At 59.1% G+C, this 57,671-nt stretch carries 55 protein-coding genes and 1 pseudogene (2 of these 56 running past the window's edge); 15 read left to right on the plus strand and 41 right to left on the minus strand.

Features of this window, described 5'->3' with window-relative positions; genetic code table 11:
* From GV002_RS01310 to mtnA, 31 genes and pseudogenes are all read right to left on the minus strand, one after another.
* Positions 1 to 687: the 5' portion of an EAL domain-containing protein gene (locus tag GV002_RS01310; RefSeq protein WP_160016709.1), read on the minus strand. Its footprint begins 93 nt before the window's first position; the window shows 687 of its 780 coding nt (coding positions 1-687); it begins with the start codon at positions 685 to 687; its stop codon lies off the left edge, out of view.
* Positions 688 to 738: 51 nt separating this feature from the next.
* A complete protein-coding gene (locus GV002_RS24495) occupies positions 739 to 1,602 on the minus strand; it encodes a methyl-accepting chemotaxis protein (RefSeq protein WP_372241811.1) in 864 nt (287 codons plus the stop codon).
* Positions 1,594 to 2,370 (minus strand): annotated as a pseudogene (locus tag GV002_RS24500) (CHASE3 domain-containing protein); the annotation flags it as partial. The gene GV002_RS24495 and the pseudogene GV002_RS24500, both read right to left, overlap by 9 nt.
* Positions 2,371 to 2,570: 200 nt before the next feature.
* On the minus strand, positions 2,571 to 4,532 hold the full coding sequence (gene acs / locus GV002_RS01320; protein ID WP_160016711.1) for an acetate--CoA ligase: 1,962 nt from the start codon (positions 4,530 to 4,532) through the stop codon (positions 2,571 to 2,573).
* A 366-nt stretch (positions 4,533 to 4,898) separates the two neighbouring features.
* Positions 4,899 to 5,222 (minus strand): ComEA family DNA-binding protein, encoded by a 324-nt coding sequence (locus GV002_RS01325; protein WP_160016712.1) that lies wholly within the window; start codon positions 5,220 to 5,222, stop codon positions 4,899 to 4,901.
* Between the two features lie 90 nt (positions 5,223 to 5,312).
* Complete coding sequence (locus tag GV002_RS01330) at positions 5,313 to 7,298, minus strand: polysaccharide biosynthesis protein (RefSeq protein WP_160016955.1); 1,986 nt, start codon at positions 7,296 to 7,298, stop codon at positions 5,313 to 5,315.
* Positions 7,299 to 7,348: 50 nt separating this feature from the next.
* On the minus strand, positions 7,349 to 8,368 hold the full coding sequence (locus GV002_RS01335) for an MraY family glycosyltransferase (protein WP_160016713.1): 1,020 nt from the start codon (positions 8,366 to 8,368) through the stop codon (positions 7,349 to 7,351).
* Positions 8,365 to 9,333, minus strand: coding sequence for a UDP-glucose 4-epimerase family protein (locus GV002_RS01340; RefSeq protein ID WP_160016714.1), 969 nt, complete (start codon positions 9,331 to 9,333; stop codon positions 8,365 to 8,367). The genes GV002_RS01335 and GV002_RS01340 overlap by 4 nt, the downstream gene beginning before the upstream one ends.
* On the minus strand, positions 9,330 to 10,523 hold the full coding sequence (locus GV002_RS01345; protein WP_160016715.1) for a glycosyltransferase family 4 protein: 1,194 nt from the start codon (positions 10,521 to 10,523) through the stop codon (positions 9,330 to 9,332). The genes GV002_RS01340 and GV002_RS01345 overlap by 4 nt, the downstream gene beginning before the upstream one ends.
* Positions 10,523 to 11,494 (minus strand): NAD-dependent epimerase/dehydratase family protein, encoded by a 972-nt coding sequence (locus GV002_RS01350; protein ID WP_160016716.1) that lies wholly within the window; start codon positions 11,492 to 11,494, stop codon positions 10,523 to 10,525. The genes GV002_RS01345 and GV002_RS01350 overlap by 1 nt, the downstream gene beginning before the upstream one ends.
* Positions 11,495 to 11,565: 71 nt before the next feature.
* A complete protein-coding gene (locus GV002_RS01355; protein ID WP_160016717.1) occupies positions 11,566 to 12,423 on the minus strand; it encodes a glycosyltransferase family 2 protein in 858 nt (285 codons plus the stop codon).
* Positions 12,424 to 12,444: 21 nt separating this feature from the next.
* Positions 12,445 to 13,185: a glycosyltransferase gene (locus tag GV002_RS01360; RefSeq protein ID WP_160016718.1), complete on the minus strand. Its 741-nt coding sequence runs from the start codon at positions 13,183 to 13,185 to the stop codon at positions 12,445 to 12,447.
* Positions 13,178 to 14,149, minus strand: coding sequence for a GDP-L-fucose synthase (locus tag GV002_RS01365; protein ID WP_160016719.1), 972 nt, complete (start codon positions 14,147 to 14,149; stop codon positions 13,178 to 13,180). Before GV002_RS01365 ends, GV002_RS01360 begins: the two co-directional genes overlap by 8 nt.
* 2 nt (positions 14,150 to 14,151) lie before the next feature.
* A complete protein-coding gene (gmd, locus tag GV002_RS01370; protein WP_160016720.1) occupies positions 14,152 to 15,270 on the minus strand; it encodes a GDP-mannose 4,6-dehydratase in 1,119 nt (372 codons plus the stop codon).
* Positions 15,267 to 16,253, minus strand: coding sequence for a GDP-mannose 4,6-dehydratase (locus GV002_RS01375; RefSeq protein ID WP_160016721.1), 987 nt, complete (start codon positions 16,251 to 16,253; stop codon positions 15,267 to 15,269). Before GV002_RS01375 ends, gmd begins: the two co-directional genes overlap by 4 nt.
* Positions 16,250 to 17,353 (minus strand): glycosyltransferase family 4 protein, encoded by a 1,104-nt coding sequence (locus GV002_RS01380; RefSeq protein ID WP_160016722.1) that lies wholly within the window; start codon positions 17,351 to 17,353, stop codon positions 16,250 to 16,252. Before GV002_RS01380 ends, GV002_RS01375 begins: the two co-directional genes overlap by 4 nt.
* A complete protein-coding gene (locus GV002_RS01385) occupies positions 17,350 to 18,156 on the minus strand; it encodes a class I SAM-dependent methyltransferase (RefSeq protein ID WP_160016723.1) in 807 nt (268 codons plus the stop codon). The genes GV002_RS01380 and GV002_RS01385 overlap by 4 nt, the downstream gene beginning before the upstream one ends.
* 138 nt (positions 18,157 to 18,294) lie before the next feature.
* Positions 18,295 to 19,698 carry an oligosaccharide flippase family protein gene (locus GV002_RS01390; protein WP_160016724.1) on the minus strand — a complete coding sequence of 468 codons (1,404 nt, stop codon included), beginning with the start codon at positions 19,696 to 19,698 and terminating at the stop codon, positions 18,295 to 18,297.
* Positions 19,698 to 21,143, minus strand: coding sequence for a mannose-1-phosphate guanylyltransferase/mannose-6-phosphate isomerase (locus tag GV002_RS01395; protein ID WP_160016725.1), 1,446 nt, complete (start codon positions 21,141 to 21,143; stop codon positions 19,698 to 19,700). Before GV002_RS01395 ends, GV002_RS01390 begins: the two co-directional genes overlap by 1 nt.
* Positions 21,144 to 21,276: 133 nt before the next feature.
* The gene (locus GV002_RS24425; RefSeq protein WP_306109740.1) at positions 21,277 to 21,621 is read right to left on the minus strand and encodes an MBL fold metallo-hydrolase RNA specificity domain-containing protein; all 345 of its coding nucleotides are present in this window, start codon (positions 21,619 to 21,621) and stop codon (positions 21,277 to 21,279) included.
* On the minus strand, positions 21,611 to 21,973 hold the full coding sequence (locus tag GV002_RS24430) for a hypothetical protein (RefSeq protein ID WP_306109741.1): 363 nt from the start codon (positions 21,971 to 21,973) through the stop codon (positions 21,611 to 21,613). The genes GV002_RS24425 and GV002_RS24430 overlap by 11 nt, the downstream gene beginning before the upstream one ends.
* A gap of 297 nt (positions 21,974 to 22,270) precedes the next feature.
* On the minus strand, positions 22,271 to 22,555 hold the full coding sequence (gene ihfB, locus GV002_RS01405) for an integration host factor subunit beta (protein ID WP_003243558.1): 285 nt from the start codon (positions 22,553 to 22,555) through the stop codon (positions 22,271 to 22,273).
* A 420-nt stretch (positions 22,556 to 22,975) separates the two neighbouring features.
* Complete coding sequence (gene rpsA, locus GV002_RS01410; RefSeq protein ID WP_017677358.1) at positions 22,976 to 24,658, minus strand: 30S ribosomal protein S1; 1,683 nt, start codon at positions 24,656 to 24,658, stop codon at positions 22,976 to 22,978.
* Positions 24,659 to 24,807: 149 nt separating this feature from the next.
* Positions 24,808 to 25,473 carry a (d)CMP kinase gene (gene cmk, locus GV002_RS01415; protein ID WP_160016726.1) on the minus strand — a complete coding sequence of 222 codons (666 nt, stop codon included), beginning with the start codon at positions 25,471 to 25,473 and terminating at the stop codon, positions 24,808 to 24,810.
* The gene (locus GV002_RS01420; RefSeq protein WP_160016727.1) at positions 25,470 to 27,710 is read right to left on the minus strand and encodes a bifunctional prephenate dehydrogenase/3-phosphoshikimate 1-carboxyvinyltransferase; all 2,241 of its coding nucleotides are present in this window, start codon (positions 27,708 to 27,710) and stop codon (positions 25,470 to 25,472) included. Before GV002_RS01420 ends, cmk begins: the two co-directional genes overlap by 4 nt.
* Positions 27,707 to 28,816, minus strand: a complete 1,110-nt coding sequence (gene hisC, locus GV002_RS01425; protein ID WP_160016728.1) for a histidinol-phosphate transaminase — start codon at positions 28,814 to 28,816, stop codon at positions 27,707 to 27,709. Before hisC ends, GV002_RS01420 begins: the two co-directional genes overlap by 4 nt.
* A gap of 237 nt (positions 28,817 to 29,053) precedes the next feature.
* The gene (locus tag GV002_RS01430; RefSeq protein WP_160016729.1) at positions 29,054 to 29,425 is read right to left on the minus strand and encodes an endonuclease domain-containing protein; all 372 of its coding nucleotides are present in this window, start codon (positions 29,423 to 29,425) and stop codon (positions 29,054 to 29,056) included.
* Between the two features lie 206 nt (positions 29,426 to 29,631).
* Complete coding sequence (gene pheA, locus GV002_RS01435) at positions 29,632 to 30,738, minus strand: prephenate dehydratase (RefSeq protein WP_178094176.1); 1,107 nt, start codon at positions 30,736 to 30,738, stop codon at positions 29,632 to 29,634.
* Positions 30,738 to 31,823, minus strand: a complete 1,086-nt coding sequence (gene serC / locus GV002_RS01440; protein ID WP_160016730.1) for a 3-phosphoserine/phosphohydroxythreonine transaminase — start codon at positions 31,821 to 31,823, stop codon at positions 30,738 to 30,740. The genes pheA and serC overlap by 1 nt, the downstream gene beginning before the upstream one ends.
* A 157-nt stretch (positions 31,824 to 31,980) precedes the next feature.
* On the minus strand, positions 31,981 to 34,758 hold the full coding sequence (gene gyrA, locus GV002_RS01445) for a DNA gyrase subunit A (RefSeq protein WP_160016731.1): 2,778 nt from the start codon (positions 34,756 to 34,758) through the stop codon (positions 31,981 to 31,983).
* Between the two features lie 347 nt (positions 34,759 to 35,105).
* Positions 35,106 to 36,182, minus strand: coding sequence for an S-methyl-5-thioribose-1-phosphate isomerase (gene mtnA / locus GV002_RS01450; protein ID WP_160016732.1), 1,077 nt, complete (start codon positions 36,180 to 36,182; stop codon positions 35,106 to 35,108).
* A 160-nt stretch (positions 36,183 to 36,342) separates the two neighbouring features.
* Here mtnA and GV002_RS01455 point away from each other — a divergent pair, with 160 nt between their 5' ends.
* The 5 genes from GV002_RS01455 to GV002_RS01475 all read left to right on the plus strand — a co-directional run bounded on the left by GV002_RS01455 (position 36,343) and on the right by GV002_RS01475 (position 41,197).
* On the plus strand, positions 36,343 to 37,662 hold the full coding sequence (locus GV002_RS01455) for a TRZ/ATZ family hydrolase (protein ID WP_160016733.1): 1,320 nt from the start codon (positions 36,343 to 36,345) through the stop codon (positions 37,660 to 37,662).
* Between the two features lie 170 nt (positions 37,663 to 37,832).
* The gene (gene ubiG / locus GV002_RS01460) at positions 37,833 to 38,531 is read left to right on the plus strand and encodes a bifunctional 2-polyprenyl-6-hydroxyphenol methylase/3-demethylubiquinol 3-O-methyltransferase UbiG (RefSeq protein ID WP_143508853.1); all 699 of its coding nucleotides are present in this window, start codon (positions 37,833 to 37,835) and stop codon (positions 38,529 to 38,531) included.
* Positions 38,531 to 39,202 carry an N-acetylmuramic acid 6-phosphate phosphatase MupP gene (gene mupP, locus GV002_RS01465; RefSeq protein ID WP_160016734.1) on the plus strand — a complete coding sequence of 224 codons (672 nt, stop codon included), beginning with the start codon at positions 38,531 to 38,533 and terminating at the stop codon, positions 39,200 to 39,202. The genes ubiG and mupP overlap by 1 nt, the downstream gene beginning before the upstream one ends.
* An 86-nt stretch (positions 39,203 to 39,288) precedes the next feature.
* Positions 39,289 to 40,029 carry a YciK family oxidoreductase gene (locus GV002_RS01470; protein ID WP_125878914.1) on the plus strand — a complete coding sequence of 247 codons (741 nt, stop codon included), beginning with the start codon at positions 39,289 to 39,291 and terminating at the stop codon, positions 40,027 to 40,029.
* A 241-nt stretch (positions 40,030 to 40,270) separates the two neighbouring features.
* Positions 40,271 to 41,197, plus strand: a complete 927-nt coding sequence (locus GV002_RS01475) for a GGDEF domain-containing protein (RefSeq protein WP_160016735.1) — start codon at positions 40,271 to 40,273, stop codon at positions 41,195 to 41,197.
* A 114-nt stretch (positions 41,198 to 41,311) separates the two neighbouring features.
* Here GV002_RS01475 and rluB read toward each other — a convergent pair whose 3' ends face one another.
* The 7 genes from rluB to GV002_RS01510 all read right to left on the minus strand — a co-directional run bounded on the left by rluB (position 41,312) and on the right by GV002_RS01510 (position 47,397).
* Complete coding sequence (gene rluB, locus GV002_RS01480) at positions 41,312 to 42,469, minus strand: 23S rRNA pseudouridine(2605) synthase RluB (RefSeq protein ID WP_160016736.1); 1,158 nt, start codon at positions 42,467 to 42,469, stop codon at positions 41,312 to 41,314.
* 223 nt (positions 42,470 to 42,692) lie between these two features.
* Positions 42,693 to 42,875 (minus strand): DUF1289 domain-containing protein, encoded by a 183-nt coding sequence (locus tag GV002_RS01485; RefSeq protein ID WP_160016737.1) that lies wholly within the window; start codon positions 42,873 to 42,875, stop codon positions 42,693 to 42,695.
* Positions 42,876 to 42,971: 96 nt separating this feature from the next.
* Complete coding sequence (gene scpB / locus GV002_RS01490) at positions 42,972 to 43,769, minus strand: SMC-Scp complex subunit ScpB (protein WP_160016738.1); 798 nt, start codon at positions 43,767 to 43,769, stop codon at positions 42,972 to 42,974.
* On the minus strand, positions 43,766 to 44,464 hold the full coding sequence (locus tag GV002_RS01495; protein WP_178094574.1) for a segregation and condensation protein A: 699 nt from the start codon (positions 44,462 to 44,464) through the stop codon (positions 43,766 to 43,768). Before GV002_RS01495 ends, scpB begins: the two co-directional genes overlap by 4 nt.
* A 140-nt stretch (positions 44,465 to 44,604) precedes the next feature.
* Positions 44,605 to 45,819, minus strand: a complete 1,215-nt coding sequence (locus GV002_RS01500) for a tryptophan--tRNA ligase (protein ID WP_160016740.1) — start codon at positions 45,817 to 45,819, stop codon at positions 44,605 to 44,607.
* A 71-nt stretch (positions 45,820 to 45,890) separates the two neighbouring features.
* Positions 45,891 to 46,517 carry an L-threonylcarbamoyladenylate synthase gene (locus GV002_RS01505; RefSeq protein ID WP_160016741.1) on the minus strand — a complete coding sequence of 209 codons (627 nt, stop codon included), beginning with the start codon at positions 46,515 to 46,517 and terminating at the stop codon, positions 45,891 to 45,893.
* Positions 46,518 to 46,530: 13 nt separating this feature from the next.
* A complete protein-coding gene (locus GV002_RS01510; RefSeq protein WP_160016742.1) occupies positions 46,531 to 47,397 on the minus strand; it encodes a PHP domain-containing protein in 867 nt (288 codons plus the stop codon).
* Positions 47,398 to 47,514: 117 nt separating this feature from the next.
* Between GV002_RS01510 and GV002_RS01515 the strand changes: the two genes are divergently transcribed.
* The 5 genes from GV002_RS01515 (at position 47,515) to GV002_RS01535 (ending at position 50,998) form a co-directional block, all read left to right on the plus strand.
* Positions 47,515 to 47,814, plus strand: coding sequence for a YciI family protein (locus GV002_RS01515; protein WP_003460961.1), 300 nt, complete (start codon positions 47,515 to 47,517; stop codon positions 47,812 to 47,814).
* 41 nt (positions 47,815 to 47,855) lie between these two features.
* Positions 47,856 to 48,230, plus strand: coding sequence for a translation initiation factor 2 (IF-2, GTPase) (locus GV002_RS01520; protein ID WP_160016743.1), 375 nt, complete (start codon positions 47,856 to 47,858; stop codon positions 48,228 to 48,230).
* 3 nt (positions 48,231 to 48,233) lie between these two features.
* Entirely contained in the window at positions 48,234 to 48,911 is a 678-nt protein-coding gene (locus GV002_RS01525) for a response regulator transcription factor (protein ID WP_160016744.1), read from the plus strand.
* Between the two features lie 280 nt (positions 48,912 to 49,191).
* Entirely contained in the window at positions 49,192 to 49,605 is a 414-nt protein-coding gene (locus tag GV002_RS01530) for a periplasmic heavy metal sensor (RefSeq protein WP_160016745.1), read from the plus strand.
* Between the two features lie 64 nt (positions 49,606 to 49,669).
* On the plus strand, positions 49,670 to 50,998 hold the full coding sequence (locus tag GV002_RS01535) for a sensor histidine kinase (RefSeq protein ID WP_160016746.1): 1,329 nt from the start codon (positions 49,670 to 49,672) through the stop codon (positions 50,996 to 50,998).
* Between the two features lie 12 nt (positions 50,999 to 51,010).
* Here the strand turns inward: GV002_RS01535 and GV002_RS01540 are convergent, their stop codons facing one another.
* Positions 51,011 to 51,571, minus strand: a complete 561-nt coding sequence (locus tag GV002_RS01540) for a nitroreductase family protein (protein ID WP_160016747.1) — start codon at positions 51,569 to 51,571, stop codon at positions 51,011 to 51,013.
* A 172-nt stretch (positions 51,572 to 51,743) separates the two neighbouring features.
* Positions 51,744 to 52,115, minus strand: a complete 372-nt coding sequence (locus GV002_RS01545) for a YkgJ family cysteine cluster protein (protein ID WP_037002400.1) — start codon at positions 52,113 to 52,115, stop codon at positions 51,744 to 51,746.
* A gap of 149 nt (positions 52,116 to 52,264) precedes the next feature.
* On the opposite strand from GV002_RS01545, the gene GV002_RS01550 reads away from it, so the two are divergent.
* Both GV002_RS01550 and GV002_RS01555 read left to right on the plus strand, forming a co-directional pair.
* Positions 52,265 to 53,719, plus strand: a complete 1,455-nt coding sequence (locus GV002_RS01550; protein WP_160016748.1) for a TrkH family potassium uptake protein — start codon at positions 52,265 to 52,267, stop codon at positions 53,717 to 53,719.
* Between the two features lie 3 nt (positions 53,720 to 53,722).
* Positions 53,723 to 55,177, plus strand: coding sequence for a TrkH family potassium uptake protein (locus tag GV002_RS01555; RefSeq protein ID WP_160016749.1), 1,455 nt, complete (start codon positions 53,723 to 53,725; stop codon positions 55,175 to 55,177).
* Positions 55,178 to 55,191: 14 nt separating this feature from the next.
* Here the strand turns inward: GV002_RS01555 and GV002_RS01560 are convergent, their stop codons facing one another.
* Positions 55,192 to 56,205 (minus strand): AraC family transcriptional regulator, encoded by a 1,014-nt coding sequence (locus GV002_RS01560; protein WP_160016750.1) that lies wholly within the window; start codon positions 56,203 to 56,205, stop codon positions 55,192 to 55,194.
* 129 nt (positions 56,206 to 56,334) lie between these two features.
* Between GV002_RS01560 and GV002_RS01565 the strand changes: the two genes are divergently transcribed.
* The 3 genes from GV002_RS01565 to GV002_RS01575 all read left to right on the plus strand — a co-directional run.
* Positions 56,335 to 56,652, plus strand: coding sequence for an Mpo1-like protein (locus tag GV002_RS01565; RefSeq protein ID WP_160016751.1), 318 nt, complete (start codon positions 56,335 to 56,337; stop codon positions 56,650 to 56,652).
* Positions 56,653 to 56,700: 48 nt separating this feature from the next.
* Positions 56,701 to 57,288, plus strand: coding sequence for an HD domain-containing protein (locus GV002_RS01570; RefSeq protein WP_160016752.1), 588 nt, complete (start codon positions 56,701 to 56,703; stop codon positions 57,286 to 57,288).
* Positions 57,289 to 57,446: 158 nt separating this feature from the next.
* Positions 57,447 to 57,671, plus strand: the 5' end (the start) of a protein-coding gene (locus GV002_RS01575; RefSeq protein WP_160016753.1) for an adenylate/guanylate cyclase domain-containing protein. It continues 1,164 nt past the right edge of the window; the window shows 225 of its 1,389 coding nt (coding positions 1-225); the start codon lies at positions 57,447 to 57,449; its stop codon lies off the right edge, out of view.

A 57,671-nucleotide genomic window follows, 5' to 3' on the forward strand; every position in this document is an offset into this window, starting at 1 on the left:
AACACTTTCGATGCCCTCGGCGATGATGCGAATGCCCAAGCGCTGCGCGACCAGCACGATACCGGCGACGATGGCCTGGCGCACCGGGTCCTGATCGATGCCTCGCGTCAGGGCCATGTCCAGCTTGAGTACGTGCGGCTGGAATTCGGCCAGCAGATTGAGCCCGGAGTAGCCCGCGCCAAAATCGTCGATGGCTGTGGTGAAGCCCTGCTTGCCGTACTCGGCGAAAATCCGTTTGAGGTGCTCGGCATCATGGATCTGCTCGCCCTCGGTCACCTCGAACATCAACCGCTCACGCGGGAAGTCAAAGCGCTGCGCCGCCTCCAGCGTGGCGCGAATGCAGGTCTCGGCGCGATACACCGCATTGGGCAGGAAGTTGATGCTGAGCAGACAATCCGGAATGTCGAGCAGCCCGAGCCTGGCGGCCTGCTCGATGGCCTTGACCCGACAGGCCTGATCGAAACGGTAGCGGTTGCCATCGTTGACCCATCCGAGCACTTCACCGGCGGATTCACCATTGCAGCCCCGTACCAGGGCTTCATAGGCGAACGGCCGCTGCTCCTCGATATCGACGATCAGTTGAAAAGCCATTTTGAAATCGAAACCCAGGGCCTCGGCGTTTCGGCATTCGGCGCAACCCACAGCCCTGAATGGCTGAGGAAAGATGCTCTGGCTGACTATATCCATCGGCGCTTCCTTATAAAGCAGTCTTGGAGACTCCCACCCTTGTCATCCTAGTCAAAAGCGAAATGAAGCCACCTGTTTTTCCAAGGTCAAAGCCAGTTGTTGCAAGCCTTGCGCGGTGCGCGATGTATCGGCCACTGCCTCACTGTTCTCCATCGACATCTGTGCAATGCGCTCGACATTGCGCGCTACGTCCTGACTGGCGACCGTCTGCTCACGCAGCGCCAGGGAAATCTGATCGACCACACCGACCACGCTGGCGGAAGCCTGGCGAATGGTGACGATGGCATCACCGGCCTGGCTGGCCTGCTCCACCCCGCTGCTGACCTGCTGTACACCGATTTCCATGTTGCTCACCGCGCTGCGCGTACCCAGTTGAATCTTCTTGATCATCTCGGTGATCTCCTGGGTCGAGTTGGCGGTACGCTGCGCCAGCAAACGCACTTCATCGGCGACCACGGCAAAGCCGCGACCCTGCTCGCCCGCCCGCGCCGCCTCGATGGCGGCATTGAGCGCCAGCAGGTTGGTCTGATCGGCGATTTCCTTGATCACGTTGACGATCGAGGAAATCTGATCCGAATGTTGGCCGAGCTCGACGATCTGGGTCGCTGCGCCCTGCACCGTGTCAGCGATGCGCTGCATGCTGGCGAGGGTTTCCTGGATCACCGCGCCGCCCTCGGCCGACTGCCTGCCCGAATCGCTGGATAGGCCGTGTGCTTCCTTGGCGTTGTCGGCGACGTGATTGATGCTCACGGTCAGTTCCTCCACCGTCGCCGCCATGCTCGAAGCGGCCTGTGACTGCTCCTGGGTGGAAACCGACAGCTGGGTGGACGCACTGGAGATGTTCTGCGCAGCTTCAACCAACTGTACCGCGCCGGTCCGGATCTGCCCGATCATCTCGCGTAGCCGCTCCTGCATGGTGGCAAAGGCCTCCAGCAGCACGCCGATCTCATCATCTCCAATCCGTTCGATACGCGAATCAAGACGCCCCTGAGCAACATTACGGGCTACCTCGACCACCTGCTTCAAACGGCCGGCAATGCTACGCGATAGCAGAAAGGCCACGCTGATGGCGAGCACCGTGGCAAGCAGCCCACCGATCAGCAGGATCATCAGCGACAGGGACTTGGCCGCATTCATCGACGCCGTGCGCTGTTCCAGCAGCACATTCTCCTCGGTCTGGATCTCGCTCAGGATGCGACGCATGGCATCCATCTTGACCTTGGCGCCACCTGTCGAAACCCGCTCGATCAGGGCATCGAAGCTCTGCGTGCCCGCGCCCACCTGGCGGCGCAATTCAAGATTGCCGTTGATGTCTTCGCGACTCCATTGGTCATGCAACGCCTGCAACTCGCCGAGACGGCGCTGCTGAGCAGGGTTGTCTCTGGTCAGCTGACGCAGTTGCGCCATATGCAACTGGAAATCTCTCTCTCCGGACTCCATAGGACCAAGGAACTGGTCACGCCCGGTAATGACGAAGCCTCGAGCACCGGTTTCGATATTGATCAGGCTGGCCAGCAGGCCAGACGACTCGTTGATCACGTCATAGGTGTGGATGTTAAGCCGCACCGCACGCTCGACCTGATCGAAACCGCGCCATGTGGACAGCACCAGCAGGAGGATGATCAGCAGGACGACACCGAAACCCGCGTACAACTTCTGGGAGATGTTGAGATTGGCAAACATGTGGACCTCTGAGTCGTCAGGTAAGAACGGACAGAGGTGCGCTATTCGATCGCACCATCTGGCATTGCGCCATTATGCGTATCTATACAATAATTGTACAAATTAAATATCTCGTACAAGTTTAAGCAAATCCTGCCACATAGAAATGAAAAACCCCGCCGGGCTTTTGGCCGGGCGGGGTTTTCGTTTGCCGTTGCCGATCAGGCGCAGGCGGCTTGCATCTGGCGATGCGTATCGATGAGGTGCTGCACCACGCCAGGATCGGCCAGCGTGGAGATGTCGCCGAGAGTATCGTATTCGGCGGTGGCGATCTTGCGCAGGATACGGCGCATGATCTTGCCCGAGCGGGTCTTCGGCAGGCCGGGGGCCCACTGAATCACGTCCGGCGTGGCGATCGGGCCGATCTCCTTGCGCACCCAGTTGCGCAGTTCCTGACGCAGTTGCTCCGATGCTTCCTCGCCAGCATTGAGGGTGACGTAGACGTAGATGCCCTGCCCTTTGATGTCGTGCGGTACACCGACCACTGCGGCCTCGGCTACTTTCGAGTGGGCGACCATGGCGCTCTCGATCTCGGCGGTACCCATGCGGTGGCCGGAGACGTTGAGCACGTCGTCGACACGGCCGGTGATCCACCAGTAGCCGTCTTCGTCGCGGCGCGCACCGTCACCGGTGAAGTACATGCCCTTGAAGGTGTTGAAGTAGGTGTCGACGAAACGGTCATGGTCGCCGTACAGGGTACGCGCCTGCCCCGGCCAGGAGTCGATGATCACCAGATTGCCTTCTGCCGGCCCTTCGATGATGTTGCCCAGATTGTCCACGATGGCCGGCTGCACGCCGAAGAACGGCCGCGCAGCGGAGCCCGGTTTGAGGCCATGAGCGCCCGGCAGCGGAGTCATCAGGCAGGCGCCAGTTTCAGTCTGCCACCAGGTGTCGACGATCGGGCAACGGCTCTGACCGACGTTCTCGTAGTACCACTGCCAGGCTTCCGGGTTGATCGGCTCACCGACCGAACCGAGCAGGCGCAGGCTGGACCCATCGGCGCCTTCGACCGCGGCCTTGCCCTCGGCCATCATGGCGCGAATGGCAGTCGGGGCGGTGTAAAGGATGTTGACCTTGTGCTTGTCGACGATCTTGGCAACACGGGTGACGTCCGGGTAGTTCGGCACGCCTTCGAACATCACGGTGGTGGCGCCGTTGGACAGAGGTCCGTAGACCAGGTAGGTGTGGCCGGTGACCCAACCGATATCGGCGGTGCACCAGAAGACTTCGCCCGGCCGGTAGTCGAACACGCGCTCATGGGTCAGCGAGGCGTATACCAGGTAGCCACCAGTGGTGTGCAGCACGCCCTTTGGCTTGCCGGTCGAACCGGAGGTGTAGAGGATGAACAGCGCTTCTTCAGCGCCCATTTCCTTGGGTGCGCAGACGCTGCCTGCGACCTTCATCAGGTCTTCATACCAGATGTCGCGATGCTGGTTCCATTTGATGCTGCCGCCCGTGCGCTTGACCACGATGAGCTTCTGAACGCTGCTGGTTTCGGGGTTGGTCAAGGCATCATCGACATTGGCTTTCAGCGGCACGGACTTGCCGCCACGCAGGCCCTCGTCGGCGGTGATTACCACCTTGGACTTGCAATCGATGATGCGGCCGGCCAACGCCTCAGGCGAGAAGCCACCGAACACCACGGAGTGGATCGCGCCGATGCGCGCACAGGCCAGCATGGCCACCACGGCTTCCGGGATCATCGGCATGTAGATGGTCACCACGTCGCCGCGGTGAATGTCCTGGCCACGCAGGGCGTTGGCGAACTTGCACACTTGTTCGTGCAGTTCGCGGTAGGTGATCTCCCGGTGCTCGGACGGGTCGTCACCTTCCCAGATGATCGCGAGTTGGTCGCCGCGCTCTTCCAGATGACGGTCCAGGCAGTTGTAGGAGAGGTTCAGGGTGCCGTCGGCGTACCACTTGATGTCAACATGGTGGTCATCAAAAGAGGTCTGCTTGACCTTGTTGTAGGGCTTGATCCAGTCGATCCGCTTGCCCTGCTCGCGCCAGAAACCCTCGGGGTTGACCACGGACTGTTGGTACATGGCCTTGTAGGTGGCCTCGTCAGTGAGGGTCCGCGCGGCCACTTCGGGACGCACAGGGTAAAGAGACGCAGCACTCATGAAATCACCTCGACGGGGGAGTTGTTTTTGTATGGTGCATTTTGTATCCCCCGACCCTTCGTGAGGCCATTCGACCATGGTCTTACCGCTCTAAGACCATGGTCTTGAAGCCCTGCCCGGCACATGTGAAGCCGATTCGACGGCATCATGGATATATCAAGGCGCGCGGATAAAAAGGTTCATCGTACCCTTCGGGGTAGGCGACCTTGATTTTCAGGAAGAAGCTGGCCAGCAAGCCGCTGGTTGGAAGAATCGGGGCGGTGTGTTTTCCAGGTGCATACAACCAATCCGCTCGAACAAAACCCTCGCCCTATAAACACAAAAGGCCGGTCAAAAGACCGGCCCAGACAACAACAACGCCAGGTATCAGTTAACACTCAACCTGTCACGGTTCTTCTCCAAAGTCGCCTCGCCGATACCTTTCACCTCCAACAACTCATCGACCGAGGCGAAATTACCGTGCTCCTCCCGATAAGCCACAATCGCCTGCGCCTTGGTCGCACCAATCCCCACCAACTCACTCTGCAGTGTTGCAGCATCAGCGGTATTGAGATTGACCACAGCAACCTGCGCCACCTGCATGGCAGCCGGTTTGGCGCGTTCGGTTTTTGGGGTTTCAGCTGCGGCAGCAGCCAGAGAGAAGGAAGCGAGAACAGCGAACAGAAGGGAAGATAGACTGACTTTAAGCATGGGGAAACACTCCTTTGTTTATAAAAAACGAGGCAACCATGGCCTCGTTTTTTAAACTAGACGCTATCTCCCAGCTGTCAAATCAAAGCCTCAGCGCTCCCGGTTTCGGAGATGAATCCAGTCCACAATCTCACCTTCCGGCACATAACCATGCACCGTTTCGCGCAGCAGTATTCGCACGCGAGCGTAGTCATCCTCACTGACTGCCACCAACAACTCCTGCAAACGAGCCTTGAGCTCGTCCCAGGGCAGCATGTCCTCTTCCGCACGCATGATCATCGGATGCTCGGTCGGCTTCACAGCCTCGCCGATCAGCAACTCCTCGTAGAGCTTCTCACCCGGACGCAACCCGGTGAACTCGATACCGATATCGCCATGCGGGCTGTGCTCATCACGTACAGTCAGGCCCGACAGACGAATCATCTTTTCGGCAAGATCGGCGATTTTCACGGGCTCGCCCATATCCAGCACGAACACATCCCCGCCCTGCCCCAGCGAGCCCGCCTGAATGACGAGCTGCGCCGCCTCAGGGATCGTCATGAAATAGCGGGTGATGTTCGGATGTGTCACCGTCACCGGCCCGCCCTGCTTGATCTGCTCCCTGAACAACGGAATCACCGACCCGGAAGAACCCAGCACATTACCGAAACGCACCATGGTGAAACGGGTCTTGTTGACGTGATGAACGCCTGAATCATCAGCGAACAACACGGGCGCAGATTCACGACTCAGCGCCTGCAGCACCATCTCAGCCAAGCGCTTGGTGCTGCCCATCACATTGGTAGGCCGCACCGCCTTGTCGGTAGAAATCAAAACGAAATTGGCGACACCCGCCCTGATCGACGCCTGCGCGGCATTGAGCGTACCAACCAAGTTATTGAGCACGCCCTCGGCAACGTTATGCTCGACCATCGGCACGTGCTTGTACGCAGCGGCGTGATAAACGGTATTGACCCGCCAGGTCTGCAGAATGTCGAACAAACGCTCGAAATTACGGATAGACCCGAGAATCGGCACCAGCTTGATCGGCAGCGACTCCCGCTCGATTCGCTGCTGCAATTCGCCATGGATACTGTAGAGATTGAATTCGCTGTGCTCGAAAAGCAGCAAGGTACGCGCACCGCTCGCCAGGATCTGCCGACACAGCTCCGAACCGATGGAGCCACCAGCGCCGGTTACCAGCACGACCTGATTCTTGATGCAGCGCTCGAACAGATCTTGCCGAGGCGGTACGGCATCGCGCCCCAGAAGGTCGGCGATATCGACTTCCTGAAGGTCTTCGACCTTTACCCGCCCACTCGCGAGATCCATGAAGCCAGGGATGCTGCGTACATGGAGCGCATAAGGCTCCAACGCCTCGAGTATTTCTCGCCTGCGCGCGCGAGAAACCGAGGGCATTGCCAGCAAAACCTCTGTCACCCCCGTTTCATTGATCATTTGCTGAATATGCTTGGGCGAGTAGACGCGCAGGCCCGCAATCGTGCGAGTAGCAATACCGGAATCATCATCAATGAATGCAGCCGGGCGCATCGTTTTACCCAAACGTAACGCGGCTACCAGCTGGTTACCCGCCGCCCCTGCTCCATATATGGCAACCTTGGAAGTGCCAGACTCGATATCACGGCGGCGAGCAATTGGCTCGAACCAATCCCCGATAAAGAACTGGCGCATGGTCAGGCGCAAACCGCCCAACAGCAGCAGGCTCAGCCACCAATAATTAAAAACCATGGACCTTGGAACGAGAGCCGTCGGCCCGCGATACCAATACACCGCCAGAGACAGCACCAACGCAGACAGGGTCACCGCCTTGGCTATCGTCACAAGAGCGTCATTGCCTACGTAGCGCATTACCGCACGATACATACCCAGCCGAATGAATATCGGCAGGGCAATAGCAGGTGCAATTAAAAACAGCCAACCGTGCCCATCAAAAGGTTTTGCTGCCTGCCAATCCCCCAACCGCACTGCGAAGGAAAGCCAAAGAGCCAACCAAATCAAAAAGGTGTCGGCCAACAACTGTAACAAGCGCTTCTGGCGCCTGGGCAATCCGACTAGAAGCTGACGCAAACCATCCATAAAAAATCCTAAGCTATCCATCATTCTGCGCTCATTAGGCCCGCAACAGCTCAACGCTCAGGCATACCGGCGCGAAAATGCCGGGCGAGCGCGCCCAAGGGAATGTAGGCAAGCAAAAGCCCGAGGACACCATCCAACCAACCGTTGACGACCATCATAGCGATTGGCAACAGCCACAACAGATTGATCGCAACCACCGCCAATGTCACCGGCAAGTGCCGACCATAATGACGCGAGGCAAACTGATAAGCATGGCTACGATGAGCTTCGTATACACGCTCGCCTCTGAACAAACGATGCGCCAATGTATAGGTGGCGTCGACGATAAAAACCCCAAGCAGGATCAACCAACCCCATAACAACTCAGGGCTCGCCCACCCCGCCTGCAAGGACAAAACCCCCAATACCAGACCGAGAAAGCCGCTGCCGGCATCGCCCATGAAGATCTTTGCCGGGGGGAAATTCCATAACAAGAAACCAAATACAGCGGCTGCCAGCAGCAACGGCAGCACGACACTCTCGCCCTGAATACCGGACACAACACATAACAACGCAGCAGACAGACACACACAGATCGCCTCGCAGCTAGCGAGTCCGTCAATACCGTCCATGAAGTTATAAAGGTTGAGCATCCACACCAGGTAGAGTGCCGCAAGTACATGACCAACCCAGCCAAGTTGCCACTCACTTCCGAAAAGGGCCAACGGCGGTAATCCGCCCAACCAATAGAGCGCCCAAATGGCGGCAGTGAAGTGCCCAAGTAGACGCCAGCGCGCGGCAATGTGCCCATGGTCGTCGAGAAAGCCCAGCAGCGCCGTGCCGCCACCAGCGCCGATCAGGGCCCAGAACGTATAGTCGGTAACCTCCAGGCCAGACTCACGCGCTATAAACAGCCCCAACATGTAGACCAATACGATCGCCACACCGCCGCCTCGTGGTGTAGGGATGCTATGCGAGCTACGCTCGTTTGGTACATCCATCAAGCTGCGCGCCAAGGCATACCGGCGCAACAATGCAGTCAACATAAAGGCCAGAGCTGCCAATAGAGCGACAAGAGGCAAAAGCGTCATGGTCTAGGATTTTCCATATAGTGCACTGCGGTCTTGGCCAGCGCCTGATCGACCGAGACTGGCGGAGCCCAATCAAGCAGATTTCGAGTTTTGTCGATGTTTACCTGCAAGGAACCACAGATGCGCTGGCCAAGATCCGCACGGCCGGCCAACAAAGCGGCCACCTTGATCAAGCCCTGCGGCACCGGTAACAAACGCGCAGGACGCCCCAGAGCCAGGCCCAATCGACGCAATAGTTCAGTGGTCGACAGATCCTCTCCGTCACTTACCAGAAAGCGCTGACCAGGGGCCGCAGGATGCGACAGGCAGAGCACCAGCAGATCGACCAAATTATCCAGCGCCACCAGGCTGCGGCGATTGTCGATTGCTCCGAACGGTAACGGAACCTCTTTATTCAGCCAGCTCAGCATGCGGAGGAAATTGGCCTTGACGCCTGGCCCGTAAATCAGAGGTGGCCGGACAATAACTACCTCCAACCCCGTTTCAGCAGCCAGTGCCAGCAAACCTTCTTCCGCCTCACGCTTGGAGATGCCATAAGGATCGCAGGCCTGCGACTCGTCATCTGCGCAAAAAGCCTTGCCTGGGAGGGTCTGCTCACCATTGACCTTGATCGAGCTGACGAAGATAAAACGTCGCACACCGGCCTCGACTGCCTGCCGAGCCAGTTGCAAAGTACCCTCGACATTGACACGGCGAAACTCAGCCAACGGGTCAGCCGACTGCTCGTTCATCACATGAACGCGAGCGGCACAGTGAAATACTGCCTGCACCCCCCGCAAAGCGGCATGCCAGTCAGCGTTAGCACCCAGATCAGGCGCACGAAAGCCCTGAACCAGGGCGTCATATACCTCGCCCCGGCGTGATGCTGCACGCACCTGCAAACGCCGCGCATCGGAAGATAAGCGCCCAACCAGAGCCCTCCCGACAAAGCCCGAGGCACCAGTTACTAGGACAGACAGGCTCACCCTTTTACACCCTTATGCACACGCAATTTCTCAAGCCAGTGGATGTACTGAGCGAGCAGCAGGTCACTCATCACAGACGAGGAAAAAGACTCCCTGGCTCGATGCTGGGCGGCCTTGCCCATCGCCCTGCGCCTGTCAGCGTCGCGCAAAAGCGACTCCATCGCCAAGGCCAGGGCGCCGGAGTCACGCACAGGCACCAGCAGGCCAGTACTGCCGTGCTCCACGGCATCACTAAGTCCATAAATCGCGGTGCCGATCGCAGGGACCCCCATCGCAGCGGCCTCCAACACCACAGTACCGAAACCTTCGCGATAGCTTGGCAACACCAAAAGGTCGGCGATTGCCATAAAGCGCTCCGGCTCCGGCGAAAAGCCCGGCATCTTAACACCTGCACGACCCTGAACCGACAATGCTCCAAGAAAGGTCTCGCTATCCGTCTCCAGCGGACCAAGCAATACCAAACTTGCGGCGAGCCCTCGCTGCACTAGCTCATCGTAAGCAGACAGTAACTCGGCAATACCCTTGTCAGGGGTGAAGCGGCCAACAAACAGCAATACTGCAGCGCCGTCAGGAATGCCCAAATCATGACGCAGGGCCAGGCATTCTTCTGCTGTGAAACGGTCCGGTTCGAAACGCTCCAGGTCAATCCCCGCAAGAGAACCGCCTCCGATCACCCCAATCGACGACTCACATGCGACACCACTATCGACGATAAAACGCCGCTGGCTCGGACTATCGGCATAGCAATGAGTATTCAGCTTGGCGATCAACCAATCACTGGACTTCGACAACCAATGTTTGACGCCGCTCAACCCCACCCAGGGCTGGCCAGTAAAGGTGTGCAAGCGTATGGGGACGCCAGCAAGAAAGGCCGCAATGCTACACAGCAGGCCAGCCTTAGGCGTCGTGGAATGAACGATGTCGAAATCCTCGCGCCAAAAGAAACGCCACAGCCGCCACAAAGCTACTAGATCGCGCAGAGGATGGATCTTGCGTGGAATATCAATAGACACATAGCGCATACCGGGAAGCTGGAAGGCCAGCGTTTCATCACTCGCAATCACCGTCAGCTCGACACCTGCATCAGAGACAGCTCCCAGTTGCGCTTTCAATTGTGTCTCGACAAAGAAGGCTACCGTGGAAACACGGGCAATCTTCACTCCAGCCAATAGCGGTTCGGCATCAGACATCAGTTCGCCTCGTCATGTATGAACACCTCACCGATGTAATCTGGAATGGCGCGACTCGGCCGGTACCCCAGCACGGCCTCCAATTTCTGACAGCTGTAATGCGTACGCCCGACGAGCGAATCGACTCTGGCGTGAGTCAAGGGAAAACGCTTCAGCCAACTGCCACCTGCCGCCAAAGTCCTGGCCAGAACCTCCGGCAGTCGAATAAACGGTCGCCCTGCCCCCAAATGTCTGGCCATAGCTTCAACAAGCTCTTCCTGGGTGCAATCGTTAGATAGGTTGAAGACCTGGCCTTGGGCGGCCGGTGCGAATCCGCATAGCATCAAGGCCTCGACTACGTCGTCCACATGCACGTAAGTCGATACCGCCCCAGGTGCACCCACATAGAAAAAAAGACGCTGCTGAATGATGCGCCCCCAATGGCGCAGCGAACCATTGGGCATTCCCGGACCAAAGACATTGGACGGACGCAAAATGGAAACCGTCAGCACACCAGGCTGAGCATTGCCGATAACAAGATCATCAGCCTTCGTCTTGGTCACTTCGTATGCACCACGCGGAGCCGGTAGGCTTTCCTCAGTGATCGTACGCTCAGCACTCGCGCAAACAGGTGGGCCATAAGCGCCTACGCTACTAAGCTGAACCCAATGCAATGGACGGCCTGAAATCTTGGCCTGACGCTTGCTGGCAGCCAGCAAACGAGCAGTGGCGTCGACATGCAGCGCCTCCATCAGCGCTTCATTACGTAATTCACCAGCGCAATTGAAAACCAGCGAACAGCCTTCAACAGCAGCATCAAGATCACTGCTGCGATCAAGCAAATCAAGCTGCAGCCACTCAAGCTTCGAATTACCACCATGAGCAGATCGCGCTTGGCGTGACAACGCACGCACCTCATGACCTGCCTCAAGCAGCAAATGGGTCAGCCTTTTACCTATAAAACCAGCGCCACCAACTAAAAGAATTTTCAACTGAGCATCTCTAAATTGGCAAAGCACAGTGAAACGTATGCTTCAGGAAGGAGAAAATCAAATATAGACATTCACTGAGCGCGCGCAAAAAAATGAACCAGAAGCACCCGACGCATGAACTTCACAAACGAGAGGCTCGACCAAAGAGTCACGCCCCAGAAACTGATACCTCCAGCACGATATAAACTCCAATAGCTGGCAAGCTCACCTTTCTCCATCTCCCACAAACGCCCACTAAGCCCCGTAGCTCCGTACACGGCTTTATAGTTATAAGCCAGCGCCTGATCGAACCGATAACATTCGCCAACAAAAAAGCAAACATGAAGCCAGAGCCGATAATCTTCGCAATAACGTTGCCCGTCCGCAAAACGCTGCTCGATATTGCGCTGCACCATTACGGTAGACGTAGGAAAGCGATTGGATATCAGCAGCTGCTGCCTCGACACTCGAAGCGGCGGAGCTATATCGCCGACTATATTTTTTTGGCACCCATCACTCATTGTCACAAAATGGCTGGTCAAGATAACATCAGGATGCTCAACCATCCAAGTGTACTGCAGCTCTATCTTTTGAGGATGCCAACTGTCATCAGAATCAAGGAACGCGACATATTTTCCCTGGGCAAGTTTCCATCCTGCATTACGGGCTGTACCAGGCCCGCCATTATCAGGCAACGCGCAAACCTTTAGCCAACTGGCGCCATAGCGTGCCTGCAATTCAAATAGCACATTAACCGTGCCATCCCGACTACAATCGTCAACCAGAATGACTTCTAACGGCAGGAGCGTTTGAGAGGCAATAGACTCCACAGCACGAACAATCGAGTCAGCGCACCGAAAACACGGAATAACGACACTTACCGAAGCGTGCTCCCTGCAAATTAGCGAGAGCTCTACTTCCATCAGATCTTTATCAATCAAATCAGGCACACCGGTGCTCACAAAAAACCGTCAAGGGCGCATGAGGCGCGGAGAATGTTTTATCAAGCGCAACATGAACAGCAATATCTGCAGCGGACGCCACTCGAATTGCATCTGAATCCGGAAAAATTCCGTCAGCGTACCTAGAATATCAGTAGAACTAACTCCATCATCGCCAAACCTGCCGGCAAAAAATTCTGCCACACAGATACGAGCACCCTGCCTTACTGCACGCAGGATGAAAAGCTGATCCGCCGCAATAGGATAGAGCCGGGAATAAAAGCCTATATCCCGTTGAGCATGAAGAGCCTTCTTGTAAATAGATCCAACAGCATGCGAGGTTACGAAGGCCATTTGCCCTCGTAACCAGGAAGGGCCGGCCGGCACCTTTTTCACGATAGCCCCATACGAAACCGAGGCTGTCACAATATCTGCGCCACTTTTCGCCGCCCACAACTTATAGTTAGCAACAGCATCAGGAGCAAGAAGATCGTCCGCACCAATAACTAAATAGTATTCACCAGAACAAAGCCTGATTGCCTTATTCAAGGCATCGTAAATTCCAAAATCCGGCTCTGAGCGGCAAACCAGACGCAAATCCTTGACGCCATCCAGGATAGCTACTGTGCCGTCCGTGGATACAGCGTCCATTACCACCCACTCAAAATCCAGATCGGTTTGCGCGCGCAGCGATGCAAGCAATTCAGGCAGCACTTCGACAGCGTTGTAAGTAGCAGTGATGACACTAAGAGTAGGCTTATCACTACCCATGATTACTGCCCCCAAGCAAGAACGCCTCGTAGGCACGCTTCAGGCCGAGCTCCAGACCCACCTCTGGCTCCCAACCCAAAGCCGTGAGCTTGGCGCTATTCATAAGTTTACGGGGCGCTCCATCTGGCTTGGTTGTGTCGAACACCACACGACCAGCATATCCGACCACACTCGCAACCAGCACTGCCACCTCACGAATGCTCTGATCATGACCGCACCCTACGTTGATGTGCGAGCACATGGGGACTACCGCCCCTTGCCACTGCTCAGGTAGGAGACTCATGACATGCACACTAGCTGCAGCCATGTCATCGACATAGAGAAACTCTCGACGAGGCGTACCGCTCCCCCAAACCACGACCTCAGCATCACCTTTCAACTTGGCCTCGTGAAAACGACGGATAAGCGCCGGAATCACATGACTGTTTTCTGGGTGATAGTTGTCGCCAGGGCCGTACAGGTTCGTTGGCATCACACTGCGATAGTCGCGCCCGTACTGACGGTTATAACTTTCGCAGAGTTTAATACCCGCAATCTTGGCAATGGCATAGGGTTCATTTGTAGGTTCAAGGGCGCCGGCAAGCAACGCATCTTCGGACATAGGCTGGGGAGCCAGTCGAGGGTAGATGCAGGATGATCCAAGGAAAAGCAATTTCTGCACACCGGCCTGATGGGCGCTATGAATGACATTAGCCTCGACCATGAGATTTTCGTAGATGAACTCAGCGGGATAAGTATTGTTGGCATGTATACCCCCGACCTTCGCGGCAGCCAGGTAAACCTGGTCAATTTGATGCGTTTGAAAGTAATGCTGCACTGCTGCCTGATCGAGCAGATTCAGTTCACCACGAGCCGCTGTGAGTATATTGCTGTAACCCAACGCATTGAGATGCCTGACAATCGCCGAGCCAACCATTCCCCGATGGCCGGCAACGAAAACCGTCTGGTTAAAGTGATGCGCCACGTTCAATTCTCCACCGACACCGGCACATCGTGGCCGTACTTCTTGAGCAACGCATGGCGCTGTGCGGCCTTAAGATCTTCACATACCATCTCAGCGCACATTTCCTGCACAGTGATTTCAGGCACCCAGCCTAGCTTTTGCTTGGCTTTGGCAGGATCACCCAGCAGTGTTTCCACTTCGGCTGGACGGAAATAGCGAGGGTCAACACGCACCACGACATCGCCCACACTGAGCGCCGGCGCCTTATTGCCCTCGATAGCCTCGATGATTGCGACCTCATCCACGCCCTGCCCTTCGAAGCGCAATGTAATGCCAAGCTCTGCTGCAGACCATTCGATGAACTGACGCACGGAATACTGCACGCCGGTCGCGATCACAAAATCATCGGGCTGATCCTGTTGCAACATCATCCACTGCATGCGTACGTAGTCCTTCGCATGCCCCCAGTCACGCAGTGCATCCATATTGCCCATATACAGGCACTTCTCCAGCCCCTGGGCGATATTCGCCAAACCTCGGGTGATCTTGCGGGTCACGAAGGTTTCGCCACGACGTGGCGATTCGTGGTTGAACAGAATTCCGTTACAAGCATACATCCCGTATGCCTCACGATAATTCACGGTAATCCAGTAAGCATATAGCTTGGCTACAGCGTAGGGCGAACGCGGGTAGAAAGGTGTCGTTTCCTTTTGAGGAATCTCTTGCACCAGGCCGTACAGCTCTGAGGTCGAAGCCTGATAGAAACGTGTCTTTTTCTCCAGCCCCAACAAACGAATGGCCTCGAGAATACGCAAGGTACCCATAGCATCTACATCGGCGGTGTACTCCGGCGACTCGAAACTCACGGCTACGTGAGACTGGGCGCCAAGGTTGTACACCTCATCCGGCTGGATCTCCTGCAGAATACGAGTGAGATTGGAAGAGTCGGTTAGATCACCATAATGAAGCACAAAATTCTGATGCTCGACATGCGGGTCCTGGTAGATATGATCTACGCGCTGAGTATTGAACGATGAAGCACGACGCTTGATGCCATGTACTTCGTAGCCTTTTTCCAGCAAAAGCTCGGCGAGGTAGGAACCGTCCTGACCAGTCACTCCAGTGATAAGAGCCTTTTTCATGTTTTTAATTCCTGATTACGCATTGAAAGTTCTTGCTGAACAGCCTCTGAGCACATAGCAGATATCACATCATCAACCTTATAAGTTGCTGACCAGTTCAATTCTTGCTTAGCCTTGAGAGGATTGCCGCAACTATATTTTATATCAGACGGGCGAAACAAATCTCGATTGGTAGTGACATGATCATGCCAGTCAAGACCAAAGTAAACAAACGCCTTCCGAACAAATTCTTCAAGAGCACAGGACTCACCTGTAGCCACTACATAATCACCAGCCTGATCCTGCTGCAACATTCGCCACATTGCATCAACATAATCAGGCGCCCACCCCCAATCCCTGTAAATATCGATATTACCCAATTTCAATTTTTCTTTACTTCCGGCAGCAATACGAGCAGCTGCTCGAACAATCTTCTGCGTTACAAACCGCTCCGGGCGCAACGGTGATTCATGATTGAACAGAATGCCCGTGCTAGCATGCAAGCCATAGGATTCGCGATAACTACGTGTCAACCAATAGGCGGAGGCTTTCGCCACTGCATACGGACTGCGAGGCCAGAATGGACGCCCCTCATCAGCGCCATCCGCTCCCGTATCACCATAGCATTCGCTGGAGCCTGCGTTATAAAAACGAATAGCTGGATCAACAAAACGAATCGCCTCCAGCATATTAAGCGTTCCCTGCGCGATGCTTTCCATCGCCTCGACAGGCTGCTCAAAGGAAAGGCCTACGGACGTTTGACCAGCAAGGTTGTAGATTTCATTTGGCCGATGAGTATCAATTACCGTCAGTACACTACGAAAGTCATTGATAGCCATCGAAAACAGGCTAACTTTTTGCTTTATACCCAGACGCTCAAGATTGGTAAACGGAGCGATCATCGAATCACGCGACGTACCAATAACCTCGTATCCCTTTTCCAATAAGAGCTTTGCTAGATAGCTACCATCTTGCCCGCCGATACCACAAATCAATGCCTTCATGACAGAACCCGTTGATAGATAGCGTGAGTTTCTAGAGCGCAGCGATTCCATGAGAACTCCTTCACGCGCGCCAGCCCGAGCTGCCTTAGCTCTTCGCATTTTTCAGAACTCTGCAAGACCTCAAACAGAGCCATGGCCAATGACTCTGCAGAATAAGGATCAAACATTTTAGCAGCAGCACCTACAACTTCAGGAATAGAGCTGGTATTACTACAAACAACAGGGCAGCCATAACTCATGGCCTCCAGAGGAGGAATGCCAAAGCCTTCATAAAGGGAAGGATACACAAAAAGAGCAGCCTGCTTGTAACGCGCTGCAAGAACCTGATCGCTACCGTCCTGCTGACGAACTTGAGCAACAACATTCAGTCGTTCGATAACACTACGCTCATGGGCAGTGAATTCACCGCCGCCAAAAGCAACAAGATCAAAATTCTCTTTTAGCCATGGCTGGCTAGCATATGCCTGAAGCAATGTCTCAAAATTCTTGTAGCCACCACGCATTCCGACATAGAGCAAATATGGACGCACTGGCGCCTTCTCATCGTCAATGCAAGAGGCAGTAAGAGAAAAACCGAGGTGAACAACCGACGTTTTTTCAACTGGCACATCGAGCAAACGAACAAGATCTTGTCGCGTATGTTCAGAGATACAGATCACATGATCAGCCCTCTGGACAGCTCGGCGCTTGACGGCACAGGTTTTATCTTTCTCCGAAAAAGATTGAGGAAATAATTCGTGAATCATGTCATAAACCGTAATGACGGTACGACTGGAACGGGGAGCTGAGGGGCGGATGGAATAATAGGTTTCGTGCACAATACTGGGTCTAAGTGCCCTCATAAGCAACGGTGAAAGAACCATATTAGACGCGCGACAGAATCTTTCCGCCCCGCGGAACGCAGGCATGTGTTTCCCAAGCACGCCTAAGGAAGAAGGCGCACCTGACAAATAATTATTTATGAAGAAAGGACTATTGACGTTAACACTGCCATCATCGCCAACAACCTCTGCTAAACCTTTGGCTAACTCAAAAAAATAACGAGAAATACCACCATAGCGCTGGGAAGAAAAAATCTGGTGGTCATAGACGACTCTCATGACTTTGACACCGAGCTTAACATTTTGCGATGGTCATCCATTGTTTTTGACTTCATAAGACGGCGGAGCAAAGGAGCAGTAGCTTTCGAAAAATAAGAACTGGTAACAATACGCAACCAGTTCTTCCTTAGTCTTCGTTTCGTGAAGATATGAATCCCGTTGGCACTATAGAAATTAAGCCCCAACTTATCAGCAAGCACTTGCAGCGTCCGAAGCTGAAAAAAACCAATGTGCTGCCCCGTAGGAAGCGAGTAATACCACCATTCCGCCGGATTAGGGGGAGCACCATTATAAAGCTCAGTCGAAAAAATTAATGTATCAGCATTTGCACAAGAAAGAATTTCTTTTACATGCATAACAGGATCTATTACATGCTCCAAAACTTCCATAGCCGTTACCGCAACACATTTACCAACCTCAGCATCATATTCAAACCCACAGGCCAGCGTATTTTCACAATACTTATCAGACCAGTAAAAATCAAAGCCATAATCCCTCATCAACCTGGTCAACATTCCATAGCCACCAGCAGAGTCTAAATACCGCCCGCCGCCACGCTCTGCCATTTCCCAAAACAATAAGGATGAAAGCTTTTCGGCTATCGAAAAATTTCGTGAGACCAGCCCTGTATCAGCATCAGCAATAGCAGAGGAATAAGCTTCGCTCAGCCAATACGGCTCATGAACCTTTAGATAACCACACGATTGGCATACCATATAATCCGCATTATATTTCCCCAGCAGTACCGCAGAGAAAACATGCGCCATTTGACCCTGGCATATCGAACATTTAACTTCATCCACAGCTTTAATCCCAAATCCATATCGGCCAAATAGCCATCTAAAAAATAGAAGCAGAGCCCCACAAAAAAAATCGGCGCCCCATTACCTCTCGCAAAATATCTTCAAAAAAGTCACTACATCAAATAAACACAACCCACATTAAGAAGATTGCATATCATTACGCGACCCAACAGAGCACGACATCGCTCTAGCTATCTTTTGCCGCCACAGAACCCCATATAGAGAAACCGCACAAAGAGAATAGACTAATGCCCAAACCCATAGCATCCCCTCGATCCCATAAAGAAAGAAACCTAAAACCTTGAAAGTTACACCAAAAAAAATCATTACCATAGCAAAAAAAACCTGCTCCCTAATAAAGCCACATCCATTCAGAGCCATGGCTAACGCATGCCCTAAAGACTCTACAACCATCACAACAAAAAAAGCTCCAACCAAAGACATAGGCACGCTCAGACCACCGCCAGTCCAAAACCCGATAACATCCTGACTAAAAACCCACAGAACCCCTCCTCCAAATAAACCGATCAAAGCAGTTAAAAACAAACTCCTCCTAAATGTATGAACAATAAAAAAGCCATCTCTCCTTGTGTAAGCATCCGCATAAGCAGCCCACAGCGGCGCATTAATAATAGAGAGAGGTATACTTACGAACTGAAACAAACGCTGCACCACTGCATATATAGCCACATGCGCAGCACCTAAGACACTCGATATCAACAGAGCATCCATTCCCACATAAACAATAGAAGCCAACTGCAAAACTAAAAACAGCCCACCCACCTGAATCAAGTTATCTTTCTCAATACGCATAAAAAACAGGCCATTTTTAAAGCCAAAAAGATCCTGCCACCAAAGTCTAAGCAATAAAAAAACTCCGGAAATTTGCTGACACCCCAAAGTAGCCCACAACAGGAAAACTATCCCGCACTCATATTTAGCACCAACAAATAATAAAATAAGTGACATCCCCGCCGAAACAACACTAGCCAAATGAGACTCATAGGCTCTTTGGAGACCAGCAAAAACCCGATGAACACCACCAAAAAACAAACTAATAGAAAATATTACAGCAAAACTAAGCCCTGCATCTCTAAACTCCTCCCAGAGAGAGGAATCATCAGTCTTAATCAGTTTATCCCATGGCAAGATAGTGGCAATCAAGCTCAAGACAATCAGAACAATCACGGACACCAACAGCAGGAATAGCAAACCACCAGAAATGACATCACATACTCTTCCGCCCTCGGCATTGATTTTAGCGACCCTATTCGTTAACGCATTTCCAATTCCAAGATCCAAAAATATTAGGAGCCCTGCCAGACTAACCACAGTCATCCAGGCACCGAATCTTTCCACCCCTAAGTAAGGAATTGTCAAGCTAACAGCCAACACCATGACAAGCATAGACGCACCGCGTCCGAAAACGTTGGCAAGCATGGTCCATAAGGCCCTTCGATAACGTTCGGACCTCACCCCCTCTTCGGTGCTCTCATCAAAAGGTTTAAATCGCAAGTAGCGCGACAAGGTTAATAATCTCATCATCTACGTCCATAGGTATCTTCGAGACGTACAATATCGTCTTCACCCAAATAACTACCGGACTGCACTTCGATGATCTCTAGCGGAATACTTCCAGGATTAGCCAAACGGTGAACCTCCCCTAGGGGGATATAGGTGCTCTGGTTCTCGCTGAGCAGCAGCGTTTCACTACCCCGCGTAATTTCTGCGGTGCCCTGCACTACGATCCAGTGCTCGGCACGATGATGGTGTTTTTGTAGGCTCAGGCTCGCTTTGGGGTTGACCTGTATACGCTTGACCTTGAAGCGTCCACCCTCATCGATGCTGTCATACCAGCCCCATGGGCGGTGTACCTTACGGTGAAGGGTGTGCTCCTCGCGAGACTGCTGGTTAAGCAGGCTCACAATCTGTTTAACGTCCTGGCAGCGACTTCTATCTGCAACCAGAACCGCATCTGCTGTTTCAATCACCACGAGGTTCTCAACGCCGGCAAGTGCCACAAGACGGCTACTGGCGTGTACAAGCGAATTACTGCTTTCAGTTATCAGCACATCGCCATGAACGGCATTGCCTTCATCATTCTTAGGCGAAACATCCCACACGGCATCCCACGCACCCAAGTCACTCCAGCCGGCATTCAGAGGTAGCATTCTGATGGGAAAGCCACTACCGGGACATTTCTCCATAACGGCGTAATCGATCGATTCGCTAGGTGTTGCAGCAAAAGCTTCGCTATCAGGCCGAATAAAGGCGCCATCAATCCGCTTTTCCGTCCAGCTCTTCAAGGCAGCCTGAAGAATATCGGGTCGAAAGCTCTCCAGGGCCGCTAACCATACCGACGCCTTGAGTACGAATAAGCCTGCATTCCAGTAGTAACCGCCCTCATCCAGGTAGGCTTGAGCAGTGTCCCGGTCGGGTTTCTCTACAAAGCGCTCGACAGCTGCAACCGTCTCGCTATTAGAAGCCACCTTGATATAGCCATAGCCGGTTTCAGGCCTGTCAGGGGTAATGCCGAGAATGACGATGTTGTCCTCAAGCGCAGACTCAACCGCCCGCTGCATCGCAACGCGGAAAGCTTCGTCGTCAGTGATGGCTTGATCTGCCGGGGTAACCACGAGCACTGGATCTGTTCCTGCTTCGCGTGCAGCCAAGGCAGCCAGTGTCAGTGCCGGCGCGGTGTTACGCCCTACTGGCTCGAGCAGGAATGTCGCATTGTTGACCCCAAGCTCCCTGAGTTGCTCTTGTGCAAGAAAGCGGTGTTCTTCATTGCAAACGATGTAAGGCAAGGAAGGGGCCCCGCTCGACTCACCGCCACCTAGGAGGCGCTTTATGGACTGTTGGAACAAGCTGTCATTGCCTACCAGGCAAAGGAACTGCTTTGGAAAGCCTGACCGCGACAACGGCCACAGCCGCGTACCTGATCCGCCGCACAGCACTACTGGTTGAATGGGGTTAGTTGGCATCATGAAACGTTGAACCTGTGTGATGGGTACTTATCTAGGCAATGGCAAACCGGTTTCTTTCCGGCCCAATCAAACTCTAGATAGAGTGACAAAGCCTCAGATCTACTGGGCGCCTACGCAAAGGAATGGCAACGGCTCACCCCATCCCGGTCTCCTCATCAATGCCTGGCAACAGGATGTCCACATCACTGCTCTGGTCGACATAGCGCTCTCGCAATGCACCAGCCAAAGCACGTCTAGCTGGCTTCTCGCCATGTACCGGACGGATTTCATTTGGCCACGCGCTCATACGACTGACAAACCTTAACAACCCTGACTGATCCGCATGAGTTGAATAACCGCCTATGGTATGCACCTGAGCCCGAATGTCATAGCGTTCCCCGTCAAATTCCACATAGCAATTACGCTGGCCAACGTGCTGGCTCTGTCTCCCGGACGTACCTTCAGCCTGGCAGCCGACGCATAGCACATCATCGCTCATCACTGACCACTGCCTTCAGGTAGTTGACGATACGCCAACTGGAGCACATGCCGTTGCCAGCGATGGCAATAGCTGGCTGAGCGGTTTGCGTTAAGGCGACGATAGGCAGCTCGCTCAACTTGAAGGCGCGCTTGACCTGTTTTTGGTCGTGGCTGAAACCGAGCTTGAAGGCATTTTCGAGGACGCAGGGTATGCGGCCCACGCGGCCGACATGAGCATGGGTTGCGACCAGTGCCTTGCCGCCCAGAGAGAAGTCAGGTGCGAGGCTGCCTGCGCCTGCCCGGCCCGCAGAAGAGGTTTCGGCGCCTTGAAAGAGGCTGCAGTCAATCAGCAGCGCATGCTTATCGTCCACCTGCAGCTGATGACATGAGCCCGTCACGCCTGCTATGGCGCCGTTATGAACAATGGAGGGGTACCGCACGAGTCAATCCCTTAACGCTGGCGAATTTAAAGGGACTCGGCCCAGTAGTGCGGATGACTGTTCAGAGAATGGTAATTAACTGAACCAGCTGGAAATTTGGCAACGGCGCGCCCTGTGAAAGCCCGGTCATTTTGCCGGTTTTCCATGATTTCGCAAGCATGACAAAAGCGTGACGCCAGGCGACCGCCTGATCAGGAGAATGACACTCTCAAGAAGGAAAAAGCGCAGTCACTCGTCCTCATTGACCCGGTCACGCAGCTCCTTACCCGGCTTGAAATGCGGCACGAACTTGCCATCCAGGCGGACAGATTGGCCGGTTTTCGGGTTGCGCCCAACGCGCGGCGCGCGGTAATGCAGCGAGAAGCTGCCAAAGCCACGAATCTCGATGCGATCCCCCGTGGCCAGTGCCTGGGACATTTGCTCCAGCATGGTCTTGATGGCTAACTCGACATCCTTGGAGGACAGCTGACCCTGATGAGTGACAATTCTTTCGATCAACTCCGACTTGGTCATGGTTTTCCCTTCTTTTTCAAGCGGCTAGAAGACTCGACGGTTCGGTTGTAGCACGCGGGTCAGCTTTTGAACAGCCTAAAAAACAAGGTGTTAGCGCAATACGGGGACAGTACCGCGCCATACGACACGCAAGAGGCTCACATCGGGGACATAAAACGGTTTGCCGACCCCGGGAATGGCAAGCCCCCCTGGACGGCCGAACCAAAGCGCATCCGCACACCCAGTGATCAACGACAGGCAAAAAGCTTCGCGAGCAGCGCTTTCTCCAACCAGCAGCGCTTCATGACGGCTCCCAGACAATGGAGGGATGCACTTCTTACCAGAGCCAAACATCGCCTGGTGCGCGCGGCGCTCCCTACGGGATGCGGAAACGAAAAAGGGCGGCCCGAGGGCCGCCCTTTTTTGATGAATTACCCGAACTTAGTTCTGGTTTTCCATCTGTGCACGGATCAGATCACCAATGGTGGTCGGGCCGGTGCTTTCAACGTCTTGCTTGTTACGCAGTTCCTTCATCGCGTCTTTCTCGTCTTCAACGTCTTTCGACTTGACGGACAGGCTGATGACGCGGGACTTGCGGTCGACGCTGATGATCTTGGCTTCTACTTCGTCGCCTTCTTTCAGGACGTTGCGCGCGTCTTCAACGCGGTCACGGCTGATTTCGGAGGCTTTCAGGGTAGCTTCGATCTCGTTGCCCAGATCGATGATGGCGCCCTTGGCGTCTACTTCTTTCACAACGCCACGGACGATGGTGCCCTTGTCGTTGATGGAGACGTAGTTGCTGAACGGATCGTCTTCCAGCTGCTTGATGCCCAGGGAGATGCGCTCGCGCTCCGGGTCAACCGACAGGATGACGGTTTCCAGCTCGTCGCCCTTCTTGAAGCGACGCACGGCTTCTTCGCCGGCTTCGTTCCAGGAAATGTCGGACAGGTGAACCAGGCCGTCGATGCCGCCGTCCAGACCAATGAAGATACCGAAATCGGTGATCGACTTGATGGTGCCGGAGATCTTGTCACCCTTGTTGAACTGACCGGAGAAGTCTTCCCACGGGTTGGTCTTGCACTGCTTGATACCCAGGGAGATACGACGACGCTCTTCGTCGATGTCCAGAACCATGACTTCCACTTCGTCGCCGACGTTGACGACTTTCGACGGGTGGATGTTCTTGTTGGTCCAGTCCATTTCGGAAACGTGTACCAGGCCTTCCACGCCCTCTTCCAGCTCGGCGAAGCAGCCGTAGTCGGTGAGGTTGGTGACGCGGGCAACAACACGGGTGTTTTCCGGGTAACGAGCCTTGATGGCAACCCATGGGTCTTCGCCCAGTTGCTTCAGGCCCAGGGATACGCGGTTACGCTCGCGATCGTACTTCAGAACCTTGACGTCGATCTCGTCGCCAACGTTGACGATCTCGGACGGGTGCTTGATGCGCTTCCAAGCCATGTCGGTGATGTGCAGCAGGCCGTCTACGCCGCCCAGGTCAACGAACGCACCGTAGTCGGTGAGGTTCTTGACGATACCTTTGACTTGCTGACCTTCCTGCAGGGATTCCAGCAGAGCTTCGCGCTCGGCGCTGTTCTCGGCTTCCAGGACGCTGCGACGGGAAACGACAACGTTGTTGCGCTTCTGGTCCAGTTTGATGACCTTGAATTCCAGCTCTTTGCCTTCCAGGTGAGTGGTATCACGCACCGGACGGACGTCAACCAGGGAACCCGGCAGGAACGCGCGGATGCCGTTGACGTCAACGGTGAAGCCGCCTTTGACCTTACCGTTGATAACGCCCTTGACCACTTCTTCAGCGTTGAACGCAGCTTCCAGAACCAGCCAGGACTCAGCGCGCTTGGCTTTCTCGCGGGACAGCTTGGTTTCACCGAAGCCATCTTCAACCGCGTCCAGCGCGACGTGGACTTCGTCACCGACCTTGATGGTCAGCTCGCCTTGTTCGTTGAAGAACTGGTCGAGCGGGATGACGCCCTCGGACTTCAGGCCGGCGTGGACGGTAACCCAGTCACCGTCGATGTCGACCACGATACCGGTGATGATGGCGCCCGGTTGCATGTCGAGGGTTTTCAGGCTTTCTTCAAATAGTTCTGCAAAGCTTTCGCTCATGTTGATTCCTGTTGATCAAGGGCGGGGATTCGCCCAAACCACATTCCAGACCATGTGGGTTCGTTCATGTAAAAAGAGGCCTACGGGACAAGGACTGGTCTCCCGTATGCCTCCTTGCGAGTCCGTCAGCTTATAGCAGCTGCGACTCTCTACCCGGCAAGATCGCGATCAGCGACCTCGCTCAGAATTCGTTCAAGTACCTGCTCGATGGAAAGCTCGGTGGAATCCAGCACGATTGCATCGACTGCCGGCTTGAGCGGAGCCACCGCGCGCTGGGTATCGCGCTCGTCGCGCGCCCGTATCTCGTCGAGAAGACTCGCGAGATTAACATCATCGCCCTTGGCCTTCAACTGCAAGTAACGGCGACGGGCACGTTCCTCGGCGCTGGCGGTCAGAAAGATCTTCAGCGGCGCGTCGGCGAACACCACGGTGCCCATGTCGCGACCGTCTGCCACCAGGCCGGGCATTTCCTGAAACGCACGCTGACGCTGCAGCAGCGCTTCGCGCACAGCAGGTAGCGAGGCGACCATGGACGCGCCCGCCCCTATCTGCTCGTTACGGATGGCGTCGGTCACCTCTTCGCCTTCGAGGATGATGCGCTTGTCGATGAACTGCACATCCAGATGTGCGGCCAGTTGCTTGAGCGACTCTTCGTTGGTCAGATCGATGCCGTGGTTGCCAGCGGCGAAGGCCAGCAGGCGATAGAGCGCACCGGAGTCGAGCAGGTTCCAGCCCAACTGTTTGGCCAGCAGCGCGCAAAGCGTGCCCTTGCCCGACCCGCTCGGCCCGTCGACGGTGATTACCGGGGCGCTCATGCGTTGCCCTCTACGGCCACATTGATGCCGACTTCGGCCGCCAGAGCGAGGAAGTTGGGGAAGGAAGTGGCGACGTTGGCGCAGTCATGGATACGGATCGGCGCACTGGCGCGCAGCGAGGCGACGCTGAAGGACATGGCGATACGGTGGTCGCCATGCGCCCAGACTTCGCCACCGCCAATGGCGCCGCCTTCGATGATGATGCCGTCCGGTGTCGGCTCGGCCTTCACACCCAGCGCGACCAGGCCGTCAGCCATGACCTGGATGCGATCGGACTCTTTCACCCGCAGCTCTTCGGCGCCGCGCAACACGGTGCGACCTTCAGCACAGGCGGCGGCGACGAACAGTACCGGGAATTCATCGATGGCCAGCGGCACCAGGTCTTCCGGAATGTCGATACCCTTGAGCTTGGCCGCACGCACACGAATGTCAGCCACTGGCTCACCGCCGACTTCACGCTGATTTTCCAGGGTGATGTCGCCGCCCATCAGCTTGAGAATGTCGATCACACCAGTGCGGGTCGGGTTGATGCCAACGTGCTCGAGCACCAGTTCGGAGCCTTCAGCGATGCTGGCAGCGACCAGGAAGAATGCCGCCGAGGAAATATCCGCCGGTACTTCGATGCGCGTGGCGGTCAGCTTGTGGCCGGACTCGACGCTGGCAGTGCTGCCTTCGACGCTGACCGGATAGCCGAAGCCGCGCAGCATGCGCTCGGTGTGATCACGAGTCGGCGCCGGCTCGGTCACCGAGGTGCTACCGGCTGCGTACAAGCCGGCCAACAGCAGGCAGGATTTGACCTGGGCGCTGGCCATGGGCATTTCGTAGGCCATGCCAGTCAGGCGCTGACCGCCCTTGATGATCAGCGGCGGGCGACCTTCCGGGCCGGTCTCGATCACCGCTCCCATTTCACGCAGCGGCTTGGCCACTCGATTCATCGGCCGCTTGGACAGCGAAGCATCACCGGTGAGGGTGGTGTCGAACGGCTGCGCCGCCAGCAGACCGGAGAGCAGGCGCATGGAGGTGCCGGAGTTACCCATGTACAGCGGGCCAACCGGGGCTTTCAGGCCATGCAGACCGACGCCGTGGATGGTCACGCGACCATGGTGCGGGCCTTCGATGACCACGCCCATGTCGCGGAACGCTTGCAGCGTGGCCAGGGCGTCTTCGCCTTCGAGGAAGCCTTCGACCTCAGTAGTACCTTCAGCCAGCGAACCCAGCATGATCGAGCGGTGCGAGATGGATTTGTCACCCGGTACGCGGATACGTCCAGCCAGCGAGCTACCAGGTTTTGCCAGGAAAATCAGATCGGTCGAGTGCATAGCGTCCACATAGGCCCTGCGGGCCAGAATTTTGCTGAAATGTTCGCGGGCCACGCGGGCGCGCGTGAACACGCCCAGCAGTTGATGCCCATCCCCGGCGTCGACCGCGTCGCGCAGGGCGTCGAGGTCGTCGCGAAACGTATCCAGTGTGCGTAGCACGGCCTCGCGGTTGGCGAGGAAGATATCGTGCCACATCACCGGGTCACTGCCGGCGATCCGCGTGAAGTCGCGGAAACCACCAGCGGCATAACGGAAAATTTCCAGGTTCTCGCTACGCTTGGCCAGCGAGTCAACCAGGGTAAACGCCAGCAGGTGCGGCAGATGACTGGTGGCAGCAAGCACCTGGTCGTGATGCTCCACCTCCATCGATTCGACATCCGCGCCCAGCTCGCGCCAGAGCCCTTCGACCAGCGCCAGAGCGACCTCATCGCTGTACTCGCACGGCGTGAGAATGACCTTATGGCGACGGAACAGCTCCGCGTTGGCCGCCTCTACCCCGCTCTGCTCGGAGCCCGCAATGGGGTGGCCGGGCACCAGACGCACAGCCTTGCCGGAAAATGCCAGGCGCGCCGCACGCACGACATTCCCCTTGGCACTACCGACGTCGGTCAATACGGCATTGCCGAGATCGATCCTGGCCAGTTGGGCAAGCACCTTCTCCATGGCCAGGATAGGCACTGCCAGCTGGATGACATCAGCCCCCTGACAGGCGGCTGCAAGGTCGCTCTCGCAGCGATCGACAACGCCCAACTGCACCGCCAGGCGACACGATTCGGCGTCCAGATCGACCCCCACGACCTCCCGGCACAGGCCGCGCTCACGCAGCCCCTTGGCGAAGGAACCGCCGATCAGGCCGAGGCCGACCACCACCAGGCGGCCGATCTTAGGGGCATTCGATTGCACTGCAGTGACAGTCACGCCGACAGCACCTTGGCCAGTGCCTCGAGGAAACGCGCGTTCTCTTTCGGCAGTCCGATGGAGACGCGCAGGAAATTCGGCATGCGGTAACCGGCCATCGGCCGCACGATCACCCCTTCACGCAGCAGTGCCTGGTTGATCGCAGCGGTGTCGCGAGCAAAATCGACGGCGATGAAGTTGCCCTTGGAAGCAATCCAGCTCAGGCCCAGGGCACGCAAGCCCTCTTCCAGCTGCTGCATGCCGGCATCGTTCAGGCGACGGCTCTCGGCCAGGTAATCGACATCGGCCAGCGCGGCGCAGGCTGCGGCCAGCGCGAGGCTGTTGACGTTGAACGGCTGGCGCACGCGGTTGAGCACATCGGCGATGGCCGGCGAGCTGACAGCGTAGCCAACACGCAACGAAGCCAGGCCGTAGGCCTTGGAAAAGGTGCGCGAGACCAGCAGGTTCGGGTAGCGCGCCAGGTAATCAAGACCGTCTGGCAGCTCGTCGCCTTCGGCGTACTCGATATAGGCTTCGTCCAGCACTACCAGCACCGATTCCGGCACCTTGGCCAGGAAGGTCTCCAGTGCATCCGGGCCGAACCAGGTGCCGGTCGGGTTGTTGGGGTTGGCGATGAAGACAACGCGGGTGTTGTCGTCGATGGCGGCAAGCATCGCCTGCAGGTCGTGACCGTAATCCCTGGCTGGCACGATCTTGCCCTGCGCGCCGACTGCCTGGGTGGCGATGGGGTATACCGCGAAGGCGTAGTCGCTGAACACGGCGTTGAGGCCGGGCGCCAGATAGGCACGGGCAACCAGCTCGAGGATGTCGTTGGAGCCATTGCCCAACGTCACCTGCGCAGTGTCAACGCCGTAGCGAGCGGCCAAGGCAGTCTTGAGAGTGAAGCCATTGCCATCCGGGTAGCGGGTCAGTTCGTCCAGCTCAGCACGAATCGCTGCCAGCACCTTGTCACTGGGACCAAGCGGATTCTCGTTGCTGGCCAGCTTGACGATGCCGACCGGATCGAGCCCCAGCTCACGGGCCAGTTCATCGACTGGCTTGCCAGGCACGTAGGGGGACAGCTTTTGCACGCCTGGCTGGGCCAAGGCGATGAAATCACAGCTCATTTGCAAACCTCTTCAATCCAATTGCTCGCGGGACGCCCTGCCCTCACCCCTAGCCCCTCAGCTTTGGCATCCTGCGTCGCCCTACCTCCTGCATCCATGCAGTCGTCTCCCAAGGGGAGAGGGGAACCGAGCGGCTGCGACTGTAAGACCGCGTTCCGCAGGCCACATCCCAAATTAGAGATGCCTGCGATTCGCTCCCCTCGCCCTCCGAGAGAGGGGTTGGGGGTGAGGGGGCTTTCAGCGATCAGAAGCAATCCGCTCGCTAGCCACCCGATAAATCTCCTGCAACACAGCCTCGGTTTCTTTCAAGGCCTGATCATTCCAAAAACGCAGCACCATGATGCCTTCACGCTCTAAATCCGATGTTCTTGCAGCGTCGTCCTCACCACCGTGCTGCGAACCATCCAACTCCACCGCCAATTTCGCCGCCTCACAGTAGAAGTCGAGGATATAAGGCGGCAACGGGTGCTGCCGGCGAAACTTCAAACCGCCCAGCCGCCCCGACCGCAGGCAATACCACAGACGAACCTCGGCATCCGTGGCCGCGATGCGTAATTCCCGCGCGCGCTGCTTGTGCCATGCGGGGAGCGGTCTGTGCTCGGGTGGCATCCTTGCCCTCTCTTCAAATTGTGATGGCCCCTTCCCTCACCCCCGGCCCCCCCTCCCAGAGGGAGAGGGGAGACAAACAGAACGGCGCAGGGCTGATATCCATGTCCAAGCTAATGATCGTACTGACTGCACGTGATTGATAAAACGTTCACCGCACACCTCCCCTCTCCCTCGGGAGAGGGGCCGGGGGTGAGGGCGCCTTTACCTCAAAGCACCGCCTTCGGATACGACCCCAGCACCTTCAACGCCACGGCCTCCTGCGCGAGCTTCTCCAGCACATCCTTGATCAGCGGATCGCGATGATGTCCGACAAAGTCGATGAAGAATACGTAAGTCCACTTGCCGCTACGCGACGGGCGGGTCTCGATGCGAGTCAGGTCGATACCGTTGTTGTGGAACGGCACCAGCAACTCATGCAGCGCACCCGGTTTGTTGCGCATGGAGACGATGATCGAGGTCTTGTCGTCGCCGGTCGGCGGTACTTCCTGGCTGCCGATGATAAGGAAGCGTGTGGAGTTGTCCGGGCGATCCTCGATCTTTTCCGCCAGCTTGGTCAGGCCGTATAGGTTGGCCGCCATGTCGCCGGCGATAGCCGCGCTGTTCCACTCGCTCTTTACTCGCTTGGCCGCATCGGCGTTGCTGGAAACCGCCACGCGCTCGACGTTCGGATAGTGCGCGTCCAGCCACTTGCGGCACTGCGCGAGCGACTGGGCATGGGAGTAGATGCGGGTGATCTTGTCGGTCTTGGTGGTTTCACCGACCAGCAGATGATGGTGAATACGCAGCTCCACCTCACCACAAATGACCATGTCGTGCTCGAGGAAGCTATCGAGGGTGTGGTTGATCGCGCCTTCAGTGGAGTTCTCCACCGGCACCACGCCGAAGTTGACCGCACCGGCAGCCACCTCGCGGAACACTTCGTCGATGGCCGCCATCGGCACACTGATCACAGCGTGACCGAAGTGCTTCATCGCCGCTGCCTGGCTGAAGGTGCCTTCAGGACCGAGATAAGCGACTTTCAGCGGGTTTTCCAGCGCCAGGCAGGAAGACATGATTTCGCGGAACAACCGCGCCATTTCCTCATTGCCCAACGGCCCTCTGTTGCGCTCCATCACGCGTTTGAGCACCTGAGCTTCGCGCTCGGGGCGATAGAAGACGGGCGACTCGCCCTCCTTCAACTCCTTCATCTTCACACGGGCGACTTCTTCAGCGCAGCGCGCACGGTCGCTGATCAGCTCGAGGATACGTTCGTCGAGGTTATCGATGCGCACACGCAGCGCTTGCAGTTCCTGCTCGGAGATTACATCCGTCATTAGCCATGCTCCTTCTCGAACTCGGCCATATAGGCCACCAGCGCTTCGACCGCATCCATGCCAACAGCGTTGTAGATCGAGGCGCGCATGCCACCGACCGAACGGTGCCCTTTCAGGTTGAGCAGACCGCGCGCATCGGCGCCAGCCAGGAAAGCCTTGTCCAGCTTCTCGTCAGCCAGGCGGAACGGCACGTTCATCCAGGAACGCGCGTTATGGGCGACGGGGTTGCTGTAGAAGTCGCTGTCATCGATGGCCTTGTACAACAGGTCCTTCTTGGCGCGGTTGATGCGTTCCATGGCCTCGACGCCGCCCTGCTCCTTCAGCCACTGGAAGACCAGGCCGGACAGGTACCAGGAATAGGTCGCCGGGGTGTTGTACATCGAACCGTTATCGGCGGAAATCTTGTAATCGAGCATGGTCGGGCAGCTGGAACGGGCGCGACCGAGCAGATCTTCACGGACGATCACCACCACCAGGCCGCTCGGGCCGATGTTCTTCTGCGCACCGGCGTAGATCAGACCGAACTGCGACACATCCAGCGAGCGCGAGAGGATGTCCGAGGACATGTCCGCCACCAGCGGGATATCGCCGACCTGCGGCACCCAGTCGAACTGCAGGCCGCCGATGGTTTCGTTGCTGCAGTAATGCACGTAGGCGGCGTCTTTCGACAGCTGCCAGTCGTTCTGCCCGGGAATGGCGAAGTAATCATGCGCCTTGGCGCTGGCGGCGACGTTGATGGCACCGTAACGACGCGCCTCTTCGATGGCCTTCTTCGACCAGATGCCGGTTTCGACGTAGTCGGCCACGCCGTCTTCCGGCAGCAGGTTCAGCGGAATCTCGGCGAACTGCTGGCTGGCACCGCCCTGCAGGAACAGCACCTTGTAGTCGTTGGGCACAGCGAGCAGATCACGCAGATCCTGCTCGGCCTGGCTGGCGATGGCCATGTACTCGTCGCTGCGATGGCTCATCTCCATCACCGAGAGGCCCTTGCCTTGCCAGTCGAGCATCTCGGCCTGGGCGCGTTGCAGTACAGCGGTCGGCAGCGCGGCCGGGCCGGCGCAGAAGTTAAAAGCTCGCTTGCTCACGTCTGTCTCTCTCAGATTCACAGAACGCCACCACCAGGCGATGGCATGTCCACACTGCTTGCCGATGGGTATCGCTGCGCTCAACCCACCCTACGCCCTGTGGGAGGCGCTTTAGCGGCGACAGTCGCGGCTAAAGCCCCTCCCACGGAGCCCGACTTTATTCCTCGCTGCCTTCCTCGGCATCGGCGACTGGTGCTTCGGCGCTTTCGGCGCTTTCGGCGACTTCAGCGCCCTCTTCGCCTTCGACCAGCTCGTCCTCTTCCACCGGAGTCGGCTCCTGCACACGCTCCAGGCCAACCAGGGTCTCGTCCTTGGCCAGCTTGATCAGGGTCACACCCTGAGTATTACGGCCGGAGCTGGAGACTTCGTCGACACGGGTACGCACCAGGGTGCCCTGGTCGGAAATCAGCATGATTTCCTCGCCGTCCTGCACCTGGATGGCGCCGACCAGCTTGCCGTTACGCTCGCTGGTGACCATGGCGATCACGCCCTGGCCGCCACGACCGCGACGCGGGAACTTGCCCAGGCCGGTACGCTTGCCAAAACCACGCTCGGAAGCGGTGAGAATCTGCGCGCCAGACTCCGGAATCAGCATGGAGATCAGTTGCTGATCCTTGCCCAGGCGCATGCCGCGCACACCGCGGGCGGTACGACCCATGGTGCGCACCTTGCTCTCGGCGAAGCGCAGCACCTTGCCGGCGTCGGAGAACAGCATGACTTCCTTGGCGCCGTCGGTAATGGCGGCAGCGATCAGGGTGTCGCCCTCTTCCAGTTTCAGTGCGATCAGACCGGCGCTGCGCGGACGGCTGAACTGCACCAGCGGGGTCTTCTTCACGGTACCGAATGCGGTGGCCATGAAAATGAAGGCGCCAGTCGGTTCGGCGACCAGCTCAGGGGTTTCACCCTCGACTTCTTCGACCTCTTCGGCCTCGACCACTTCAACGGCTTCGCCTTCGATCACCACACCGTCGTCGTCCAGGTCTTCGTCGGCACCGGCGCTCTGCTGCAGCGCTTCGAGGTCGATCTGCAGCATCGCGGTGATGCGCTCGCCCTCATCCAGCGGCAACAGGTTGACCAGCGGGCGACCGCGCGCGGCGCGCGAAGCCTCGGGAATCTCGAAGGTACGCAACCAGTACACCTTGCCCTTGCTGGAGAACAGCAGCAGGGTCGCGTGACTGTTGGCGACCAGCAGGTGCTCGACGTAGTCCTCGTCTTTCACCCCGGTGGCCGACTTGCCCTTGCCACCACGGCGCTGCGCCTCGTAGGCGGCCAGCGGCTGACTCTTGGCGTAGCCACCGTGGGAGATGGTGACGACGCGCTCTTCTTCGGTGATCAGGTCGGCAATGGTCAGATCCAGGCGCGAGGCGACGATCTCGGTGCGACGAGCATCACCGAACTCGGCCTTGACCTTCTCCAGCTCCTCGCGGATGACTTCCATCAAGCGCTCGGGGCTGGTCAGGATGCGGATCAGCTCGCCGATCAGGCTGAGGATTTCCTGGTACTCGGCCAGCAGCTTCTCGTGCTCCAGGCCGGTCAGGCGGTGCAGACGCAGCTCGAGGATGGCCTGGGCCTGTTCCGGCGACAGGTAGTACTTGCCGTCGCGCAGGCCGAACTGTGCATCCAGACCTTCAGGACGGCAGGAGTCGGCACCGGCGCGCTCGACCATGGCCTCCACGGCGGACGATTCCCAGGCCGTGGCGATCAGGCGCTCCTTGGCCTCGGCAGGAGTCGGCGAGGCCTTGATCAGCTCGATCACCGGATCGATGTTGGACAGAGCTACCGCCTGGCCTTCGAGGATGTGGCCACGCTCACGCGCCTTGCGCAGTTCGTAGACGGTACGACGAGTCACCACTTCGCGGCGGTGACGGATGAACACCTCGAGCATGTCCTTGAGGTTCATGATCTTCGGCTGACCGTCGACCAGCGCCACGACGTTGATACCGAACACGCTCTGCATCTGGGTCTGGGCGTACAGGTTGTTCAGCACCACGTCCGGCACTTCGCCACGACGCAGTTCGATCACCACGCGCATGCCGTCCTTGTCGGACTCGTCACGCAGTTCGGTGATGCCTTCGATCTTCTTCTCTTTGACCAGCTCGGCGATCTTCTCGATCAGACGCGCCTTGTTCAGCTGGTACGGCAGCTCGGTGACCACCAACTGCTGGCGACCGCCGACCTTGTCGATGTCCTCGACCTCGACGCGGGCGCGGATGTAGATGCGCCCACGGCCGGTACGATAGGCCTCGATGATGCCGGCACGGCCGTTGATGATGCCCGCGGTGGGGAAATCAGGGCCGGGGATGTACTGCATCAGGTCATCGACGGTCAGCTCGGCGTTGTCCATCAGCGCCAGGCAGCCGTCGATTACCTCGGTGAGGTTGTGCGGCGGGATGTTGGTGGCCATGCCCACGGCGATACCACTGGAGCCGTTGACCAGCAGGTTCGGCACCTTGGTCGGCATGACCGCCGGGATCTGCTCGGTGCCGTCGTAGTTGGGCACCCAGTCGACCGTTTCCTTCTCCAGATCGGCCAGAAGCTCATGCGCCAGCTTGGTCATGCGCACTTCGGTGTATCGCATGGCTGCGGCGTTGTCGCCGTCCACCGAACCGAAGTTGCCCTGGCCGTCGACCAGCAGGTAGCGCAGGGAGAAGTCCTGTGCCATACGTACGATGGTGTCATACACCGCGGTGTCGCCGTGCGGGTGGTATTTACCGATCACGTCACCGACCACGCGGGCGGATTTCTTGTAGGGCTTGTTCCAGTCGTTGCCCAGCTCGCTCATGGCGTAGAGCACACGACGGTGTACCGGTTTCAAGCCATCGCGCGCATCCGGCAGCGCACGCCCGACGATCACGCTCATCGCGTAGTCGAGGTAGGACTGTTTCAGCTCGTCTTCGATATTGACCGGGAGGATTTCTTTGGCCAGTTCGCCCATGAGAAGCCTGGTTCCTTTTTTCTGGTGAAACTCCGCGTCATTCTTCCTGAACGCCATGGAGCTCGTCGCGATAGCCTCAAGCCATCAGCGACTCACGACAAATCAACGAGTTATGTCACGATTCGATGCAGTGAAGGTGGCTGTAGTCAGCCCCCTTGAAAACTGCCGGAGATTACCACAAAGCGCGCCACACACCTACCCCGCGAACCCTCATCGAGAACCGAAGCTGGCGCGACGAAAACAGGCGAAACGACCGGCCTGCAGGAGCTGATGCACGACCAATGAGAGCAAAAGCTTCGCCCCGGGGGACGGGGCTCCTACAGCGAGTAAGCTGCTGCCCGATCAGCTCAGTGCAAACGCTTGCGGCACATCAACTGCGCCAGCTTGGCGCTGTCGGGACGTTCGATCACGCCTTTCTCGGTCACGATGTAGTCGACCAAATCAGCCGGCGTCACATCGAACACCGGATTGACAGCATGCACATCCGCTGCAACCCGATGCCCCGCCACCTCCAGCAGCTCTCGACCATCGCGCTCTTCGAGCAGGATGTCTTCGCCGCTTTCCAGGCTCATGTCGATGGTCGAGCTGGGCGCCACCACCATCAGACGCACGCCATGGTGCATGGCGTTGACCGCCAACTGGTAGGTGCCGATCTTGTTGGCCACATCACCATTGGCCGTAATGCGGTCAGCCCCGACTATCACCCAGGTGATGCCCTTGGTTTTCATCAGGTGAGCGGCAGCGGCATCGGCATTGAGGCTGACCGGCACGCCGTCGCCAGCCAATTCCCAGGCAGTCAGACGCGCCCCCTGCAGCCAGGGGCGGGTTTCATCGACATAAACCTGCTCGACCAAGCCTTCCAGATACGCCGCGCGGATCACCCCGAGCGCCGTACCAAAGCCGCCGGTAGCCAGCGCACCGGCATTGCAGTGAGTCAGCAGCACCTGCGGATTGCCCTGATGCTTGCGAATCAGCTCCATACCCAACTGCGCCATGGTCAGGTTGGCCTCACGGTCGCTGAGATGAATCCCCACCGCCTCGGCCTCCAGCAGCGCCAGGATGTCGTCGCCATCCTTGAGCCTCGCCAGGCGCTCACGCATACGCTGCAGGGCCCAGAACAGGTTTACCGCAGTGGGGCGCGAGCGCTCGAGACAAGCAAAATCAGCCTCCAGCTCCTCGCGCCAGTCACCACCAGCCAGCAGCCGAGCACGAACACCCAACACCAGGCCATAGGCAGCAGCGATGCCGATAGCCGGCGCGCCGCGCACCACCATGTCGCGAATCGCGTCAGCCACCTCGGTGGCAGAATCGAAACGCAACCAGGTCTGCCGATGCGGCAGCAGGCGCTGATCGAGCAGGTACAGCGCACCATCGCGCCACTCGATTGCCTGAACCTTCTCCACCGCCAGCAATTGCTCGCGCATCGCGCACTCCATCTGTCACCGCCAAAAAGTCGCGGATTATACGCAGACCGACTGAGGCCAGCCGAACAATCCGGCACCCCCTCACGACTTCAAGCTACGCGCATTCATCTATACACTGGCGCCCTTCCTCGCATCGATCAAGCCAGACGGACAATCCCCCATGCCCGAAGCCCCTCTCGACCTGCTGCTCCTGCCCACCTGGCTGGTGTCCGTTGAGCCGGCCGGGGTGGTACTGCGCGACCATGGTCTGGGCATCCGTGACGGACGCATCGCGCTGATCGCACCGCGCAGCGAAGCCATGCGCCACCCGGTAGCGGAGGTGCGAGAGCTGCCGCAATGCCTGCTCGCCCCCGGCCTGATCAACGCCCACGGCCACGCCGCGATGACGCTTTTGCGCGGCATCGCCGACGACCTTCCACTGATGATCTGGCTGCACGAACATATCTGGCCCGCCGAAGGCAAGTGGGTCGACGAGGATTTCGTTCGCGATGGCACCGATCTGGCCATCGCCGAACAGATCAAGGGCGGCATCAGCTGCTTCTCAGACATGTACTTCTACCCGCAGATCGCCGCCGAACGCGTGCACAAGGCCGGCGTGCGCGCGCAGATCACCGTTCCCGTGCTGGACTTCCCGGTACCCGGCGCACTCAACGCTGCCGAGGCGCTACGTACGGGCCTGCAACTGTTCGACGACCTCAAGCAGCACCCGCGCATCCGCATCGCGTTCGGGCCGCACGCGCCTTACACCGTCAGCGACGACAAGCTCGAGCAAATTCGCGTGCTGGCTGACGAGCTGGATGCCGGCATTCATATGCATGTGCACGAAACCGCGCAGGAAGTGGCCGAAGCCGTCAGCAAGCACGGTGAACGCCCACTGGCGCGCCTGGCTCGTCTCGGCCTGCTCGGCCCGCGCTTCCAGGCGGTGCATATGACGCAGATCGATGACGAGGATCTCGCGCTGCTGGTGGAGCACAACTGCAGCATCGTGCATTGCCCCGAATCCAACCTCAAACTGGCCAGCGGCTTCTGCCCGGTCGAGCGCCTGTGGCAGGCCGGCGTCAACGTCGCCATCGGCACCGATGGCGCCGCAAGCAACAACGATCTCGACCTGCTCGGCGAAACCCGCACCGCCGCCCTGCTGGCCAAGGCCGTCGCCGGCTCCGCCACAGCCCTGAACGCTCACAGTGCCTTGCGCATGGCCACCTTGAATGGCGCCCGCGCACTGGGGCTGGAAACACAGATCGGCTCGCTGGAACCAGGCAAGCTGGCCGATGTGGTCGCCTTCGACCTTTCCGGCCTGGCCCAGCAACCGATCTACGACCCGGTATCGCAGCTCATCTATGCCAGCGGCCGCGACTGCGTGAAGCATGTGTGGGTTGGCGGCAAGCAGCTGCTGGACGACGGCCGCCTGACCCGCATGGACGAAAGCGAACTGATCGCCAAGGCCAGGGAATGGGGAGCCAGGATTGCCAAAAGGTAGCCCGGATGAAATCCGGGAAGAATGCAGCCGCCCCGGATTGCATCCGGGCTACGCTGACGAAACGACTGCGACAAACTGACATACATTGAACGAACCCGCGCCGCCCCACGCCCGTTCTTAAACTGGCAACATAGCGGCGATACGCTTTCCCTGCTTTGAAAGAGATGCTTATGAGCAACGTCGACCGCGCCGAAATCGCCAAATTCGAGGCCCTGGCACACCGCTGGTGGGACCGCGAAAGCGAGTTCAAACCCCTGCACGACATCAACCCGCTGCGCGTCAACTGGATCGACGAACGCGTCAGCCTGGCTGGCAAACGGGTACTGGACGTCGGTTGTGGCGGTGGCATCCTCAGTGAGGCCATGGCCCAGCGCGGCGCAACGGTGATGGGCATCGACATGGGCGAAGCGCCGCTGTCGGTCGCCCAGTTGCACCAACTGGAGTCCGGCGTCGAAGTCGACTACCGGCAGATCACCGCCGAAGCGCTGGCCGAGGAAATGCCAGGCCAGTTCGACGTCGTCACCTGCCTGGAAATGCTCGAGCACGTGCCCGATCCCTCTTCGGTCATCCGTGCCTGCCACAGGCTGGTCAAACCCGGCGGTCAGGTGTTCTTCTCCACCATCAACCGCAACCCCAAGGCGTACCTGTTCGCGGTGATCGGCGCTGAATACATCCTGCGCCTGCTACCGCGTGGCACTCACGATTTCAAGAAGTTCATCCGCCCCTCCGAACTGGGCGCCTGGAGCCGCGCAGCAGGGCTGGAGGTCAAGGACATCATCGGCCTGACCTACAACCCGCTGACCAAGCACTACAAGCTGGAAGCCGACGTCGACGTCAACTACATGATCCAGACGCTGAGGAAAGACTGATGCGTTTGCGCGCTGTACTGTTCGACATGGACGGCACCCTGCTTGACTCGGCGCCGGACTTCATCGCCATCACCCAGGCCATGCGCGCCAAACGCGGCCTGCCGCCACTGGCCGACAAGACCATACGCGACCAGGTATCCGGTGGCGCACGCGCCATGGTCGCCTGCGCCTTCGATGAAGACCCGGACTCCGCCGCCTTCGAAGCCCTGCGCCAGGAATTCCTGGAGCGCTACCAGCAACACTGCGCCGTCTTCACCCGCCCTTTCGAGGGCATCGAAGCCCTGCTCGACGACATTGAACAGGCGCGCCTGTTGTGGGGCGTCGCCACCAACAAACCGGTGCGTTACGCCGAGCCGATCATGCAAGGTCTGAATCTGGCCGAGCGCTCGGCAGTGCTGGTCTGCCCCGACCATGTCGAGCAAAGCAAACCCGCACCGGACATGCTGCTGCTCGCCTGCCAGCAGATGGGCGTCAAACCCGAGGAAGTGCTGTTCATCGGTGACGACGCGCGCGACATCGAATCCGGCCGCGCCGCCGGCTGCCGCACGGCGGCGGTGACCTACGGCTATATCCACCCCGAGGACAACCCACGCAACTGGGGCGCCGACGTGGTCGTGGACCACCCCCAGGAACTGCGTGCGGTGCTCGATCGCGCTCTGTGCAGTTGCTGATCGCGCAGGGCGGGTGAAACCCGTCACTCTCCAATTTGGCGGGCTTCACCCGCCCTACCCTCAAGAGTTCTCCGAAGGATCCTCACATGTTCGACTACACCGCCCGCCCAGACCTGCTCAAGGATCGCGTCATCCTGATCACCGGTGCCGGCCGCGGTATCGGCGCAGCCGCCGCCAAGAGCTTCGCCGCCCACGGCGCCACGGTGCTGCTGCTGGGCAAGACCGAAGCCAACCTGAGCCAGGTTTATGACGAAATCGAGGCAGCTGGTCACCCGCAGCCGGTGGTGATTCCCTTCAACCTGGAAACCGCCCTGCCGCACCAGTACGACGAACTGTCGGTGATGATCGAGAACGAGTTTGGCCGCCTCGATGGCCTGCTGCACAATGCCTCGATCCTCGGTCCGCGCACGCCACTGGAGCAACTGTCCGGCGACAACTTCATGCGTGTGATGCACGTGAACGTCAACGCCATGTTCATGCTCAGCAGCACCCTGCTGCCGCTGCTCAAACTGTCGGAGGACGCCTCCGTCGCCTTCACCTCCAGCAGCGTCGGCCGCAAGGGCCGCGCCTACTGGGGCGCCTACGCGGTATCGAAATTCGCCACCGAGGGCCTGATGCAGGTCATGGCTGACGAACTGGACGGCATCGCCAACGTGCGCGCCAACAGCATCAATCCGGGCGCGACCCGTACCGCAATGCGCGCCCAGGCCTACCCGGGGGAAAACCCGGCGACCCGCCCACTGCCGGAAGAGATCATGCCGCTTTATCTCTACCTGATGGGCCCGGACAGCAAGGGCGTCAACGGCCAGGCGTTCGACGCCCAGTGATTACCTGTCATGGCCTGCCGCCAGTCAGCGGGCCATCGCCGACAAAAATCCGCCACTGACCTTGCCAGGCGGCAGCACATTGCCAGTATCACCGTCAGGCAACCGGCAAGCACTTACCGATCAGCACTTTAAAAAACATCTAAGTGACTGACTTCACAAGACTTTAATCCAAATTGAACCACCTGGCACGAAATTCGCTCTAACCCTCTCGTCGCACCATCAGCGCCAGAGGTTCAGCTCCATGGTTCCCCCCAGCCAGTCCAACACCATCGATTTCGACGCCGCCAAGCTGCAGCGTCTCGGCTTTGCCGGCAGTCGCAATTTGCCGCTAAAGCCCGCCAGCCTGATAGAGCTGCGCCACCAATTGAGTCTGCAACTGCAGACCAGCCTGGACGTGGAACGAATCCTCACTCTGTTCTTTCGCGAGGTGCAGCGCCTGGTGCCGCTCGATGCACTGGCTTTCCAGCATCCGTCGCACGACCTGCGCCTCGAGCTGGGCGAGCGCGCCCCCCACTCGGCCGGCTATCGCCTGAGCCATGAGGGGGAATACCTGGGCGAGCTGATTTTCCGCCGCAAGCAACGCTTTGCCGAAGACGAACTGATCCAACTGGAGGCGCTGCTGGCGAGCCTGCTGTTCCCGCTGCGCAATGCCCTGCTCTACCGTACCGCGCTGCAAAGTGCGCTGCGCGACCCACTGACCGACACCGGCAACCGCATCGCCATGGACCAGGTGCTGCAGCGCGAGGTGGATCTGGCCCGCCGCAATCTGCAACCGCTGTCGCTGCTGATGCTCGACATCGACCACTTCAAGAGCATCAACGACAACCATGGCCACACGCTTGGCGACGAAGTACTGAAAGCGGTCGCTCAGACCCTGAAGAACCAGTTGCGCAATATCGATATGGTCTTTCGCTACGGTGGTGAGGAGTTTCTGGTGATTCTCTCCGGCACCAACCGCGAGGGCGCTGCGCTGGTAGGCGAGCGTTTGCGCTTTGCAGTGATGGAGCTGCAATGCCTGGATGCCGGCCGCGCCATCGACGTTTCCATCAGTCTGGGCTGCTCCAGCCTGTTGCCGGGCGAGTCCGCCGAAAGCCTGCTACGCCGCGCCGATAACGCGCTCTATGTGGCCAAGCGCGAAGGCCGCAATCGCCTGTCCATGGCAGGCTGAGAGGCCGCCCTGTGTAGCCCGGATGAAATCCGGGAATGCTCTGAAGGCAATGGCTCACTACATCCGGGACAGCAGAATGAAAAAAGGGACTCCGCGGAGTCCCTTTTTCGTATCTCAGCGCTTGCGGCCGAAACCGGGGCGCTGGCCATCACCGGCGGGCGGACGCTTGCCGGGCGTTGCCGGACGCGGCTTGCGCGCCGGACGCTCGGACAACTCGACGGCCGGGCGCGGCTGACGCTTCTTCACATCGCTCGGACGCTCCGCTACCGGCGTGCCGCGACCGTTTTCACGACGCTCGCCACTGTCCTTGCGCGGGCCTCGCGGCGCGCGCTGCTCACCATCCTCGCGGCGCGGTGCACGGCTCGGGCGAGCATTTTCTGCGCCTGCCTGGTCCTTCGCCGGGCGCAGCACACGCTTACCGCGCACCTCCACCGGTTTGGCGGACTTGCGCTGCAGGCGGTCGAGCTTCTCGCGGGTCTTTTCCTTCATCGCTGGCAGCGCCTGCGGGGTCAGGCCCACTTCGGCACTGAGAATGTCCACTTCACGCTGGTCCATCTCGCGCCAGCGACCCATGGTCAACTCGGACGTGAGGAACACCGGACCAAAACGCACGCGTTTCAGGCGACTGACCACCAGGCCCTGGGACTCCCACAGGCGACGCACCTCGCGGTTACGCCCTTCCATCACCACGCAGTGATACCAGTGGTTGAAGCCCTCGCCACCAGGCGCTTCCTTGATGTCGGTGAACTTGGCCGGACCATCTTCGAGCATTACGCCGTTCTTGAGGTTCTCCAGCATTTCCTCGGTCACTTCGCCCCGTACACGCACCGCGTATTCGCGGTCCATCTGGTAGGACGGGTGCATCAGGCGGTTGGCCAGCTCGCCGTCAGTGGTGAACAGCAACAGACCGGTGGTGTTGATATCGAGGCGACCGATATTGATCCAGCGGCCCTCTTTCGGACGCGGCAGGCGATCGAATACGGTGGGGCGACCTTCCGGGTCGTCACGTGTGCAGATCTCGCCGTCCGGCTTGTTGTAGATCAGCACGCGGCGAACCGAACCGGTGATTTCTTCGCGCTTGAGCAAGCGGCCATCGAGGGCGATGGCGTCGTTGGCATCGACACGCTGCCCCAGGGTCGCCGCAGCACCATTGACCTTGACCCGACCCTCAGTGATCCAGGTCTCGATCTCGCGACGTGAAGCAAGCCCGAGGCGGGCCAGGACTTTCTGCAGTTTCTCGCCTGCAGGACGCGGTTGTTCGTGCTCAGTCATCTTGGGCACCTCCCGGTGTAGTAGTTGATGATCGAAGGGCGCGCATCATACGCGCTGTAGAGCCCATAGGGTAGACGATACTGCGGCATTCGCCTGGTAGAAGCAGTAACACGGCACCGGATCGCAGGAGCCCCTCCCCGGGGCGAAGCTTTTGCGCACAAGCCTTGTACTATCGACGTCCCCGCCATTCGCCTCGAGACGCGGCTCCTACACGGATGGGCGCTCAATACTTGCGCCTCCCGGTCGCCTCCAGCGCAAGCAAGCGCATATCGGCCTCGGCCAACAGCGCCAGGCGCTCACTCTTGTCCAGGCGTGTCCAGCCTTTGATTTCCTCACGACTGCGGCCACAGCCCAGGCAGATATCGCGTTCGAACTCACAGACCTTGATGCAGGGACTCTTGCTCACTGGATCGCCTCGAACAGAAAGAATCGAATGCGCGCAGGATAAGGGCCTGAAACCGGCAAGAGAGATTGAAGTATTCGATACCCGGCTTAAACGCTGTCAATGCAACGATTCATCGCCGTCCAGGTCGGCCAGATCGTCTTCGACCGCTTCATCCTCTTCGTCCTCTACCAGACGCAAGTCATCGAAGTCGGTCTTGAGCCCCTGCTCCATGTCGTCCAGCTCGGCCAGCAGGCTGCGGAAGCTGGTTTCCTCACGCGGCTCGGCAGCTTCGCCGTCTTGCTGCAAGGCCAGATCGGCACGCGCCTGCAGGCCTGCCGGCACTTCGGCGTCATCATCCAGCCCCAGTTCAGGCTCCGGTTCCAGCTCGCGCAGGGCGGCCAAGGGCGGCAGTTCATCGAGGCTTTTCAGGTTGAAGTGATCGAGAAAACCCTTGGTGGTGGCGAACATCGCCGGGCGCCCCGGCACGTCGCGATAGCCCACCACGCGAATCCACTCGCGCTCCAGCAGGGTCTTGGTGATGTTACTGTTGACCGCCACGCCGCGCACGTCCTCGATCTCGCCACGGGTGATGGGCTGGCGATAGGCGATCAGCGCCAGGGTTTCCAGCAGTGCACGGGAATAACGCTGCGGGCGCTCCTCCCAGAGCCGGCCGACCCAAGGCGCGAAGCGCTCGCGCACCTGCAGGCGGTAACCCGAAGCCACTTCTTTCAACTCGAAGGCGCGCCCTTCGCAGGACTGACGCAGGAGTTCCAGCGCAGCCTTGAATTGCTCGGGCTCGGGCCGTTCGCCCTCTTCGAACAGCTCGAAGAGACGCTCGAGCGACTGCGCCTTACCAGAAGCCAGCAGAAAGGCCTCGAGCAATTGGGCCAGGTCTTTGGGGTCGTTCAGGTTCATTCGGCACGGGCTCGGACGTGGATGGCGGCGAAGGGCTCATTCTGCACCAGCTCGACCAGGGATTCCTTGATCAATTCGAGCACCGCCATGAAGGTCACCACCACGCCAAGCCGGCCCTCTTCGGCGGCGAACAGCTCGACGAAAGGCACGAAAGCACCGCCCTTGAGGCGCTCCAGCACTTCACTCATGCGCTCGCGGGTGGACAGCGCCTCGCGGGTGACCTGGTGGCTTTCGAACATGTCGGCGCGGCGCAGCACCTCGGCCATCGACAGCAACACTTCCTCCAGGCTGACGTCCGGCAACAGCTTGCGTGCGCGGGCTTCGGGCGCATCCAGTTTCGGCACGGTCAGGTCGCGGCCGACGCGCGGCAGTTCGTCGATACCTTCGGCAGCGGCCTTGAAGCGCTCGTACTCCTGCAGGCGGCGGATCAGCTCGGCACGCGGGTCGTCTTCCTCCTCCTCGGCCTCGGTCGAGCGCGGCAGCAGCATGCGCGACTTGATCTCGGCAAGCATGGCAGCCATGACCAGGTATTCGGCGGCCAGCTCCAGGCGCACCGTATGCATGAGTTCGACATAGCCCATGTACTGCTTGGTGATCTCGGCAACGGGGATATCGAGGATGTCGATGTTCTGCTTGCGGATCAGATACAGCAGCAAGTCCAGCGGTCCCTCGAAAGCTTCGAGGAAGACTTCCAGGGCATCCGGAGGAATGTACAGGTCCAGCGGCAGCTCGGTGACCGCCTCACCATAAACCAGGGCGAACGGCAGTTCCTGCTGGGCGCCGGCCTGACTGTCCATGGTTGGTATGGCGGGCTCACTCATCGACTGACGCTCCTTCAACGATAATTCAGGCCCATGGCCATGCGTACTTCGGCCAAGGTTTCACGCGCTTCGTCACGCGCGCGTTCAGCGCCTTCGGCGAGGATGCTGCGCACCAGGTCGGGGCTGTCCTCATAATCAATGGCCCGCTGCTGCAGGGGCGTCAGCTCACTCTGCAAAGACGAGCACAGCGCGCTCTTGCAGTCGAGGCAACCAATCGAGGCGCTGCGGCAGCCTTCCATGACCCAGTGCAATTGCTCGTCAGCGGAATACAACTGGTGCAGCGGCCAGACCGGGCAGCGTTGCGGCTCACCCGGATCGTCACGGTGCACCCGAGCTGGATCGGTAGGCATGCGCCGCAGTTTTTCCTCGAGCTCGGCATCACTATCGCGCAGGAATATCGCGTTGCCGCTGGACTTGGCCATCTTCTGTCCGTCCAGACCAGGCACCCGCGAAAACTCGGCAAGAATCGGCTGCGGCTCGCTCAAAATCACCTTGCCATCACCTTCCAGGTAGCCGTACAGGCGCTCCTGATCACCGAGGGTGATGCTGCTCTGCTCCTTGAGCAAGGCCCGCGCCGTCTCCAGCGCCTGTGCATCGCCCTGTTCCTGATAGGCCTTGCGCAGGTTGCTGTAGAGCTTGCCGAGCTTCTTGCCCAGCTTGCCGACGGCGGCTTCGGCCTTGCGCTCGAAATCCGGCTCACTGCCGTAGAGATGATTGAAGCGGCGCGCCACTTCACGGGCAAATTCGATGTGGGGGAGCTGATCGGCACCGACTGGCACCTGCCCGGCGCGGTACAGCAGAATATCTGCCGCCTGCAGCAACGGGTAACCGAGAAAGCCGTAAGTGGACAGGTCCTTGCCACTCTGATGCTCCTGCTGCTCCTTGTAGGACGGCACGCGCTCAAGCCAACTGAGCGGGCAGATCATCGACAGCAGCAGATGCAGCTCGGCATGTTCCGGCACCTGCGACTGCACGAACATTGTCGCGGAGCTTGGGCTTACGCCTGCAGCCAGCCAGTCCACCGCCATATCCATGACGTGCTGGGAAAGCTGGCCTGCATCGGCGTATTCGGTGGTCAGGGCATGCCAGTCGACGATACAGAAGAAGCAATCGTACTCATGCTGCAACCTGACCCAGTTTTTCAGCACACCGTGGTAGTGCCCGAGATGAAGACGACCGCTCGGACGCATCCCTGACAGCACCCGACGTTCGGAGTCGTTAAGGCTCAAACCGTTCTATCCAAAATCCAGACAAGGCCACGGAGTATAGGGCAGCTACATCCACAACGGAAAAGACGGTGTCAGAGATCGTTGAACGGCGTCGGGTCGCCGCAACCGACGCGCAGAACTTCCGGGCTGTCGTCAGCAAGATTGACCACGGTGGACGCTTCCAGCCCGCCAAAACCACCGTCGATGATCAGGTCGACATGGTGTTCGAGAATCTGGCGCATTTCGTAAGGGTCGGACATCGGCAGCTCGTCGCCCGGCATGATCAGGCTGACGCTCATCAGCGGCTCGCCCAATTGCTCCAGCAAGGCCAGCGCTATCGGATGGCTGGGTACGCGGATGCCGATGGTGCGACGCTTGGGGTGCAGCAGCATCCGAGGTACTTCGCGGGTGGCATTGAGGATGAAGGTGTAGGGACCCGGGGTGTGATTCTTCAACAGGCGGAAGGCCGCAGTGTCGACCTTTGCAAACAGCCCTATCTGCGAGAGATCGCGGCAAACCAGGGTGAAGTTGTGCTTGTCGTCGAGCTGACGCAGGCGACGAATGCGCTCTACCGCATTCTTGTCACCGATCATGCAGCCCAGCGCATAGGAGGAGTCGGTCGGATAGACCACCACGCCGCCGCCACGAATGATTTCCACGGCCTGTTTTATCAGGCGTGCCTGTGGGTTTTCCGGGTGAACCTGGAAAAATTGACTCACACTTGCTCCCAGCTCATGAAGTGACAGCGGATGGCTGTGCATGTTCGAAGCGCTCCCAGAGCGCAGTCAGGTCATCAGGCAACGGGCGATACATGCCCAATTCGGACCAGTCGCCAGGCGCATGGAAATCGCTGCCGACACTGGCCATCAAGCCGAACTCGCGCGCCAGAATCGCCAAACCTCCGACTTGTTCAGCAGGCTGCATGCCATTGACCACCTCCAGGGCATGACCGCCAGCCGCCGCGAAATCGGCCACCAGACGTCGACGCTTACTGCGAGTAAAGTCGTACTGCCACGGATGCGCCAGGCTGATCCAGGCTCTGGCCGAACGCAGGGTGGCGATGGTTTCCTCCAGCGTAGGCCAGTGCTGCTTGACGTCACCCAATTTTCCCGAGCCCAGCCACTTGCGAAACGCCTCGGCGCGATCACGCACATGGCCGGCGCGCACGAGAAATTCGGCGAAATGTGGCCGGGCCGGCGCATTGCCGCTATCGCCCAGCTCCTGCTGAACAGCCCGCGCGCCCTCCAGAGCGCCTGGCATACCTTTGGCCGCGAGGCGTCGGTCGATTTCTTCAGCACGCTGCCAACGTCCATGGTGCAAGGCATCGATGGCAGCACACAGCGCCGGCGCCTCGCGCTCGAAGGCATAGCCCAACACGTGGATGGTCGCTCCACCCCAGGTGCAGGAAAGCTCGATGCCATTGATCAGTTGCATATCCAGAGCCGCTGCTGCGCGGCCTGCTTCATCGAGCCCTTCCAGGGTGTCGTGATCGGTCAGTGCCAGCAGCCGCACGCCACGCTCGTGCGCCCGGGCCACCAGTACGGCGGGGGCCAGGGCGCCATCGGAGGCGGTGCTGTGGCAGTGCAGATCGACAATCATGGCGGCGCTTTCGTTGAGATTGATGTTTGTTATTATGCCCCACATCCGCGCCAAGGCTGTTACCGCGTGGCGAAAATGCTTCATCCCTCCCCGCTTCGACCCTAAATAAGGATTGAGATGCTCTACGCCATCATCGCCACCGACGTCGAAAACTCCCTGGAAAATCGTCTGGCCACCCGCCCTGCTCACCTCGCTCGTTTGGAGCAGTTGAAGCAGGAAGGTCGCCTGCTGCTGGCCGGCCCGCACCCGGCCATCGACAGCAATGATCCAGGCCCGGCGGGCTTCAGCGGCAGCCTGGTGGTTGCCGAGTTCGACTCCCTTGAAGCTGCCCAACAATGGGCCGATGCCGACCCGTACCGCACAGCCGGCGTGTATGCCAACGTTTTGGTCAAACCCTTCAAGAAAGTACTGCCCTGACGAAGTGCCACCCACGCTGCTTTCGCACACAAGGAATCGCGATGCGCTCGATCCCGCTGTCCCTGCTGGTCACCGTGATGCTGACCTGTGCTTCGGCACAGGCAGAAGAACAACCCGCTCAGCCGTCTGTCCCGGCAGCCACGCTCGACAGCCAGGTGTTGGAACAGCGCCTGGCGCAGAGTGAGCAACTGCGCAATGAGCAGGAAGCGAGCAGCGCCGTGCAATTGCAGCGCCTACGCCAGGAAAATCAGCGCCTGCGCTTGCAGCTCAAGGAGAGCCAGGCGCAGGCTCAACCCCGGCTGCTCAGCGAGGAACAGACCTGGTTCGCCCTGGGCGCCGCCCTGAGCCTGATCTCGATGCTATTCGGCGTCCTGTTGCGTGGCTCTCGCAAGACTCGTCGCGAGTGGATCAACTGAGCCATGAACCGCCTGCTGCTGATCGATGATGACCAGGAACTCTGCGAACTGCTTACTCGCTGGCTGACCCAGGAAGGTTTTCAGGTCACCGCTTGCCACGAAGCCGGCGGCGCGCGTCATGCACTTGCCGCACAGACGCCTGATGCGGTGGTGCTGGATGTCATGCTGCCAGACGGCAGCGGCCTGGAGTTACTCAGGCAATTGCGTGGCGAGCATCCGGACCTCCCGGTACTGATGCTCTCCGCCCGCGGTGAACCGCTGGATCGCATCATCGGCCTGGAGCTGGGCGCCGATGACTACCTGGCCAAGCCCTGTGACCCTCGCGAGCTGACCGCACGCCTGCGTGCCGTTCTGCGCCGCACCGTGCCCGCACCGGCCAGCAGCCAACTGGAGCTGGGCGATCTCAGCTTCAGTCCCAATCGCGGGGTGGTCAGCATTGGCGAACATGACGTTCCCCTGACGCTTTCCGAAAGCCGCCTGCTCGAAGCCCTGCTGCGCCAACCCGGCGAGCCGGTGGATAAACAGGCATTGGCGCAACTCGCCCTGGGCCGCAAATTGACCCTGTATGACCGCAGCCTGGACATGCACGTCAGCAACCTGCGCAAGAAGATCGGCCCGCACCCGGATGGCCGCCCACGCATTCTCGCCCTGCGCAGCCGCGGCTATTACTACGCGCAGTGAGTGCTCCCTGGCGCAGCGTAAATAACCCGCAACATTGCCTTTACCCAAGCTTTACCCACAGCTGACTGCCCTTGACCTTGACCGCCGCATAATGAGCCCATCCGGTACTTACCGGCCTCGGAACCTGTTTACGACCTGCTGCGCGTCGGCCCTGCTGCGTTGAAAACAGACTCGGAATGCTCATGTACAACAGTACACTCCGCTTCCTCGTTTGTTTTCGCCTTGCATGACTCTAGCTCGCTAGATCGTAAAACAGGTTCTCAAGACAAGGAGAATCACCATGCGCAAGACCCTTACCGCCCTGCTGCTCGCTGCCACCCTGCCGACCCTGGCATTCGCTATGCCCATGCATGACGGCGGCCCTCGCCACCATGATCGCGACCATGGCATGTTCAAGGAGCTGAACCTGAGCAAGGAACAGCGCCAGGAGTTTCGCAAACTGATGGGCGAACAGATGAAGACCCATCGCGACATCACCAAGCGCTACCTGGACAAGCTGCCGGAAGCCGAAAAGCAGGCCATGAAGAAGGAACTGGACAAAGCCCGCGCCGACCAGCACAAGGCCCTACGTGACCTGCTCAACCCCGAGCAGCAGAAAGCCTTCGACGAGCACCAGAAGAAAATGGAAGCTCGCCGCGCGGAAATGGCCGAATTCAAGGCCTGGAAGGCCGAGAAGGACAGCAAAGGCAACTGATCGACGCCCCCTAGACCCGCCGCCGCGCTCCCTGAGCCCGGCGGCTTTTGCATGAGGAATAACCGTGCGTTCACTGTTCTGGCGCATTCTGGCGACCTTCTGGCTGGGCATCGCTCTGGTGGCCGCTCTGTCGCTGCTGCTTGGCCGCGCCCTGAATCAGGACGCCTGGATTCTGAGCCTGCACCCGGGCCTTGATGATCTCGATAGCAAGTGGGTCAAGCGTTATGAACAGCAAGGGCCAGCAGCCGCCCAGGACTTTCTCGAACAGCGCAAGCGCAAGTACCGTATCGACACCCAGGTGCTTGGCGAGAGTGGCCAGCAACTGGTCAAAGGCACCTTTCCGTCCCGTGCCGCCGCCTTCGAGGCGCGTCACGGCGACGACCGTCGCTTGCCATGGCGGCGCCTGACCGCCGAATACACCAGCCCGGAAAGCGGCGAAAGCTACCTGTTCATCTACCGTATTCCACACCCGGAGCTAGCAGCCTGGCACCGTGGCAGCCTGTTCTGGCCACTGAGCGCCATCGTCATCGCCCTGGTGGTGCTAACGCTGTTCAGCCTGATGCTGACACTGTCGATCACCCGCCCGCTGGATCGCCTGCGCGGTGCCGTACATGATCTCGGCCAGACCGCCTACCAACAGAACAGCCTGGCTCGTCTGGCCACGCGCCGCGACGAGTTGGGCCTGCTGGCCAAGGACTTCAATCGCATGGGCGAGCGACTGCAAGGCTTGATCGGTAGCCAGCGCCAGCTGCTACGCGATGTTTCTCACGAACTGCGCTCGCCCCTGGCGCGCCTGCGTATTGCACTGGCACTGGCGGAGCGCGCCGATGCTGCGGAACGAGAAAGGCTCTGGCCTCGTCTGAGTCAGGAGTGTGATCGACTGGAAGCACTGATCAGCGAAATTCTTGCCCTGGCCCGCCTGGACGCTGACCCGGGTGCCGCGCAGCCCGTCGATCTGGCCGCCCTGCTCGGCAACCTGCAGGAAGACGCTCACCTGACCGCCCCGCAACAACGGCTGCAGATCGATCTCGACCCACGAGCACGCCTGGAAGGCTGGCCAGACATGCTCGAGCGCGCGCTGGACAACCTGCTACGCAATGCCTTGCGTTTCAGCCCAGCGGATCAACCTGTCCTCATCAGCGTGCAAAGCCAGGGGCACAGCGTAACGCTGAGCGTGCGCGATCACGGACCTGGGGTCGCCAGCGAATACCTGGGGCAACTGGGTAAACCGTTCTTCCGCGCACCGGGCCAGAATGGCTCCGGCCATGGCCTCGGCCTGGCCATCGCACGCCGGGCGGCGCAGCGTCACGGTGGTGAACTGCTGCTGAACAACCACCCGGAAGGGGGCTTCATCGCCACGCTCAGCCTGCCGGCAAAACAGCAGGCAAGCTGAATCGACACGCGATCAGCCCTCCCAGGCGCTGACGAAGTCTTCGACGATGACTTCTGGCGCTCGCCGCAGCTCACGCTCCGGTGTACCCAGGTAGAGATAGGCGATGATCTGCTCGTCCGCCGCCAGGCCCAGACCTTTGGCGACATGGGCGTTGTAGGCCATGTCGCCGGTACGCCAGACGGCACCGATACCCTGAGCATGGGCGGCCAGCAGCATGCCGTGCGCGGCACAGCCGGCTGCGATCACCTGCTCGGAGGCGGGCACTTTGGGGTGAGCCTGAACCCGGGCGATCACCACCACCAGCAACGGCGCGCGCAGCGGCATGCCACGTGCCTTGTTCAGCGCCTCCGGCGCAGCCTGCGCATCGGCGACCTGCAAGGCCTCGGCGAACAGCTCGCCCATGCGCTCACGCGCCTGCCCCTCTACCGTCAGAAAACGCCACGGCCGTAGCTGACCATGGTCAGGCGCACGCAGGGCCGCGCGAAACAGCATCTCGCGCTGCGTCGCATCCGGAGCTGGTTCGACCAGGCGAGGCACGGAAACACGGTTGAGTAGAGCGTCGAGGGCATCCATCGGCCACCTCCAAAAACAAAGATGGCGCATTCTCAATGCTGCAAGCTGCAAGCTGCAAGCTGACCAATGCACGGAGCGGATGTCAGAAGCCTGTCGAGCAGTAGCCCGGATGCAATCCGGGGATCGCTGGCCCCGGATTGCATCCGGGCTACCCGCTAACCTGCAGCCGCCATCAGGCTACCCGGTCAGGCGATATCACCGGTTGCACTGGCGGAGTGAGCGGCGGCAGACCGTAAGCCTTGCGCGCATCGTCGCAACGCGGGTTGTGCTCACCGTTCGCCCATGACGCTTCGAACTCGCGGCAGCTACTCGAGCGCTGTTCGTACATGGTGCAACGTACACCGCAACCGACGTCGCCCAACAGTTGCGTGCAACGTGCCGGTTTGCTCTCCGTGCCACGCATGGCGACGTAGTGGGGGCTGATCTGGATGACCTGCTCGTCCGGAACGCTACCGCCCGCGGATTGGCACTCGCCCCAGAAGAAGGACACACGAAAAAACGCGCAGCAGGCGCCGCACGTAAGGCAGGGATTAGCTTCGGACATTTGAGGAGAACTCGGAAACCGACGGACGTCGGCAGCTGGCGGCTATTCTATGCACGGCCATGCGCTTGTAAAGCCCCCCACCGTTGCGGTTTACAGCCGCTCGTGCGCAGGTAGAATGGCGCATTTTCCAACCCGCCAGAGCCCTCTACATGGCCTTGCCGACGCTGCGCATCATCGGTTTCATCATCGGCATATTCCTGATTACCCTGGCGATCAGCATGGCCATCCCCATGCTGACCCTGCTGATCTTCGAGCAACCTGAAGATCTCAATGCCTTTCTCTGGTCAAGCCTGATCACCCTGATCGCCGGGCTCGCACTGGTGATTCCCGGCCGGCCGCAGAACGCTCAGTTACGCCCGCGTGACATGTACCTGCTGACTACCGGGAGCTGGACCTTGGTCTGCAGCTTCGCCGCGCTGCCCATGATGCTGATCGCCCATATCAGCTACACCGACGCTGTGTTCGAAACCATGTCCGGCATTACCACTACGGGCTCCACCGTACTGACCGGGCTGGATGACATGTCGCCCGGCATTCTGATCTGGCGTTCCATGCTGCAATGGCTGGGCGGCATCGGCTTCATCGGCATGGCCGTGGCGATTCTGCCGCTGCTGCGCGTGGGTGGTATGCGCCTGTTCCAGACCGAATCCTCGGATTGGGGCGAAAAGGTCATGCCACGCTCGCACATGGCCGCCAAGTACCTGCTGCTGGTCTACCTGGCCCTGACCGGATTCGGTTTCCTGGCCTACTGGATCGCCGGCATGTCACCTTTCGACGCCATCAACCACGCGATGACCTCGATCTCGACCGGCGGCTACTCCACCTCGGATTCATCGTTGGCCAACTGGCAGCAACCGGCCGTGCACTGGACGGCAGTCGTGCTGATGCTACTCGGCGGCATGCCATTCATGCTCTATGTCGCCTTCGTTCGCGGCAATCGCCAGGCGCTGTTCAAGGACCATCAGGTTCGCGGCTTCATCGGTTTTCTACTGCTGACCTGGCTGGTATTCGGCACCTGGCTGTGGATCAACTCGGACCATGCCTGGCTCGACGCCGTTCGCATCGTCGCAGTGAACGTCACCTCGGTGGTCACCACCACCGGCTTCGCCCTCGGCGACTACACCACCTGGGGCAGTTTCGCCGTGCTGCTGTTCTTCTATCTGACCTTCGTCGGTGGCTGCTCCGGCTCGACATCGGGCGGCCTTAAGATCTTCCGTTTCCAGGTTGCCTACGTGCTGCTCAAAGCCAACCTGATGCAACTGGTGCATCCACGCGCCGTGATCAAGCAGCAGTACAACAGCCACAACCTGGATGAAGAGATCGTACGCTCGCTGATCACCTTCTCCTTCTTCTTCACCATCACCATTGGCGTACTGGCTCTGGCCCTGACCCTGGTCGGCCTCGACTGGGTCACTGCGCTGACAGGGGCCGCTACCGCGGTGTGCAACGTCGGTCCGGGGCTTGGCCCGATCATTGGCCCGGCCGGTAACTTCGCCAGCCTGCCGGACTCGGCCAAATGGATGCTCAGTGCCGGTATGTTGCTTGGCCGCCTGGAAATTCTGACCGTACTGGTGCTGGTCACCCGTAGTTTCTGGAAACACTGACCGATGCCCCTCGCCAGCCTGCGCATCCTCGCCTTCATCAACGGCATCTTCCTCGTCACCCTGGCGCTGAGCATGCTGGTGCCGGTGATCACCCTGCTGATCTTCGAACAGCCGCAAGGCATCAATGCCTTTCTCTGGTCGAGCCTGATCACCGCACTCACCGGCATCGCCATGATCGCTCAGGGCAAGCCTCAACAAACGCAACTGCGCCCACGCGACATGTACATGCTGACGGTGTCGAGCTGGGTGATGGTGTCGATCTTCGCTGCCTTGCCATTCCTCTTCGCCGAACGGGCAAGCGTCACGGATGCGTACTTCGAAAGCATGTCCGGCATCACCGCTACCGGCGCCACGGTATTCAGCGGCCTCGACGACATGTCTCCGGGTACGTTGATCTGGCGTTCGCTGCTGCACTGGCTGGGCGGCATTGGCTTCATCGGCATGGCCGTGGCGATCCTGCCGATCCTGCGCATCGGGGGCATGCGCCTGTTCCAGACCGAGTCGTCGGACCGCTCGGAGAAGGTCATGCCGCGCTCGCACATGGTCGCCAAGTACATGGTGCTGGCCTATGTCGGCCTGAGCACACTCGCGGTGCTGGCGTTCTGGTGGGCCGGCATGGGCCTGTTCGATGCGATCAACCACGCCATGTCGGCGATCGCCACCGGCGGTTTCTCCACATCCGACTCTTCCCTGGGTAAATGGCAGGAACCGGCGATTCACTGGGTCGCTATCATCGTGATGGTGCTCGGCAGCCTGCCCTTCGTGCTCTATGTCAGCACCCTGCGCGGCAACTACCGCGCACTGTTTCGCGACGCGCAGGTGCGTGGCTTCCTGGTGCTGCTGGTGGGAAGTTGGTTCGTGCTGGCTGGCTGGAAATGGCTCACCACCGACCTTTACTGGCTCGATGCGCTGCGCCTGGTGGCGGTGAACATCACCTCGATCATGACCACCACCGGCTTTGCCGTGGGTGATTACCACCTGTGGGGCCCATTCGCCAGCATGATGTTCTTCTATCTCGGTTTCGTCGGTGGCTGCTCCGGCTCCACCGCCGGCGGCCTGAAGATCTTCCGCTTCCAGGTCGCCTACATCCTGCTCAAGGCCAACCTCAGGCAGCTCATTCACCCCCGCGCGGTGATCAAGCAGCAGTACAACCGCCACCGGCTGGATGAGGACATCGTTCGTTCGATCCTGGCCTTCGCCTTCTTCTACACCATCACCATCGCCACCCTGGCGCTGGCGGTGGCGATGTGCGGAGTGGACTGGATCACTGCCCTGACCGGCGCTGCGGCGATGGTTTCAGGCGTTGGCCCGGGGATGGGCGAGATGGTCGGCCCAGCCGGCAACTACGCCACCATCCCCGACCTGGCCAAGTGGTTGCTGAGCTTCGGCATGCTGCTCGGGCGCCTGGAAATCCTGACCGTGCTGGTGCTGTTGTTCCCGGCCTTCTGGCGCCATTGAGCGGCTGGTGAACCCTAGCCGACCAGACCACGACGGCTGCGATACTCACCGGGCGTTTCCCCGAACCAGCGGCGAAACGCCCTGAAGAAGTTGCTCGGATCGGCAAAGCCCAGCAGATAGGCGACTTCCAGCAACGTCAGGTCGACCTGACCGAGATACTGCTCGGCCAGCTCACGGCGGGTGTCGTCGAGCAGTTGCTGGTAGCTGGTGCCCTCCTCCTGCAGACGCCGCTGCAGAGTGCGCTGCGACAGGTGCAGCGTTTGCGCCACCACCTCACGCCGTGGTTCGCCCTGGGGTAACAGGCGACACAGCACCTGACGTGCCTGATGGGTGACACGGCTGCTGCAGAAACGCGCCAGGTATTCGCCGGCAAAACGGTCATGCAGCTGCGCCAGCGCCTCGTTGGCACTGGGCAATGGTGTTTCCAGATCAGCACGCTCGAAGATCAACCCATAGTGCTCGGCATTGAACTTCAGAGGCGCCTGGAACACCTGCTGGTAGGGCGTCAGATCGACAGGTGGCGGGCCTTGCAGACGAATCTCGCGCGGGCGAATGGGCTTGCTGGTCATCCAGCGGCAAAACGCCAGACAGTACGCCAGCGAGGCCTCGGCGCTCTGCCGGGCCGGCGGCAGGCGGTCGCCATGAATGGCCAGCGTCAGCGCATAGCCGTCGGGTTGCGGCATAAAATTCAGGTCCGCACCTTCACCGATGATGCGCTGATAGCGCACCAGACGAGTGAAGCCATCACGCAGGTTGCGGCTGGACATCAGCGCGTAGCCCACGACATGGAAGGACGCCGGGCGCACCACCTGCGCCATGTTCAGGCCGATCGCCGGGTTGCCCGACAGCGCCACGGCGCGCTGCCACAGACGGGTCATGCCGTCCTGCGGGAAGCGCGCATCCGGGTCATTCAACGCGGCGTAATCCATGCCCAGTTCGGCGAACAGGCTGGTGCAGTCGACGCCGCCCAGCTCCAGCGCCTGCACGATGGCCAAGGCCCAATTGGAAGAGGTAGTTCTTTCGCTCATCGTCTTGTTCTTGTGATCAATCAGCAAGGCCATGGTTGGCGGCGCAAGGATACTAGACTGGCACTTTAAGTCAGTGGCCCGCGGAGACAGCGCATTTACACTGACAGTGACAATAACAGGAGGTGCGCCATGACCGCCCAGACCACCGAACGCTACCAGAGCTTCGCCGAGTTCTATCCCTATTACCTGCAGGAACACAGCAACCCTGTGTGCCGCCGTCTGCACTATGCCGGTAGTCTGCTGGTGCTGGCGATCCTCGCCTACGCCCTGCTCACTCAGCAATGGCTCTGGCTGCTGGCCATGCCGCTGGCCGGTTATGGCTTCGCCTGGGTCGGCCATTTCGTCTTCGAGAAGAACCGACCGGCTACCTTCGACTATCCGCTGTACAGCCTGATGGGCGATTGGGTGATGCTCAAGGATGCCTTCACCGGCCGTATCCGTTTCTGATGAAACGGATGTACGCCTCTCTACAGAACAACAAGAACGAGAACGCCCATGAACAGCCGCGCCCGCTTTACCCATATGCAAGACGGCCAGGCCGAGGACTGGGCCATCATCGCCCAGGACTTCGCCGCCTACGCCGCTCAGTTGCCTGCCCGCATCCTCGACCACCTGCGCCTGCTCGACGGCGATTTCGGTGGTTTCCCGGTGGACCGCCTGACCCACTCGCTGCAGACCGCCACCCGCGCCTATCACGACGGACGCGACGAGGAGTACGTGATCTGCGCGCTGCTGCATGACATCGGCGATACCCTCGGCAGCTACAACCACCCGGACATCGCCGCGGCCATCCTCAAACCCTTCGTCAGTGCCGAGAACCACTGGATGGTGGAGAAGCACGGCATCTTCCAGGGCTATTACTTCTTCCATCACCTGGGCATGGATCGCCATCTGCGCGAGCAGTTCAAGGATCACCCCCAGTACCAGGCGACCATCGAATTCTGCGCCAGGTACGATGCGGCCGCCTTCGACCCGGACTATGAAAGCCTGACACTGAGCTTCTTCGAGCCCATGTTGCAGCGCGTGTTCGCCCGGCCGAAGAACTCCATCTATCTGGCTGCAATGGAAAAGACCAGCGCCTGACCGCCGGCCACTGTTGCGCCACCGTTCGGCGGCCATGCTTGGCTGGCCGCCACCCCCTTGGTTATGATCCCCGCCCAGCGAGCCTCTGGCTCAGGTCTTGCAGACCAGTCAGGCGTCCAGCAGAGACGCCAGAAATCCAGCAGGGACAGTTCCAACAGATGAAGCCAGCAATCACCAGCCGTGCCAACGGGCTCCCGACGCCGCCGTTGCGTGAGTACTATTCGCGCATACTGGCCTATATCGCCACGGCCGCCAGCATCGCCGCCGGTACCTATGTCGGGCACTTCGCCTACGATATTCTGTGGATGGTGCCCTACGCCCTGCTCTACCCTCACCTGGCGCACAACCTCAGTCGCCGTTTCAAGCGCGATTATCCGCAGCAG

The organism is Pseudomonas sp. 8O (assembly GCF_902506495.1).
Taxonomy (GTDB): domain Bacteria; phylum Pseudomonadota; class Gammaproteobacteria; order Pseudomonadales; family Pseudomonadaceae; genus Aquipseudomonas; species Aquipseudomonas chaetocerotis.

Excerpts from the sequence above, each read along its gene's own strand:
- GV002_RS01360 (WP_160016718.1), bottom strand. The coding sequence starts at position 13,185 with ATGGGTAGTGATAAGCCTACTCTTAGTGTCATCACTGCTACTTACAAC.
- GV002_RS01560 (WP_160016750.1), bottom strand. The coding sequence starts at position 56,205 with ATGAGCGAAAGAACTACCTCTTCCAATTGGGCCTTGGCCATCGTGCAG.
- GV002_RS01335 (WP_160016713.1), bottom strand. The coding sequence starts at position 8,368 with ATGACGCTTTTGCCTCTTGTCGCTCTATTGGCAGCTCTGGCCTTTATG.
- GV002_RS01330 (WP_160016955.1), bottom strand. The coding sequence starts at position 7,298 with ATGGATGGTTTGCGTCAGCTTCTAGTCGGATTGCCCAGGCGCCAGAAG.
- GV002_RS01345 (WP_160016715.1), bottom strand. The coding sequence starts at position 10,523 with ATGTCTGATGCCGAACCGCTATTGGCTGGAGTGAAGATTGCCCGTGTT.
- GV002_RS01380 (WP_160016722.1), bottom strand. The coding sequence starts at position 17,353 with ATGAGAGTCGTCTATGACCACCAGATTTTTTCTTCCCAGCGCTATGGT.
- GV002_RS24495 (WP_372241811.1), bottom strand. The coding sequence starts at position 1,602 with ATGCAGGAGCGGCTACGCGAGATGATCGGGCAGATCCGGACCGGCGCG.
- ubiG (WP_143508853.1), top strand. The coding sequence starts at position 37,833 with ATGAGCAACGTCGACCGCGCCGAAATCGCCAAATTCGAGGCCCTGGCA.
- GV002_RS01570 (WP_160016752.1), top strand. The coding sequence starts at position 56,701 with ATGAACAGCCGCGCCCGCTTTACCCATATGCAAGACGGCCAGGCCGAG.
- gyrA (WP_160016731.1), bottom strand. The coding sequence starts at position 34,758 with ATGGGCGAACTGGCCAAAGAAATCCTCCCGGTCAATATCGAAGACGAG.
- GV002_RS01455 (WP_160016733.1), top strand. The coding sequence starts at position 36,343 with ATGCCCGAAGCCCCTCTCGACCTGCTGCTCCTGCCCACCTGGCTGGTG.
- GV002_RS01550 (WP_160016748.1), top strand. The coding sequence starts at position 52,265 with ATGGCCTTGCCGACGCTGCGCATCATCGGTTTCATCATCGGCATATTC.
- GV002_RS01470 (WP_125878914.1), top strand. The coding sequence starts at position 39,289 with ATGTTCGACTACACCGCCCGCCCAGACCTGCTCAAGGATCGCGTCATC.
- GV002_RS01515 (WP_003460961.1), top strand. The coding sequence starts at position 47,515 with ATGCTCTACGCCATCATCGCCACCGACGTCGAAAACTCCCTGGAAAAT.
- GV002_RS01565 (WP_160016751.1), top strand. The coding sequence starts at position 56,335 with ATGACCGCCCAGACCACCGAACGCTACCAGAGCTTCGCCGAGTTCTAT.
- GV002_RS01525 (WP_160016744.1), top strand. The coding sequence starts at position 48,234 with ATGAACCGCCTGCTGCTGATCGATGATGACCAGGAACTCTGCGAACTG.
- rpsA (WP_017677358.1), bottom strand. The coding sequence starts at position 24,658 with ATGAGCGAAAGCTTTGCAGAACTATTTGAAGAAAGCCTGAAAACCCTC.
- GV002_RS24425 (WP_306109740.1), bottom strand. The coding sequence starts at position 21,621 with ATGAGCGATGATGTGCTATGCGTCGGCTGCCAGGCTGAAGGTACGTCC.
- pheA (WP_178094176.1), bottom strand. The coding sequence starts at position 30,738 with ATGACGGATGTAATCTCCGAGCAGGAACTGCAAGCGCTGCGTGTGCGC.
- GV002_RS01390 (WP_160016724.1), bottom strand. The coding sequence starts at position 19,698 with ATGAGATTATTAACCTTGTCGCGCTACTTGCGATTTAAACCTTTTGAT.
- hisC (WP_160016728.1), bottom strand. The coding sequence starts at position 28,816 with ATGAGCTGTGATTTCATCGCCTTGGCCCAGCCAGGCGTGCAAAAGCTG.
- mupP (WP_160016734.1), top strand. The coding sequence starts at position 38,531 with ATGCGTTTGCGCGCTGTACTGTTCGACATGGACGGCACCCTGCTTGAC.
- GV002_RS01540 (WP_160016747.1), bottom strand. The coding sequence starts at position 51,571 with ATGGATGCCCTCGACGCTCTACTCAACCGTGTTTCCGTGCCTCGCCTG.
- GV002_RS01395 (WP_160016725.1), bottom strand. The coding sequence starts at position 21,143 with ATGATGCCAACTAACCCCATTCAACCAGTAGTGCTGTGCGGCGGATCA.
- GV002_RS01430 (WP_160016729.1), bottom strand. The coding sequence starts at position 29,425 with ATGCCACCCGAGCACAGACCGCTCCCCGCATGGCACAAGCAGCGCGCG.
- GV002_RS01555 (WP_160016749.1), top strand. The coding sequence starts at position 53,723 with ATGCCCCTCGCCAGCCTGCGCATCCTCGCCTTCATCAACGGCATCTTC.
- ihfB (WP_003243558.1), bottom strand. The coding sequence starts at position 22,555 with ATGACCAAGTCGGAGTTGATCGAAAGAATTGTCACTCATCAGGGTCAG.
- cmk (WP_160016726.1), bottom strand. The coding sequence starts at position 25,473 with ATGAGCGCCCCGGTAATCACCGTCGACGGGCCGAGCGGGTCGGGCAAG.
- GV002_RS01510 (WP_160016742.1), bottom strand. The coding sequence starts at position 47,397 with ATGATTGTCGATCTGCACTGCCACAGCACCGCCTCCGATGGCGCCCTG.
- acs (WP_160016711.1), bottom strand. The coding sequence starts at position 4,532 with ATGAGTGCTGCGTCTCTTTACCCTGTGCGTCCCGAAGTGGCCGCGCGG.
- scpB (WP_160016738.1), bottom strand. The coding sequence starts at position 43,769 with ATGAACCTGAACGACCCCAAAGACCTGGCCCAATTGCTCGAGGCCTTT.
- GV002_RS01530 (WP_160016745.1), top strand. The coding sequence starts at position 49,192 with ATGCGCAAGACCCTTACCGCCCTGCTGCTCGCTGCCACCCTGCCGACC.
- GV002_RS01545 (WP_037002400.1), bottom strand. The coding sequence starts at position 52,115 with ATGTCCGAAGCTAATCCCTGCCTTACGTGCGGCGCCTGCTGCGCGTTT.
- rluB (WP_160016736.1), bottom strand. The coding sequence starts at position 42,469 with ATGACTGAGCACGAACAACCGCGTCCTGCAGGCGAGAAACTGCAGAAA.
- mtnA (WP_160016732.1), bottom strand. The coding sequence starts at position 36,182 with ATGCGCGAGCAATTGCTGGCGGTGGAGAAGGTTCAGGCAATCGAGTGG.
- GV002_RS01475 (WP_160016735.1), top strand. The coding sequence starts at position 40,271 with ATGGTTCCCCCCAGCCAGTCCAACACCATCGATTTCGACGCCGCCAAG.
- GV002_RS01325 (WP_160016712.1), bottom strand. The coding sequence starts at position 5,222 with ATGCTTAAAGTCAGTCTATCTTCCCTTCTGTTCGCTGTTCTCGCTTCC.
- gmd (WP_160016720.1), bottom strand. The coding sequence starts at position 15,270 with ATGAAAAAGGCTCTTATCACTGGAGTGACTGGTCAGGACGGTTCCTAC.
- GV002_RS01375 (WP_160016721.1), bottom strand. The coding sequence starts at position 16,253 with ATGAAGGCATTGATTTGTGGTATCGGCGGGCAAGATGGTAGCTATCTA.
- GV002_RS01520 (WP_160016743.1), top strand. The coding sequence starts at position 47,856 with ATGCGCTCGATCCCGCTGTCCCTGCTGGTCACCGTGATGCTGACCTGT.